Genomic DNA, 47514 nt, shown 5'->3' on the forward strand with positions numbered 1-47514 from the left:
CACTAAAGTCGGTTCACACGAAATTAGTAACTGGCAAGATTTGATTCAGGCAGTTGAAGCAGAGACCAAAGATAAAACAGCACCTGTATTGGATGTAACAGTCTCTGAAAATGGAACTGAGAAGCAAGTCAGTGTGACCCCTGAGGAAAACCAAGGTCGCTATATTCTAGGTGTTCAACCGAGACTCAAATCAGATATCTGGTCTATGTTTGTAGGTGGATTCACCTCTGCAGCTGACTCGGCTTTACGAATTCTCAACGCCTTGAAGAGCTTGATTTTCCAGCCTGACTTGAATAAATTGGGTGGACCTGTTGCTATCTTTAAGGCAAGTAGTGATGCTGCTAAAAATGGTCTTGAGAATGTCTTGTTCTTCTTGGCTATGATTTCCATCAATATCGGTATTTTCAACTTGATTCCTATCCCGGCGCTAGACGGTGGTAAAATCGTGCTCAACATCATCGAAGCTATTCGCCGTAAACCGCTGAAACAAGAAATTGAAACCTATGTTACTCTAGTTGGAGTTGTGATTATGGTTGTCTTGATGATCGCCGTGACTTGGAACGACATCATGCGTACCTTCTTTTAAGAATTAGAGGAAAAATATGAAACAAAGTAAAATGCTTATTCCAACGCTTCGCGAAATGCCAAGCGATGCTCAAGTTATTAGCCACGCCCTTATGTTGCGTGCTGGTTATGTTCGCCAAGTATCAGCAGGTGTTTATTCATATCTGCCACTTGCCAACCGTGTAATCGAAAAAGCCAAGAACATCATGCGTCAAGAGTTTGACAAGATGGGTGCTGTTGAAATGTTGGCTCCAGCCCTTCTCAGTGCTGACCTTTGGCGTGAATCAGGACGTTATGAGACCTACGGTGAAGACTTGTACAAATTGAAAAATCGTGAGAAGTCAGACTTTATCTTGGGTCCAACTCACGAAGAAACGTTCACAGCGATTGTCCGTGATTCTGTCAAGTCTTACAAGCAATTGCCTTTGAACTTGTACCAAATTCAGCCTAAGTATCGTGATGAAAAACGTCCACGTAATGGACTTCTTCGGACCCGTGAGTTCATCATGAAAGACGGCTATAGCTTCCACGCTAACTACGATAGCTTGGATGTAACCTATGATGAGTATAAGGCAGCTTACGAGCGTATCTTTACTCGTAGTGGCTTGGACTTCAAAGCCATCATCGGTGACGGTGGAGCTATGGGTGGTAAGGATAGCCAAGAATTTATGGCCATCACACCTGCTCGTACAGACCTTGACCGTTGGGTTGTTTTAGACAAGTCTGTCGCATCATTTGATGAGATTCCTGTAGATGTACAGAAAGAAATCAAGGCAGAATTGCTCAAATGGATGGTTTCTGGTGAAGATACCATTGCCTACTCAAGTGAGTCAAGCTATGCAGCTAACTTGGAAATGGCAACTAACGCCTACAAACCAAGCAACCGTGTTGTGACTGAAGATGAAGTGACTCGCGTGGGAACACCAGGTGTCAAATCGATTGATGAAGTTGCTGCTTTCTTGAATGTCTCTGAAGAGCAAACAATCAAGACCTTGGTTTATATCGCAGACGAGGAGCCAGTTGTTGCCCTACTCGTTGGCAATGACCAACTCAATGAAGTCAAATTGAAAAACTACCTTGGTGCAGACTTCTTAGAACCTGCAACCGAAGCGGAAGTGAAAGAATTATTGGGAGCGGACTTTGGTTCACTTGGGCCAGTCAATCTTCCAGAAAATGTCAAGATTATCGCAGACCGCAAGGTGCAAGATAGTCGCAATGCTGTTGCTGGTGCCAACGAAGATGGTTACCACTTGACTGGTGTCAACCCAGGTCGTGATTTCACTGCTGAGTATGTCGATATCCGTGAAGTTCGTGAGGGTGAAATCTCTCCAGATGGACAAGGTGTGCTCAACTTTGCACGTGGTATCGAGATTGGTCACATCTTCAAACTTGGGACTCGCTACTCAGCAAGCATGGGAGCTGATGTTCTAGATGAAAATGGTCGTGCTGTGCCAATCATCATGGGCTGCTACGGTATCGGTGTCAGCCGTCTCCTTTCAGCAGTCATGGAACAACACGCACGCCTCTTTGTAAATAAGACACCAAAAGGTGAATATCGTTACGCTTGGGGAATCAACTTCCCTAAAGAATTGGCGCCATTTGATGTACATTTGATTCCAGTTAACGTCAAGGATGAAGCAAGCCTTGCATTGACAGATCGTATCGAAGAAGCCTTGGTCAACAAAGGTTACGAAGTTTTGACAGATGACCGTAACGAACGTGTCGGTGTTAAATTCAGCGATAGCGACTTGATTGGTCTTCCAATCCGTATTACTGTTGGTAAGAAAGCAGCTGACGGGATTGTAGAAGTGAAGATTAAGGCGACAGGAGATACAATCGAAGTTCACGCAGATAGCTTGCTTGAAACCCTTGAAATCCTAACAAATAAATAAAATCTATAATCAGAAGAAAAACAAGACAAAAATGTAACTAGTTTTTGCCTTGTTTTTTCTCTATAATGAGATAAAATAAAGATAAAAAGAGTAAATAAAGAGGTAGAGCTATGCTAATATTTCCAAAGGATTTTGTCTGGGGTTCCTCAACTTCTGGACCACAGACAGAAGGGCGAGTGCCTGGTGACGGAAAGGGAGATAATCTCTGGGATTATTGGTACCAAGTGGAACCAAATCGCTACTACAATGGGATTGGACCAGACAAAACATCGACCTTTTATGAAAATTGGGAAAAAGATATCGAATTATTGTTAGAAACAGGGCATACGGCCTTTCGGACCTCTATCCAATGGTCTCGTATTTTCCCACAGGGTCGTGGAGAAGTCAATCCTCAAGGTGTAGCTTTCTACCGTCAGGTCTTTGAAGCTATTAAGGCCAAGGGAATCCGTCTCTTAGTCAATCTCTATCATTTTGATCTGCCTTTTGCCCTTCAAGAGGATGGCGATGGCTGGGAAAATAAGGCGACCATCAAGGCTTATGAAGACTATGCGCGTTTCTGTTTTGAGAATTATGGTGACTTGGTTGACCAGTGGATTACCTTCAATGAGCCTATCGTTCCTGTAGAGTTTGGCTATTTCTATGATGCCCATTATCCTCATAAGGTAGATGCCAAAGCAGCAGTTAAGGTTGCCTACCATACCCAGCTAGCCAGCACTCTTGCGGTGAAGGCCTGCCATGAGGTTTTGCCTGATTCTAAGATTGGAATTGTCCTCAACTTGACACCAGCTTATCCACGTAGCCAGCATCCTGCGGATGTCAAAGCTGCACGCATTGCTGATCTCTTCCAAGCTCAATCTTTCCTAGATCCATCTGTCTTGGGAACTTATCCAGAAGAGTTAGTGGAAATTTTGTCTGAGCATGACTTGTTACCAGAATACACAGCCGAAGAGTTGGAACTCATTCGTGAGAACACCGTTGACTTCCTAGGAGTCAACTATTATCAACCTTTGCGTGTCATGGCGCCACGTTTTGCTAAGCATCCTGACAGCCCGCTTTTACCAGAGCATTTCTATGAACCTTACGTCATGCCTGGTCGTAAGATCAATCCGCACCGTGGCTGGGAAATCTACGAGCAAGGGATTTACCATATCGCTCAAAACATCAAGGAAAACTACGGCAATATCGAGTGGATGTTGACTGAGAATGGGATGGGTGTTGAAGGTGAGGATAAATTCCGCGAAAATGGAATGATTCGGGACGACTACCGTATCGACTTTGTCAAAGGTCACCTTCGTGAACTCCATCGCGCTATTGAAGACGGTGCTAACTGTAAAGGATACTTGATCTGGACCTTTATCGATTGCTGGTCATGGCTCAACAGCTACAAAAATCGCTATGGTTTAGTCGAGCTAGACTTAGAAACACAAGAACGTCGCCTGAAGAAATCAGGCCACTGGTTCAAAGAACTCAGTGACAATAATGGATTTTAAACTACTTTTCAAATAGATTCAAAAAACCATTGAAACTTCTCAATTTGAGAACTTCCAATGGTTTTTCTTGTTCTTAGAATAGTCCGATAAAAAGTAGTAGAGCTGATAAAGCAATAAAGGCTAGGGTTGCTAGACCACGTTGGCCTGGGCTGTAAATCTTTCGTTCTCCTCGAACTGGGAAGACGATAGCCAGTAATGCACCCCCGACAGCACCCCCGACATGCCCAGCAAGGCTGATACCAGGCATTAAAATACTACCCACTAGGTTAATCACTAAGAGGGAGAGGTAGGATTGACCAAGTTGTTGGAGATAGGGATTGCGTGAAGCATATCGGAGAACAACAATAGAGGCAAACATACCGTAGAGGGCAGTTGAAGCACCTGCAGTAATAGCATTGGGACTAAAAACTAGGACAAAGAGATTTCCCATCATACCTGATAGAAGGTAGATAAAGAAAAACTGTTTGGAGCCAAAGATTTGCTCCATCTGACGTCCCAAAAAGTAGAGGGATAGCATATTGACTAAAAAGTGCTGCAAGCCAATGTGGACAAAGGTTGCGGAGAATAAGCGCCAGATTTGTTCAGGCATGGCCTTGATAGCAGGGGGATACACAGCTCCAAATTTATACAAGGTGGCTGCGCTGGTATAGTTGAAACCACTGGTTAGAAACATGAGTACAAAAACCAGGGTTGTCACGAGTAGAAAGAAGCTCGTGACAGGATACCGACGATCAAAAATTTCTTCCATAGATGAGTACCTCCTCAACAGGAATATCGTAGTGCTCAGGTTGAAAATTCTGAATCTGACATGGATAAATCGTACTAATTGTATGACCTGGGAAATGCTCTAAGTAGCGGTCGTAATAGCCACCTCCATAGCCAACCCGATAGCCAGAAGTGTTGAAAGCCAAACCAGGAACATGAATCAGGTCAATCTGAGAGGGTTCAAGGATTGTGAAGTCTCCTTGAGGTTCAAGAAGTCCAAAAGAAATTCTTTCGAGTTTCTCTGGTTCATATAGAACAAAGTCCATTTTCCCATGTGGATAGGTTTTGGGAATGAGGAGTGTCTTCTCATCTTTTTGAGCTTGTTCAATGAGTCTAGCTGTCTGAAATTCATGAGGAAAAGACAGATAAGTGGCGATGGCTTTTGCTTCCTTGTAGAAGGGATGCAGGAGTAGCTGCTCAGTCAACCAAGCGTCCATGACTTCCTTTTCTTCGGCTGATAGAGATTTGAGTTCTTGCAAGACCTGCTTGCGTAGGGCTTTTTTCATTGTTTACTCCGCAGTTTTCTTTGCTAAAAAGCTTGATACAGCCTCGACACCGACAGCCAGAGCTTCTTCCTTAGGACTCATCTTTGGATGGTGAAGAGCATAGGGACTATCAATTCCAAGCCAGAACATGACACCGGGAACCTTGGAGAGAAGATAACCAAAGTCTTCTCCTGTCATGGCAGGTTCGATGTCGATGAGTTCAATTCCCTCTTTTTCATCAAAGAAGGTCATCAATTCCTGGGCTAATTCAGGGTTGTTTTCGACAGGTAGGTAACCTCCCTGCTTGAGTTCAACTTCCACATCCATATCAAAAGCAGCTGCGACACCTTCAGCGATGGCTTTGACACGTTTTTGAACTAAGAGGCTCATGCTATGTGTGAGAGCTCGAATGGTTCCATGCAAGAAAGCTGCATCAGCGATAACATTATTGGTTGTTCCAGCTTGAAAGACACCGAAAGTGACGACAGCTCCCTCGATAGGATCGACATTACGGCTAACGACTGACTGGACTTGAGTGACAAAATAGCTAGCTGCAACCAGAGCGTCGTTTGCTTGATGTGGAAAGGCAGCGTGACCACCTTTACCCTTGAAGCGAATCTTGACTTCGCAAGTTCCTGCAAAGAGTGTATGGGTATTGGTTGCAATCTGTCCAACTTTTAGGTCTGGACGAACATGAAGCCCATAGAATTGGTCAGGCAACCAGTCGCCAAAGGCTCCGTCTTCATACATGAGCATGCCACCTGCTTCATTTTCCTCGGCAGGTTGGAAGAGAAAGAGGAGATTGTTTTTAGGTTGGTTTTCTAGAGCACGTTCGAGACTTCCTAGGGCAATGGTCATGTGAAAATCATGTCCGCAAGCATGCATACGGTCTGGGTGCTGAGAGGCAAAGGCAAGACCTGTTTGTTCAACGATTGGGAGTCCGTCGATATCTGTCCGCCAACCGATGGTACGTTCTGGCTGACTTCCCTGTAAATACACTAGAATACCTGTTTGCCAAGTACGAATCTGAACAAAATCCTTACCAGCTGTTAATTTCTCAATGACATTGAGCAAATAAGCTTGAGTCTTGACTTCTTCTAAACCGATCTCAGGAATTTGGTGAAGATCGCGTCGAGTTTGAATCAAATCTAACATATCTGATTTCCTTCTATTGATACGATAAAGAGGCTAGAAAAGTTTTCCGCCTCTGTTACTAATTACAAGGTACGAAGCGCATCCTCTAGCGCTGTTTTTTGTTGGGTTTGGCTATCGATTTCTTTGATAACACGAGCTGGGACACCAGCAACCACAACATTTTCTGGGACATCTTGAGTGACGATGGCACCTGCTGCAACAACAGAACCGCTACCGATTTGAACACCTTCGATAACCACAGCGTTAGCACCGATGAGAACATTGTCACCGACACGGACAGGCTCCGCACTAGCTGGTTCGATAACACCTGCAAGAACAGCGCCGGCACCTACGTGACTATTTTTACCGACAATAGCACGTCCACCCAGAATGGCTCCCATATCAATCATAGTACCAGCACCGATTTCAGCACCGATATTGATAACAGCCCCCATCATGATAACAGCGTTGTTGCCAATCTCAACCTGGTCACGGATGATAGCGCCTGGCTCGATACGGGCATTGATGTCACGCTTGTCAAGGAGAGGTACAGCTGAGTTGCGAGCGTCTTGCTCAACAACATAATCTTTATTTTCTGTTAGTCCTTCAAGAAGAGGTGCGATATCTTTCCAGTCTCCAAAGAGAACATTCCCAAGCTTGATAACAGAGGCAGGGATAGCTCCAGCAAGTTGCCCCTCAAAGGTCACTTTTACACTTGTTTTTTTCTCAGCATTGGCGATAAATTGGATAATTTCTTGTGCATTCATTTTTGTAGCAGTCATAGATGTCTCCTCACTCTTTGTAATGCTTACTATTCTACCAAAAAAGGCTTCAAAATTGAAGCCTTAAGTGTTAAAAGAAGATTCTTTCAGTTTGTCCTTTGATTCTTCGATGGATAAGAAGATCATGGGAATAATAATCAAAATCATAGCTAATAGCAGGTAGCCATCCAAGACCAGACCTAGAAATAGAACGCTTAGAATAGCAGAGGATAGCGGTTCACTTGCACTAACCACTGACACCACCAATGGGGATACGAGCGAGACAGCCTTCATAGATAGGAAAAAGGCAAAAGCTGTTCCCAGAAAGGCAATGGTCAAACAAATCAAGATGCTCACCAAATCCAGCTGAAAACTAATTCTATAAACAGGATAGAGAAAATTACTAAAGAGTCCAGCCAGCATCATTCCCCAACCAACAGTGGGAACAAAACCATATTTTCGAGCAAATGGCTGGGGTAAGATGACATTAAACATAACTCCTAGGGCACTGAGCAGTCCAGTTAATAAAGCGATAGGAGTGATGGATAACTTAGAAAGATCGCCTTTGGTAGCCATCAAAAAGACCCCAAGCATAGCAGTTAAAACATAGAAGATTGCTTTTTTAGAAGCTTTTTTCTTGTAGATGATACGGTTGTATATGAGAATGAAGACAGGACTGATAAATTGTAGGATGGTTGCAGTTGTCGCATTAGAGTATTCTACACAGAGATAAAAGGAATACTGAACGGAGAAGATACCTAAGATGGCATAAGCCAGAAAAGGCAGGTAGTTTTTGCGCTTTCTCCAGATATCGAATAGCTGTGAGCGAAACTTAAAGCTAGACAAGATGAGCACGAAACCACCTGCAAGGCTTAGTCGCATGGAAGTAATCCAGCCGGATGATACTTGATAATGCGTAAAGAAGAATTCTCCTAAAATGCCACAAATACCCCATATTAATCCAGATAGGAGGGAGTAAATGGTTCCCTTAAAAATATTCTTTTGATACTGATTCATATAGAAAGGTTAGCGTTGTAGTCTATTTGACGAAGAGTCGTTACTTCCGTTGGTAATATTATTGTTATTATTACCATTATTATTGTTGTTATTATTATTATTGCTATTATTATTGCTATTATTATTTCGGTTATTGTTATTATTGCTATTGTTGTTTGAGTTATTATTGTTGGAATTAGATGATTTTGGTAGACTTCCCAAAATAGTATTCCAAGCATTTTGGTAATCAGAGTCACTTCCACCAATAGCAAATTTATAAGTAGTAGTTGGAGCGCCAGTTTGGTTAGCCCAGTAACTTGTTACCATTTCTCCAGTTATTTCAATTTCTCTACCGTTAATAGTAACCTTACCTGGTTTCTGACCAGTCGATCTAAGAACTTGAGAAGAAGTGACGCTGGAGTCCAGGCTAAAGCGTTCAGAACCCCAAACAGAAGGAGAAGCTTGCTGAATAGCATTGACTAGATAAGCCATATATTTAGCATTGCGGTAGTGACCAGCTCCCTTTCCAAGAGGTCGGTTGTCATCGTGACCGAGCCAGCCCCCAAGTGTCAATCTTGGAGTTGAAAGCATGAGCCACATGTCACCATCTTCATTGGTTGTACCAGTTTTACCAATCCAGTCAGCACCCGCTAAACTTGGATTGATCGCAGCAAGATCGCTCTGGAAGCTTGAAGTGATTCGTGACGAAATAACATCTCTCAACAAGCTCTGCATAATGGTTGCAGTCGCTTTAGAGTATACCTGAACAGGTTCGTCTTTGTGCTCATAGATAACCTCACCACTAGTTTTTTCGATTTTCGAAATCATGAATTTTTTATGATAAACACCGTTATTGGCTAAGGTTTGGTATCCGTTTGTATGTTGAGCTACAGTAACATCGATTCCTCCACCCATAGGCAAACTTTCAATGTCGTATTCCGGGATTTCATAGCCCATTTTTTCCATGTAAGAGCGAACATCGACTCCTTTTTCACGGAGTGTGCGGTAAGTCCAGTAGGCTGGGATGTTCCATGAATAATTGAGGGCTTCTTTCAAGCTCATCATGCCTGTACCAGGACTATTGACATACATGATTGGGTTTCCGTTTGAGAAGTTAGTTGGATAGTTAGATAGGACACTTGCACTTCCCATCAAACCTTGGTCAATGGCAATACTGTAGGCTAGGATTGGTTTAGTAGTTGAAGCAGGAGAACGTTTAGTATTAAAAGCGTGGTTGTTTTGGTTACTTTGGTAATCGCGGCCACCAACAAAACCTAAGATAGCTCCCGTTTGATTATCCATCAAAACATTTCCTACTTCAGGTTGACCGGTATTATCATCAACTAGATAGCCATAGTTTGCGACTGCATCTTGCATGGCAGTATGGATAGCTTTGTCGATTGTAGTTGTGATACGATAACCACCATTTTGAATTTCTTTTTCAGCTAATTCACGATAGGATTTTTGGATAGATTCGTTCTTGAGTTCTTGGGCAGAGACGTTGTCTTTTTGTACCAAGTAGTCATACATGAGATTAGTTGCTTCATCGAGAGCAGTAAAGTAGAGATAGCCCCTAGAAGTTACGTCTACACTTTCAGCTGGTAAGAAATCTTGTTTGATGTCGTATGCTTTATAGGTTTCGTAATCTTCCTGACTGAGGACCCCTGTTCTGTACATATTGTAAAGAACATCTTTGGAACGTTTTATACCAAGTGCTATATCTTCTTCACTCTTCATTTCTCCAGTAGATTCATAAGGTGAGTAAGAGATGGGACTTTGTGGCAAGCCTGCTATGAAGGCTGCTTGAGGTATCGTTAGCTGATTGGCGTCAACACCGAAAATACCCTTGGCAGCTTGTTGAGCTCCTGCGATATTTTGCCCTTTATTGTTACGACCAAATGGAGCAACGTTGAGATAGGTTGTTAAGATTTCGTCCTTACTCATTGCTCTCTCTAAGGCCAAGGCATCCACGATTTCAGTAGCTTTACGAGCTAGTGTAGGAGCATCACCAACCACTTGTTGCTTGATGAGCTGTTGTGTTAGTGTAGAACCTCCACTAGAAGAACCAAGTCCGATAAAGTTTCCTAGACTAGCACGAATAACCGCTTTAGGAACGACTCCATTGTGTTCTGCGAAATGTTCATCCTCAGTCGCAACGATAGCTTGTTTGAGATTGTCTGAAATAGCATCTGATGCGACATAAGTCCGAAGGAGGTCGCTTTCAATAGCGCCAATCATGGAACCGTCGGCATAGCGAATTTCAGAGATGGATGAAATATCGTTCACTTGTTTGACTAAATCTTCTGTTTGAGGGACGGTCACGTTGTCAAATAGAGATACAGCATAACCAAAAACAACCCCAGTACCTAAAAGTCCACCAAGAAAGGCGATGATGAATAGGGTATTAAAGGTTGCCTTGATTCCCAGTAAGATATTAGCAAAGATAGTCCAAATATTCGTTTTAGTTTGCTTTTTCTTTTTAGAATTTTTAGGACCTTTTTTTCCTAGATGTATATTTTTTAGTTTTGTTTTAAGGGACTCCAGTAAGGCTAGTCCTTTTTCTTTCATAGATAATAATTTATTCTTCATTTCTTTCCTCACTCCTTATTATTATACCATAAAAGCAATGATTGCAAGAAATTAGGCTTGGACTAGCTTTGGAGGTGTTTAGGCAACAAAAAAACCAGGTATTTTCAACCTGGTTTAAGGGCTTATTTTTCTCCTGAGAGTTCTTTCCCAAGGTTAATCAAATAAGTTTTCAAGTCATCTTTGACTTGAGGATGTCTAAGTGCGTAGTCGATTGAAGTTTTCATAAAGCCAAACTTGTCTCCAACATCATAACGAGCCCCCTTGAATTCACGAGCAAATACACGTTGGGTTTTGTTGAGGGTATCAATAGCGTCTGTTAGCTGGATTTCATTTCCGGCACCAGGCGTTTGATTTTCAAGAATACCAAAAATCTCTGGTGTGAGGAGGTAACGACCGATGATGGCTAAATCACTTGGTGCGTCCTCAGGTGCTGGTTTTTCAACGAAGGTTTCAACGCTATAAAGTCCATCTTTTCCTTCACCTTGAGGTGCGATAACGCCATAAGCAGAGACTTCTTCGTGTGGTACAGGCATTACGGCGATAGTAGAAGCGTGAGTCTCTTCGTAATCATTCATAAGTTGCTTAGTCAATGGGACAGCCTTGTCATCAGTGATATCCATGAGGTCATCTCCGAGCATCACCACAAAAGGTTCATTCCCAACGAATGCTTTGGCTTGTAAAACGGCATCTCCGAGTCCACGTGGGTGTGTTTGACGGATGAAGTGAAGGCGCATGCCAGTCGTTTCATCAACTAGTTTCAAAAGATCTGTTTTTCCTTTTTCCTTAAGGTTATATTCTAGTTCAAAGTTTGAGTCAAAGTGGTCTTCGATAGAACGTTTTGACTTCCCTGTTACAACAAGAATGTCCTCAATTCCAGACTTGAGAGCTTCTTCTACGATGAATTGAATGGTTGGCTTATCCACGATTGGCAACATTTCTTTGGCCAAGGCTTTGGTTGCCGGGAGGAAACGAGTTCCAAGCCCCGCGGCAGGGATAACAGCTTTTCTAACTTTTTGCTTCATGAGCTTCCTTTCTAACGGTGATTATGACCACTCGTTTTCTGCCTTGAACTCGTTACTCATGAGTTCAGAAACAGCATCCTTAATATTAACATTTTCATAAATAACTTGGTAAATAGCCTGGGTAATAGGCATATAGACTCCAAGCTCTTGCGCCAATTCGTAAGCAGCTTTGGTTGTTGAAATTCCTTCGATGACCATTCCCATGTTGGCTTCGATATCTGACAAGGCTTCACCACGTCCAAGAGCATCACCTGCTCGCCAGTTACGTGAGTGGACAGAAGTTCCGGTGACGATTAGATCCCCAACACCTGAAAGTCCGCTATAAGTCAGTGGATTTGCTCCAAGCTTGACCCCTAGACGAGTGATTTCCGCAAGCCCGCGCGTGATAATCGCCGCCTTAGCGTTATCACCAAAGCCAAGTCCATGGAGGGCCCCTGCACCAACAGCAATGATATTTTTAAGAGCACCAGCTGTTTCCACTCCAATCACATCTGTATTGGTATAAAGACGGAAGTAGTGGTTACTAAAGAGTGTCTGAACATACTGAGCTGTCTCTAAATCTTTAGAAGCAGCAGTAATCAAGGTGATATCACGGACGATTGTTTCTTCTGCGTGACTAGGACCAGATACAACCACAATTTCACTGCGGAACTCTTCAGGGATTTCTTCTTCAAGAATGGTTGAAAGACGTTTGTGACTATTTGGCTCGAGACCTTTTGAAGCATGCATAATAACCACTTTATGATCAAGAACAGCAGCTACCTGTTGAGCTACCAATCTTGTCACCTTAGTTGGAACTACGAACAAGACAGCGTCAACGCCCTTCAAGACTTCTGCTAAATCATGGTAGGCAACAATCTTTTCGTCTAATACAGTATCCTTAAAATAGCGTTTGTTGGTATGTTGTGTATTGATTTCGTCAATTTGGTCAGGAATATTTCCCCAGATACGTACTTCATGTCCATTGTCATTTAAAACTTGTGACAGAGCAGTACCCCAAGAACCAGGCCCTAAAACAGCGATGGTTTGTTTGTTCATTTTTCCCTCCTTCTGAGAAAGCACTTTCCTATATTCTACCATAAAAAGCCTTATCTTGCATCTATATTATTTATGAAGAGTTAATTGAATGGTAAATTATATATATTGAGAATTTTTAGAATTTATTTGTAAAATAGTTTAGTATTCAAAGGGCGAAACGATAAAAAACACGAAAAGAGGAACAATATTTCCCCTAAAAATGGTATAATAGTAACATCACAAAATTGGAGAGAGACCATGAGTTTTTACAATCATAAAGAAATCGAGCCTAAGTGGCAGAAACACTGGGCTGACAATCACACTTTTAAGACAGGAACAGATGCCTCAAAACCTAAGTTTTATGCATTGGACATGTTCCCTTATCCATCTGGAGCAGGTCTGCACGTAGGACACCCAGAAGGCTATACAGCGACAGATATTCTCAGTCGTTTCAAACGTGCCCAAGGCTACAACGTCCTTCACCCAATGGGGTGGGATGCTTTTGGTTTGCCTGCAGAGCAATATGCTATGGATACAGGGAATGATCCGGCTGACTTTACAGCGGAAAATATCGCCAACTTCAAACGCCAAATCAACGCCCTTGGTTTCTCTTACGACTGGGACCGCGAAGTCAATACTACAGATCCAAACTACTACAAGTGGACGCAATGGATCTTCACTAAGCTTTACGAAAAAGGCTTAGCCTATGAAGCAGAGGTACCAGTAAACTGGGTTGAGGAATTGGGAACAGCCATTGCCAACGAAGAAGTGCTTCCTGACGGAACTTCTGAACGTGGAGGCTATCCAGTTGTCCGCAAACCAATGCGCCAATGGATGCTTAAAATCACAGCTTATGCAGAACGCTTGCTCAATGACTTGGATGACCTTGATTGGCCAGAGTCTATCAAGGACATGCAACGCAACTGGATTGGGAAATCAACTGGTGCCAATGTCACTTTCAAAGTCAAAGGGACTGACAAGGAATTCACCGTCTTTACGACACGTCCAGATACCCTTTTCGGGGCAACCTTCACTGTTTTGGCGCCTGAGCATGAACTAGTAGATGCCATCGTAAGTGCGGAACAAGCTGAAGCCGTAGCAGACTACAAACACCAAGCCAGCCTCAAGTCAGACTTGGCTCGTACCGACCTTGCCAAGGAAAAAACTGGTGTTTGGACGGGTGCTTATGCCATCAACCCTGTCAATGGCAAAGAAATTCCAATCTGGATTGCGGACTATGTTCTTGCTAGCTATGGAACAGGTGCTGTCATGGCTGTGCCAGCCCACGACCAACGTGACTGGGAATTTGCTAAACAATTTGACCTACCAATCGTAGAAGTACTTGAAGGTGGAAACGTAGCAGAAGCTGCTTATACTGAAGATGGCCTTCACGTTAATTCAGAATTCCTAGATGGACTCAACAAAGAAGAAGCGATTGCCAAGATTGTCGCTTGGTTGGAAGAAAAAGGCTGTGGTCAAGAAAAAGTGACCTACCGTCTCCGTGACTGGCTCTTTAGCCGTCAACGTTACTGGGGCGAACCAATCCCAATCATTCATTGGGAAGATGGAACTTCGACAGCCGTTCCAGAAAGTGAATTGCCACTTGTCTTGCCAGTCACCAAGGACATCCGCCCTTCAGGTACTGGTGAAAGCCCACTAGCTAACTTGACAGACTGGCTGGAAGTGACTCGTGAAGATGGCGTCAAAGGTCGTCGTGAGACCAATACGATGCCACAATGGGCAGGTTCAAGTTGGTACTACCTCCGCTATATCGACCCACACAACACAGAAAAATTGGCTGATGAGGACCTCCTCAAACAATGGTTGCCAGTCGATATCTACGTGGGTGGTGCAGAGCACGCCGTGCTACACTTGCTTTACGCTCGTTTCTGGCATAAATTCCTCTATGATATCGGTGTTGTTCCAACTAAAGAACCATTCCAAAAACTCTTTAACCAAGGAATGATTTTGGGAACAAGCTACCGTGACCATCGCGGTGCTCTTGTAGCAACTGACAAGGTTGAAAAACGTGACGGTTCCTTCTTCCATGTGGAAACAGGGGAAGAATTGGAGCAAGCACCAGCTAAGATGTCTAAATCCCTCAAGAACGTGGTCAATCCAGACGATGTGGTGGAACAATATGGTGCTGATACCCTTCGTGTCTATGAAATGTTCATGGGACCACTTGACGCTTCCATCGCTTGGTCAGAAGAAGGTCTAGAAGGAAGCCGTAAATTCCTTGACCGTGTGTATCGTTTGATTACAACCAAAGAAATCGTTGCGGAAAACAATGGTGCTCTAGACAAGGTTTATAACGAAACCGTTAAAGCTGTCACTGAGCAAATCGAGTCCATGAAATTCAACACAGCCATTGCCCAACTCATGGTCTTTGTCAATGCTGCCAACAAGGAAGACAAACTCTATGTGGATTACGCTAAAGGCTTTATCCAATTGATTGCTCCATTTGCTCCTCACTTGGCTGAAGAACTCTGGCAAACAGTGGCAGCAACAGGCGAGTCTATATCTTATGTAGCTTGGCCAACATGGGACGAAAGTAAATTGGTTGAAGACGAAATTGAAATCGTCGTTCAAATCAAAGGAAAAGTCCGTGCTAAACTCATGGTCGCAAAAGACCTTTCACGCGAAGAATTGCAAGAAATTGCTCTCTCTGACGAAAAAGTCAAAGCAGAAATTGATGGCAAAGACATCGTGAAAGTGATTAGTGTACCTAACAAGCTTGTAAATATCGTAACGAAATAAATTTAAAAGTCCTTCAGAGCTAAGTTCTGGAGGATTTTTTGTAGATTACCTGTGAGATGTGATATACTATTCACATCTTTAAACTTATAAGTATGAGACAAGGAGAAAACAATGCCAGTAAATGAATACGGTCAGATGATTGGTGAACCTGTAGATGATACACCTGGAGTTTTGCCTTCACTTGTACGGATAGAAGGGCAGTATACGATTATTGAGGCTCTGTCAGTAGAAAAGCACGCGAAGGATTTGCTGGCTGTCTATGGCCCAGATAGCCCTCGTGACATGTGGACCTATCTCTTTCAACCACCAGTAGAGAATCTCGAAGAATTAATCGTAGCTTTGAAGCAGATGATTGAGCGCAAGGATCGCTTCTATTATACGATTATCGATAAAGTGACTGGAAAGGCGTTGGGGACTTTTTCTCTCATGCGTATTGACCAAGCCAATCGCACCATTGAAGTTGGCGCGGTGACTTTTTCTCCGGCTCTCAAACATACCAGGATGGGAACAGAAGCTCACTATTTGCTAGCCCGTTATGTCTTTGAAGAACTCAACTATCGACGCTATGAGTGGAAGTGCGACGCCCTCAATCTTCCATCTAGAAAAGCAGCAGAACGTTTGGGCTTTGTCTATGAAGGCACCTTCCGCCAAGCTGTTATCTATAAAGGTCGCACCAGAGATACGGATTGGTTGTCCATGATCGATAAGGACTGGCCACAAGTCAAAGCTCGTTTGGAAACATGGTTGGCTCCTAAAAACTTTGATAAAAATGGGCAGCAGATAAAATCGCTTAGGCAATATTAGAAAGGTTCTACTATGATAAAATTTACAAAAGAATCCTCTGTTTCAATTGATGACGTTTTACATCTCTATCAGGCAGTTGGTTGGACAAACTATACCAATCAGCCACAGATGATGGAGCAGGCCTTGTCTCATTCGCTAACGACTTATCTTGCGCGTGATGGTGAGGAAATCGTTGGTTTAATGCGTCTGGTTGGAGACGGTTTTTCATCGGTTTTTGTCCAGGATTTGATTGTTTTGCCTAGCTATCAGCGCCAAGGAATTGGCAGCAACTTGATGAAAGAAGCCTTAGCTGACTATAAGGATGCCTACCAAATACAACTAGCGACTGAACAGACAGAAAAAAACTTGGGTTTTTACCGTTCTCTGGGGTTTGAAACCTTATCTACTTATGATTGTACAGGAATGATTTGGGTAGATCGAAAAAAATTTAAATAATTCTTTTATCTTAAGTTAACTTTAAGTTTACTCATGTATCATGTAATCATTAAGTAAAGACCTCCTAACTTTATTTAATAGAAATCCTAAACTTTTCTTTTTCATAATAATCTCCCTAAAGAAGCCACCAAATCAGGTGGCTTTTTTTATGTTCAAATGCAGAAGTTTTAAGGTAGAATTGACCACATAATCATCCATTTCGACCACATAGCACCAAACTATATTTTTTCTTTTTCCTTTTTGTTAGACTGAAGGTGTAAAAAAGGGGGAAGGAAATATGATTTTACAAGCAAAAGGCCTCACTAAGAACTATGGAGACCATACAGCAGTAAAAGATATAAATTTAGAGTTTAAAAAAGGAAGTTTTAACGCAATCTTAGGACCTAATGGGGCTGGCAAATCGACTACGATTTCAATGTTAATCGGACTTAAACGAGCAACTAATGGTCAAATCATCTATGCGCCCAATACTCGGATTGGAGTTGTTTTTCAAGCAAGTGTATTGGATGAAAAGTTGACGGTCAAAGAAAACCTAGCCATTCGTGCCCAGCAGTATAAGGAGATTAAAGGTGGTCGTGTGGAAGATTTAATCAATCAACTAGGGTTGACTGCTTTTCAGAAACAACTTTATGGAACTTTATCAGGAGGACAGAAACGTCGAGTTGACATTGCTCGGGCTCTCCTATCCAATCCCGATATTTTATTTCTAGATGAGCCTACGACTGGACTAGATATTCAGACTCGCAAATCCATTTGGGATTTATTGTATCGTCTACAAAGAGATGAAGGGATGACTATTATCTTAACGACTCATTATCTGGATGAAGCAGATGAGGCAGATCAACTTTATATTATAGATCATGGAAAGGTTATTGCCCAAGGTTCTGCTGCTGAAATTAAAAGTGAGTACGCTTCCAATCTTTTAAAAATTTGTTTTAAAGACAAGCAGGTGGAGAAATTCTTACCTAAAAATATGCCTGTGGAAAAGGAAAATGAGTTTGAGTATAGTCTTTATCCTAAGAGCCAATTGGAAGCTATTGATTATTTGACCCAAGTTCGTGAGAAGATTGCTAGCTTTGAATTTCGTCCAGGAACTATGGATGATGCCTTCATAGCCCTTACAGGAAGAGAGGTGCGCTAATGTTAGCCTTATTAAAACGTGATTTTTTATTGTATTTTCGTAATCGTTCAGGAGTCTTTTTCTCATTACTGGGAGCTTTGATTTCCTTTCTACTCTATATCATTTTTTTGCAGAAAAATTTGATGGATGCCTGGTCCCAACTTCCTGATAATAAGAGCCTTTTAAATAACTGGCTGATGGGTGGAACCTTGGCTGTGACTGGGATTACAACCAGTTTTACAGCTTTGTCCCAGATGGTACAAGACCGTGAAAATCAAGTGGATCAGGATCTCTTTTTGACAGACTTAGGGAGCTGGGGCTTGCAACTGTCTTATCTTATTAGTAGCCTTATCATTTCCTTTGTTATGCAAGCCTTTATGCTTATTGTTATGAGCCTTTATTTTCAAGAAATTCCAGCTATGAGTAAGCTATTTGAAATAAGTTTAATCATGCTGCTAAGTAGTCTCCTTTCAACATTGGTAAATGCACTCTTGATTTACCATTTCCAGTCAGTAGATAGTCTGGGTAAATTGGCTACCATTGTAGGTACAGCTTCAGGATTTTTAGTAGGAACTTATGTACCAATGGGAATTCTTCCTAACTTCGCTCAAGTTCTCATGAAATGCACACCAGCTACCTATCTTGCTTCTCTCTATAGACAGGTCTTAATGAAGGAGCAATTAGAAACTACATTTATGGGGAATAGTAGCTTATTAGAAGAGTTCCAAGAAAAATTAGGAATCCGGCTTAATTGGCAGAACCTTTTAACAAAGGAAGAAACATACTTAATAGTGGTGAGTATCTGCCTCCTAACTTTTCTGCTTTGGCTGGTAGTAGTTAAAATCTCTAGCAAAAAAATAAAAATTATAGGTTAAGTTAACTTTAAGTCTTCTCTTGTATCATATAATTATTAAGTAAAGGCCTCCTAACTTTATTTAATAGAAATCCTAAACTTTTCTTTTTCATAATAATCTCCCTAAAGAAGCCACCAAATCAGGTGGCTTTTTTGTTTGTAGGCTGGATTTTTGCTATAATAGGAACATGAGTAGAATTTTAGATAATGAAATCATGGGTGATGAGGAGTTGGTAGAACGTACCCTCCGTCCCCAATATTTACGTGAATATATCGGACAAGACAAGGTCAAGGATCAGCTTCAAATCTTTATCGAGGCAGCAAAAATGCGTGATGAGGCGCTGGATCATGTTCTTTTATTTGGCCCTCCAGGTCTCGGGAAAACAACCATGGCTTTTGTCATTGCCAATGAATTGGGAGTTAATCTCAAGCAGACGTCTGGTCCCGTTATCGAAAAAGCCGGTGATTTGGTAGCAATTTTGAATGACTTGGAGCCAGGAGATGTTCTTTTTATTGACGAGATTCATCGCTTACCCATGTCGGTAGAAGAGGTACTTTACAGTGCCATGGAAGACTTCTACATTGACATCATGATTGGTGCAGGAGAAGCTAGCCGTAGTGTCCATCTAGATTTGCCACCTTTTACCTTGATTGGGGCGACGACTCGTGCTGGGATGCTTTCGAATCCTCTTCGTGCCCGTTTTGGGATTACAGGCCACATGGAATATTATACCCATGCTGACTTGACGGAGATTGTTGAGCGAACGGCAGATATCTTTGAGATGGAAATTACCCACGAGGCTGCTTCCGAGTTAGCTTTACGCAGTCGTGGCACTCCTCGTATTGCCAATCGTCTCCTCAAGCGCGTGCGTGACTTTGCGCAGATTATGGGCGATGGCTTGATTGATGATGTCATTACGGATAAGGCTCTTACTATGCTGGATGTAGACCATGAAGGTTTGGACTATGTGGACCAAAAAATCCTTCGCACCATGATTGAGATGTACGGTGGTGGTCCTGTCGGTCTCGGGACTCTTTCTGTGAATATCGCCGAAGAGCGTGAGACAGTGGAGGATATGTATGAACCTTACCTGATCCAGAAAGGCTTTATCATGCGGACTCGTTCTGGACGGGTGGCAACTGCTAAGGCATATGAGCATTTAGGTTATGAATACAGTGAAAAATGAGCAAGAAATTCTAGATGCTTTCAGAGAAAATCCAGATATGATGACCATTCTGACCATCATTCGTGACCTTGGTCTGAAAGATTCGTGGTTGGCGGCAGGTTCTGTCAGGAATTTCATTTGGAATCTCTTGTCAGACAAATCGCCTTTTGATCATGAAACGGACGTGGATGTGATTTTCTTTGACCCAGATGTGAGTTATGAAGAAACGCTGGCAATAGAAAACAAGTTGAGAGAGGACTTCCCCCAGTATCAGTGGGAGTTGAAAAATCAAGTCTATATGCATCAGCATAGTCCTCACACTGCGCCCTATACCAGTTCTCGTGATGCTATGAGTAAGTATCCCGAGCGTTGCACGGCGGTAGGCCTTCGCTTGAATGAAGATTCCACATTAGAGCTCTTTGCCCCCTATGGTTTAGAGGATATTTTAAAGTTTCAGGTTTCCCCGACTCCTCATTTCCTAGATAATGAGGAGCGAATGAAACTCTATCAAGAGCGGTTGCTCAAGAAAAATTGGCAAGAAAAATGGAAAAATCTCACTTTCTCAAAAAACTTAAGAAAAATTTAAGTTAGGGGCGGTATACTAGGTTCATAAGTTAAGAGAAACTTAACTTAAACTCCTAAAACTTTTTCATAATAATCTCCCTATAAAAAAATTAAGTCGCCCAATTAGGCGACTTTTTTTGTTCTAAGTCTATGCTTTTTCATGATATAATAGCCCTATGAGATTAGATAAATTTTTAGTAGCCTGTGCTGTTGGGAGTCGGACTGAGGTTAAAAACTTTCTCAAGTCAGGGCGCGTGACGGTCAATGGCAAGAAAGAAAAATCTGCCAAGCTACAAATTGATGAAGAGACAGACGAGATTTGCTTTGACGGGCAAAAGCTAGACTACGAGGAGTTTGTTTACTATATGATGAACAAGCCTCAGGGCGTTATCTCAGCGACTGAAGATCCTAAACACAAGACAGTTTTGGATTTGTTGGATGACTATGCACGTGCCAAGGAAGTTTTCCCAGTAGGGCGCTTGGATATCGATACGCATGGACTCTTGCTCTTGACCAATGATGGCAAACTGGCTCATGCCCTTCTTTCACCTAAACGCCATGTGGATAAAACCTATCTTGCGCAGGTCAAGGGAATCATGACAGATACAGATGTTGAGACATTTGCCAAGGGAATTCCACTCAAGGACTTTACCTGTCAGCCTGCCAAGCTGGAGCTTGTGTCGATTGATACGGAAAAGGATCAAAGCCTGGTCCGAGTGACCATTGCAGAAGGGAAATTCCACCAGGTCAAACGGATGGTAGCCTACTGTGGTAAGGAAGTTGTGGACTTGCAACGTTTAACCATGGGAACTTTGACCTTGGATGAGGATTTGAAACGTGGAGAATGGCGTCGCTTAAGCAAGGAAGAACTAGAAGTCTTGCTTGAAAGTGTTCAGTAAAGTGGATAATCGGAAAAGGTAGGGAAAATGTCCCTGCCTTTTTCAGTTTTTGGTTGCTTCCTTTGTGAAAAGCGTTATAATAGACAGTAAGAAAAAAGGAGGATTTTATGAACGCGATTCAAGAATCATTTACAGATAAATTATTTGCCAACTATGAAGCAAATGTAAAATACCAAGCTATCGAAAATGCAGCTAGTCACAATGGAATTTTTGCAGCCCTTGAGCGTCGTCAAAGCCATGTAGACAACACACCTGTTTTCTCACTTGACTTGACTAAGGACAAGGTCACTAACCAGAAAGCATCTGGTCGTTGCTGGATGTTTGCGGCACTTAATACTTTCCGCCACAAACTCATCTCTCAATACAAACTTGAAAACTTTGAATTGTCACAAGCCCACACCTTCTTCTGGGACAAGTATGAAAAATCAAACTGGTTCTTGGAGCAAGTGATTGCGACAGCTGACCAAGAATTGACGAGCCGCAAGGTTAGTTTCCTGCTCCAAACTCCACAACAAGATGGTGGTCAGTGGGATATGGTGGTTTCTCTCTTTGAGAAATACGGTGTCGTTCCTAAGTCTGTTTATCCAGAGTCTGTTTCATCTAGCAGTAGCCGTGAGCTCAATGCAATCCTTAACAAATTGCTTCGTCAAGATGCTCAAATCTTGCGTGACCTCTTGGCTTCTGGCGCTGACCAAGCGACTGTTCAAGCTAAGAAAGAAGACCTCTTGCAAGAAATCTTTAACTTTCTTGCCATGTCACTAGGTCTTCCACCACGTCAGTTTGACTTTGCTTATCGCGATAAGGACAACAACTACCAAAGCGAAAAAGGCATCACACCACAAGAGTTTTACAAGAAATACGTTGACCTTCCACTAGAAGACTACGTTTCTGTGATCAATGCTCCAACTGCTGATAAACCATATGGTAAATCATATACAGTTGAGATGCTGGGGAATGTTGTTGGTAGCCGTGCAGTTCGCTACATCAACGTACCGATGGAACGCTTGAAAGAATTGGCTATTGCCCAAATGCAAACAGGAGAAACTGTCTGGTTTGGTTCAGATGTCGGCCAGCTCAGCAACCGTAAAGCAGGAATCCTTGCGACAGATGTTTATGACTTTGAATCAAGTATGGACATTCAACTCACTCAAGACAAGGCAGGACGTTTGGACTACAGCGAAAGCTTGATGACCCACGCTATGGTCTTGACAGGTGTTGATTTGGATGAAAATGGTAAATCAACTAAGTGGAAAGTTGAAAACTCATGGGGAGACAAGGTCGGTGCAGATGGTTACTTTGTTGCTTCAGATGCTTGGATGGACGAATACACTTACCAAATCGTTGTTCGTAAGGAATTACTAACAGCAGAAGAACAAGCTGCCTATGAAGCAGAACCAATCGTACTCGCTCCATGGGATCCAATGGGTGCCTTGGCAGAATAATTGAAAATAAAAAAGAATCAGATGATAAATCTGATTCTTTTTTTGTTTGTACATTCTCACCGAGATTACATGATACCGAAGAAACGAGCTGCGATACCAACTGCAAAGAGGGCAAGAATGATTGTGATTGGAGATACTTTTTTCTTAAGCAACCACATGCAAAGGAAAGTAAGGAGAAGTCCCATCAATCCTGGGATCAATGAGTTCAACTGACCTTGAAGCGTTTGTGGTTGAACGCTATCCAAGCTCATACCACTAAGTGCTTGACCAAGAATTCCCTTCAATTCTCCACCTGTAACAGCACCTTCTGGGAAGTTGATGTAGGCACCTTCTGATAATTGTTTACCTGGAAGGTTGATAGTGAAGTTGATGGATACCCAACGTTGTACAAGAACGGCAAGGATAAACATACCAAGGATAGAAGCTCCTTTAGTGATGTCTTTCAAGATACCACCTGACATGTCTTTAGTGATTTCAGATCCAGCCTTGTAACCAAACTCTTGTGTGTACCATAGGAAAGACATACGGATTGCATTCCATCCAAAGAAGAAGAGAAGTGGTCCAACGATATTACCAGTTGCAGCAAGTGAAGCACCAAGGGCACCAAGGATCGGACGAACTGTAAACCAGAAGACTGGGTCACCGATACCAGCAAGAGGTCCCATCATACCAATCTTAACACCTTGGATAGCAGCGTCATCGATTTCAGTACCGTTAGCGCGTTCTTCTTCAAGTGCAAGAGTAACCCCCATGATTGGAGCAGCTACGTATGGGTGAGTGTTGAAGAATTCAAGGTGACGCTCAAGAGCAGCTGCTTGGTCTTCTTTTTTAGTGTAAAGTTTCTTGATAGCTGGGATCAAAGAGTAAGCCCAACCTAAGTTTTGCATACGTTCGTAGTTCCAAGAACCTTGAAGGAATTGTGAACGCCACCAAACTTTTTGGCGATCTGATTTTGATAATTGAATTTTTTCAGCCATGATTGTTCCCCTTTCTAGTAGTCTTCTAGGATATCACCGATTGGATCGTTAGAAGTTGCAGCTCCTCCGCCACCGTTTCCACCTTGTTTAGAAAGGTTGAGGTAGATGAAGGCAAGGGCAACACCGATGACACCAAGGGCAATCAAAGTCAATTGAGAGATTGCTGCAAGAGCAAAACCGATAGCGAAGAATGGCCATACTTCACGAGTAGCCATCATGTTGATAACCAAAGCGTAACCAACGGCAACGACCATGGCACCACCGACAGCCATACCACCGTTCAACCAGTCTGGCATCAATTTAAGAGCATCTTGAACGGCAGAAGCAGGGATAGCGATAAGGAAGGCAGCAGGGATCGCAATACGTAGACCTTGAAGAACAAGGGCAAAGTAGTGAGCGCGTTCAACAGCTGCAATGTTTCCTTCTTTAGCAGCAGCGTCTGCAGTGTGAACCAAACCAACTGAGATTGTACGAACAATCATTGTCAAGAAAAGTCCAGCTACGGCAAGAGGGATAGCACTTGCAGTTGCAACTGCGATACCTTCAGTAGTAAAGTTACCACCTTTGATAAGGATGATTGCTGCAGCAACAGAGGCAAGAGCAGCGTCAGGAGCTACGGCAGCTCCGATGTTAGCCCAACCAAGGGCAATCATTTGAAGTGATCCACCAAGCATAATCCCTGCTTCGAGGTTACCAGTTACAAGACCGATAAGGGTACATGCAACGATTGGTTGATGGAATTGGAATTGGTCGAGGATACCTTCAAGACCCGCGAAGAAGGCAACAACTACAACCAAGATAGCAGAAATGATTGAAATATCTGACATGGTTTTATTCCTTTTCTATTTAATGTAAATTATTGAACGTTAGCTTTGCTAATCAAGTCAAACAAATCTTTTTTCGTGTCGTTTGGTACTTTACGTACGTCAAATTCAACACCAAGGTCACGCATTTTTTCAAATGTAGCAACGTCGTCTTTGTCCATTGACAATACGTTGTTGACCATTGTTTTACCAGTTGAGTGAGCCATTGATCCTACGTTAAGAGTCTTGATTGGTACACCACCTTCGATAGCACGGAGGGCATCTTGTGGTGTTTCAAACAAGATAAGGGCATGTGTTTCACCAAAGCGAGGATCTTTAGCAACCTCAATCAATTTTTGGATTGGAACAACGTTAGCCTTCACTCCGTTAGGAGCTGCTTGTTTGATCAATTCTTTACGAAGGTCATCTTTAGCAACGTTATCTGAAGCAACGATGATACGATCCGCTTTTGAATCTGGTGTCCAAGCAGTTGCGACTTGTCCGTGAAGGAGACGTGTGTCAAGACGTGCAAGGTTGATTTTCAATTTACCATCACCGATAACAGTTCCTTCTGGAATAGCAGCTTGGGCAACTGGAGCAGCTGCAGCACTTGCAACTTCCTCAGCTGGATTGAGCTCTTCTGGAAGAGCCTTGATGCCATCTTTGGCTTCTTTAATGATGTTTGCAGCAACTTTAGCTACTCCGGCATTAGCGTCCATCAGGCGTTCGGTGTAGGCTTGGATTAACATCGGCAAGTTAAGTCCTGTGATGATGGCAAATTTACGCTCAGGATTTTCCCCCATTACGTGGCTAGCTTGGTTAAATGGAGAACCACTCCAAAGGTCAGCCAAAACTAGAACCTCATCTTCTGCGTCAAATGCAGCCACAGCATTGTTGAATTTTGCGTATAAATCATCTGGACCTTCGTTTGGCATAAAGGTTACAACTTGAACCTTTTCTTGTTCACCAAAGATCATAGATCCTGACTGATGAATACCCGCGGCAAATTCACCGTGACTCGCAATAATGATTCCGATACTCATTATTGTCATTCCTCCTTATAAAATGTTTGACTTGTAGTTTAAGAAAACTTTAAGACTAACTAAGTATAAACCGTTTTCATAAAAAAATCAACAAATTAAATTAAATTATACAAAAATCATAGGAGTAACAATCTTTAAAAATATTGATATATCAATATTTCTTGAGCAGATTTTAAGAGCAAACATGTAAAATTTAATATAAATTCCAAATCTACCCTTATTTTGTAAAAAAGTTTGTTTTCGACAAGATTATCTCTGATTTTTGGTATAATAGAGAGTAATTTATTTTCTAGTATGAGAAGTTAGAGTGAGAGGTATGTATGTCCCCTTCAATTCAGTTATTAAAAGACCGCTATTTAAAAAATATCAAAGAAAATCCAGATCTCTATATCGGTATTGAGTTGGAGTTTCCTATTGTTCATACGAAAGGCCAACCTACAGATATTGAAGTCAGCAAGGACTTGCTGCGCTTTTTGGTGGATGCTCTCAGTTTGGAAGTTGAAAAGGTAGACCAGGAGGGCAATCCGATTCAACTTGTAGAACCGATGAGTCAAGATCGGATTTTGTTTGAAGTTTCTTATACAACCTTGGAGTTTGCCTTTGGTAGGGCTCAGAATATCCAAGAGATTGAAGGACGTTTTCAGGCCTATATGAAGGTAATCCAAGAAAAGCTAGGCGAAAAGAATCATGCTATCCAGGGTTGGGGGATTCACCCAAATTGGAATCAAAATGACAACCGACCTGTGGCTTATCCACGCTATCAGATGCTGATGGATTATCTGAGTATGGGGAGTCACCAAGAAAGTGCGCATTTACATGACTTTCCACAATACGGAGCCTTCATCTGCGGGAGTCAAGTCCAGTTGGATGTTTCGACCGATAACTACCTACGTGTCATCAATGCTTTCACACAGATAGAGGCAGCCAAAGCTTACCTGTTTGCCAATTCTGAGTTTTCTGGAGCGGACTGGGACACCCAGATTTCACGAGATATTTTTTGGGAAGACTCTATGCATGGGATTTATCCAGAGAATGTTGGTGTCAATTCAAAACTATTTCAAAATGAGGATGATTTCTTTGATTATTTAGACCATTCTGCGATTTTCACAGCAGAACGAGATGGAGAAACCTATTATTTTTCTCCGATTCAAGCTAGAGATTACCTAGCTACTGATGAGATTCCTGCTTATACTCTAAATGGGAAAGAAACTCTTCTTGTTCCTCTAGAAAAGGATTTCCAAACGCACCGTAGCTACCAGTTTCAAGACTTGACAACAAGAGGCACAGTTGAATTTCGGAGTGTTTGTACACAGCCGCTAGACCGCACCTTTGCTTCAGCAGCCTTTCATCTAGGTTTGTTGGTGAATCTTGACAAGCTTGAAGCTTACCTAGAAACAGCTCCTTTCTTTGAAAGTTTTGGTCGTGACTACAAGTCTTTGAGAAGACAATTTTCTAAGAAACACCTCACAGATGAAGAAACAGCTGGGATTGTCCAGTTCTCCAAAGACTTGCTAGCGATAGCAGAGCAAGGACTTGAGATGAGAGGTCAGAGTGAAACGACTTATTTAGAACCTTTGAAAGAAGAATTGGACGTATAATTTTCTTATAACGGAAGAATTTTCTGAAAAATCATGTTATAATGAATGAGACTATAGATAAAGGATAGAGATTTATGACATTAGTTTATCAATCAACGCGTGATGCGAACAATACAGTAACAGCCAGCCAAGCGATTTTGCAAGGTTTGGCAACAGATGGAGGCTTGTTTACCCCAGTGAGCTATCCAAAGGTGCACTTGGATTTTGAAACATTAAAGGACGCTTCTTACCAAGAGGTAGCTAAGCTTGTCTTATCAGCTTTCTTGGATGACTTTACAGCAGAAGAGTTGGACTACTGTATCACCAACGCCTATGACAGCAAGTTTGATACACCAGCTATTGCCCCTCTTGTCAAACTCGATGGCCAATACAACTTGGAACTTTTCCATGGTTCAACCATTGCCTTCAAGGATATGGCATTGTCCATCTTGCCATACTTTATGACAACGGCAGCTAAGAAACACGGTTTGGAAAACAAGATTGTCATCTTGACAGCAACATCTGGAGATACTGGGAAAGCTGCTATGGCAGGATTCGCGGATGTCCCAGGTACTGAAATTATCGTTTTTTATCCAAAAGACGGTGTCAGCAAGGTACAAGAGTTGCAAATGACCACTCAAACGGGCGAAAATACCCATGTTATCGCCATTGATGGAAACTTTGACGATGCTCAGACTAATGTGAAACATATGTTCAATGATGTGGCTCTTCGTGAGAAATTGGCAGCCAACAAGCTCCAGTTCTCATCAGCCAACTCTATGAATATCGGTCGTTTGGTCCCACAGATTGTTTATTATGTTTATGCCTACGCTCAGCTTGTTAAAACTGGCGAGATTAAGGCTGGTGACAAGGTTAACTTCACCGTACCGACAGGAAACTTTGGAAATATCTTGGCTGCCTTTTACGCTAAGCAAATTGGCCTACCAGTCGGCAAGTTAATTTGTGCTTCAAATGACAACAATGTCTTGACAGATTTCTTTAAAACTCGTGTTTATGACAAGAAGCGTGAGTTTAAAGTAACCACTAGCCCATCGATGGATATCCTAGTATCTTCAAACTTGGAGCGCTTGATCTTCCATCTTTTGGGAAATGATGCGGTTAAGACAGCTGAACTTATGAACGCCTTGAATACTCAAGGTCAGTATGAGTTGACTGATTTTGATGCAGAGATTCTTGACCTTTTTGCAGCAGAGTATGCGACGGAAGCGGAAACAGCAGCAGAAATCAAGCGTGTTTATGAGGCAGATGCTTATATTGAGGACCCTCATACAGCAGTTGCCTCAGCCGTATATAAAAAATACCAAGCAACTACAGGCGATGTGTCTAAGACCGTGATTGCTTCAACAGCTAGTCCATATAAATTCCCAGTAGTTGCAGTAGAAGCTGTAACAGGGAAATCAGGCTTGACCGACTTTGAAGCTTTGGCTCAGTTGTATGAAATTTCAGGAGTGGCAGTGCCACCAGCAGTTGATGGCCTCGAAACAGCTCCAGTTCGTCACAAGACAACTGTTGCAGCGGCAGATATGCAGGCAGCAGTAGAATCTTATTTAGGACTTTAAAAGAGAGGAAGTAAACTCGGTTGGGAAACTAACTGAGTTTCTTTTCATCAGGAGGAAGGATTGTTTAAGAAAAATAAGGATATTCTATAGCTTTACCTGCCATGGGTGAAAATTTCTTGCAGATGCTCATGGGGATGGTAGATAGCTACTTGGTAGCTAATCTGGGGTTGATCGCCATTTCCGGTGTGTCAGTAGCTGGTAATATTATCACCATTTATCAGGCTATTTTTATTGCCTTGGGAGCAGCAATTTCTAGTGTTATATCAAAAAGTTTGGGACAGAAAGATCAGTCTAGACTAGCCTACCATGTGACAGAAGCACTTAAGATTACTCTGCTACTGAGTTTGGTTTTAGGTGTCTTATCCATCTTTGCAGGTCAAGAGATGATTGGTCTTTTGGGTACTGAACAGGCTGTGGCTGAAAGTGGTGGCTTATACCTATCTTTAGTTGGTGGGACAATCGTTCTCCTGGGCTTGATGACTAGTCTAGGAGCCTTGATTCGCGCTACCCACAATCCTCGACTGCCGCTTTATGTTAGTTTTTTATCCAATGCTTTAAATATTGTTTTTTCAAGTGTCGCCATTTTTTTCCTTAATATGGGGATAGTTGGTGTAGCTTGGGGGACTATTTTGTCTCGTTTGGTCGGGGTTGTAATTTTGTGGTCACAATTAAAACTTCCATATATGAGACCGACGTTTGGACTGGATAAAGACCTGCTGACCTTGGCGTTACCTGCAGCGGGAGAACGTCTCATGATGAGGGCTGGTGATGTAGTCATTATTGCCTTGGTTGTTTCCTTTGGGACGGAGGCAGTCGCGGGAAATGCTATCGGTGAAGTTTTGACTCAGTTCAACTATATGCCTGCCTTCGGTGTTGCGACAGCAACAGTCATGCAGGTAGCTCGAGCAGTTGGAGAAGATGATTGGGTAAGGGTGGACAGACTAAGTAAGCAAACTTTTTGCTTGTCTTTCTTTCTCATGTTGCCTTTAACACTTAGTATCTATGCTCTCGGGACACCACTAAGCTATCTCTACACCAGCGATCCTGCGGCTATTGAGGCCAGTGTTTTAGTGACTCTTTTTTCACTTTTAGGGACTCCTATGACAACGGGAACGGTCATTTATACAGCTGTCTGGCAAGGTTTGGGAAATGCTCGACTTCCCTTTTATGCGACAAGTATTGGAATGTGGTGCATCCGTATTGGGACTGGTTACCTGATGGGAATTGTTCTTGGATGGGGTTTGCCTGGTATTTGGGCTGGAACGCTTTTGGATAATGGTTTCCGTTGGATTTTCCTACGCTATCGTTACAAATCTTATATGACATTGAAAGGATAAGAAATGCAAGAAACGGCTTTTATTTGGGATTTAGACGGGACCTTATTGGACTCCTATGAAGCTATTTTGTCAGGAATTGAGGAGACCTATGCACAGTTTTCCATTCCTTTTGACAAGGAAAAAGTTCGAGCTTTTATCTTGAAATACTCTGTCCAGGATTTACTAGTGCAAGTGGCAGAAGAAAGAGGCTTGGATGTTGATAGGCTCAATCAAGTCCGTGCTCAGAGCTTGGCTGAAAAGAATGCCCAGGTCATCTTGATGCCAGGGGCGCGCGAGGTTTTAGCCTGGGCAAATCAGCAAGGAATTCAGCAATTTGTCTACACCCACAAAGGCGATAATGCCTTGACTATTTTACGAGATTTGGGCTTGGATGTTTATTTCACAGAAATTTTGACAAGCCAGAGCGGTTTTGCTCGTAAACCAAGTCCAGAAGCAGCGACCTATCTTATCAGCAAATACCATTTAAAACCAGAGCGCACCTTTTATATAGGGGACCGGACCTTAGATATTGATTTTGCTCAAAACAGTGGCATCCAGAGTATCAATTTCCTTGGAACTCCGGTGGATTGCAATCATCAGATTTCTTGTTTAGCGGATATTCCTTCTCTCTCTTTATGAAAGTTCTATGAAAGAGAATATGTCAGCTTTGTAACAAAATTCATACAAACTATTTCAATTAATGTGGTTTGTTACAGAGCTTAGACAGTTTTATTAAATAGCCCCCAAAGGGCTTTTTTTCTTTTTTCTTTATGTTATGATAGAAAGGTACTACATTTGAAAAGGAGTTTGAATAGTATGAAGAAACGAATTATTTTAGCATCAACAGTAGCTCTATCACTTGCCCCTACCTTGGCGACTCAGGCAGAAGAAATTGTATGGTCACCACGTTCAGTTGAGCAAATTCAAAACGATGTTGCTAAAAGCGAAAATAAAACAAGTTATACAATTAAGTACGGAGATACCCTAAGCACGATTGCAGAGGCTTTGGGAGTAGACTTAAATGTCCTTGCAAACTTGAACAAAATCACAAATATTGACTTGATTTTCCCAGAAACTGTACTGACTACAACTGTTAACGAAAATGAAGAAGTAACAGAGGTTGAGGTTTATACACCTCAAGAAGTTGGTTCTGATGTAGCAAGTGCAACAGCAGATTTAACAACGAATCAAGTAACAGTAGATGAACAAACTGTTCAAGTCGAAGATTTGACACAACCAGTTGAAGAAACAACGACTACTGTTGAGGAGACAACTACAACAGAAGCAACAACTGAAGCTGTAGCAGAAACTACAGTATCGTCAGAAGCAACAACAGAAGCTGCGGCACCTGTCGTTGAAGAAACGACTACGGTCGCTGAACGAACTACAACAGTTGAGGAAACAACTACGGCTGCTGAACCAACTACAACAGTTGAGGAAACAACTACGGCCGCTGAAACAACTACAACAGTTGAAGAAACAACGACTACAGAAGCAACAACTGAGGCTGTAACAGAAGCTCAATCGGCTCCAGCAACTTACCAAGCTGAACCAAGTCAAGGTGCATCAGCAACTTATACAGCGCCAGCGGCTCCTGATTATGCAACTATTGCAGCAACAAAATCTGAAAATGCAGGTCTCCAACCACAAACAGCTGCATTTAAAGAAGAAGTAGCTAACTTGTTTGGTATCACATCATTTAGTGGTTACCGTCCAGGAGATCCAGGTGACCACGGAAAAGGTCTTGCTATTGACTTCATGGTTCCAGTAAGTTCAGCTCTCGGTGATCAAATTGCAGATTATGCTATCCAAAATATGGCTAGCCGTGGAATCAACTACATCATCTGGAAACAACGTTTCTACGCACCATACGATAGCAAATACGGACCAGCCTACACTTGGAATCCAATGCCAGATCGTGGTAGCGTCACAGAAAACCACTATGACCACGTTCACGTATCAATGAACTAATAATGAATGAGAAGTTGGGAACTGATTCAGTTTCCACTTCTTTTTTCTATTTCGAATTCTTAGGTAGTGAAAAAATTCAGGCATAAATATAGATAAAAAGCCTTATAGAAACATGACGAGGAGACTGTTTTATATTTTTGGAGAGTAGTTCTGGTTAAAATAAAAACAACCAGCACTTTCTATGAAGGTGCTGGTTTTTAATAACTGCTGTTAAACTTTTCTCCGCTTGATTTCAAGCAGTCTTTGATAGAAGAAGATTTGGCTACTATAGATATAAGGGAAGATAGAGATACTTGCGATTCCAAAGCTAATCCAGATAAGGATATACCAAGGAAGTAGTTGTAAATCAAGGACAAAGCGTTGGAACTTATAGCCTTTCATGAGAAAGCGGCTGGTATGCAGCACGCGGCTCGGTTTGGCAATTCCGATTGCAAGGGTGTCACATAAAAGTAGTTCAACTTGGGAATAGGCATAATATTGTGGAAGATAGATAATGGTTCCCAAAATCATTACTAGGACGCTACCAAAGAAATAGAGAGCAAAAGTAAGTAGGAAGTGTTCGATATCTGGATTTGTCACGTCGACAGATGGAAATTCGGGATGAAGTTCCACAAATTTACGAGCCATGGCACTGCTATAAAAGAGCAAGTAGACTCCAAAAAGATTAGGGATGCTCCATAAAAAGAGGTAGAAACGCTTGAGTAAGAGCGTTAGAAATGTCTGGGTAAAGAAGCGATGGTCAAATAAGGACAAGCTATCCTTAAAGGAAAGCTCAATCTCAGAAATTCTGTAAAGATTAATGGTAGTAAAGAGAGCGCCAGCAAGGATAATAGAACTTGTAAATCCAACGGCTATCGGAAAGAGAGCAGACTGGATTATGATCCCTAGAAAACTCAAGAAGGACTGTTCAAGAATGCCTTCATCAAGTAGGGATAAAGGTCTGATAAAGCTCGATAGAATAAAGAGAATACTTGGTAATAAAAAGACAAGCAGCAAGCGAGGGTGCTCGGCTTGAAATTGTCTAGCCTGCTCGCGAACTTCTTTTAAATTAATTTTTGGGTACTTCATTCTTTCATTATACCATAGTTCGTGACAGTTCCTGTTTTTTTTGATAGAATCATACAGTATGCCCTTGGGCACAAAGTAAGAACTGGGACTGTCTTTCCCAGCTTCGGAGGTAAAAAATGTCAGATTCGCCAATCAAATATCGATTGATTAAAAAAGAAAAACACACAGGAGCTCGTTTGGGTGAGATTATCACACCCCATGGTACCTTCCCAACGCCTATGTTTATGCCAGTAGGGACTCAGGCAACGGTCAAGACTCAGTCGCCAGAAGAATTGAAAGACATGGGTTCAGGGATTATCTTATCCAACACCTATCACTTGTGGCTTCGCCCTGGGGACGAACTCATTGCCCGTGCTGGAGGTCTTCACAAGTTCATGAATTGGGACCAACCAATCTTAACGGATAGCGGTGGATTCCAAGTGTATTCCCTAGCAGACAGCCGTAATATTACAGAAGAAGGGGTAACCTTCAAGAACCACCTCAACGGTTCTAAGATGTTTCTTTCACCTGAAAAGGCCATTTCTATTCAAAACAATCTGGGCTCAGACATTATGATGTCCTTTGACGAATGTCCTCAATTTTATCAGCCTTATGATTATGTGAAGAAATCAATCGAACGTACCAGCCGTTGGGCAGAGCGTGGATTAAAAGCTCACCGTCGTCCACATGATCAAGGTTTATTTGGGATTGTACAGGGGGCAGGATTTGAAGATCTTCGCCGTCAGTCAGCTCAAGACCTTGTCAGCATGGACTTCCCAGGCTACTCTATCGGGGGCTTAGCAGTTGGAGAAACTCATGAGGAGATGAACGCTGTTTTGGATTTCACCACTCAGCTGCTTCCTGAAAACAAACCTCGTTACTTGATGGGAGTAGGAGCGCCAGATAGCTTGATTGATGGCGTTATTCGTGGGGTTGATATGTTTGACTGTGTCTTACCGACTCGTATCGCTCGTAACGGGACTTGTATGACCAGTCAAGGTCGCTTGGTTGTCAAGAATGCTCAATTTGCGGAGGACTTTACACCACTTGATCCAGAGTGTGATTGCTACACATGTAAGAACTATACCCGTGCCTACCTTCGTCACTTGCTTAAGGCTGATGAAACCTTTGGTATCCGCTTGACGAGTTACCATAACCTTTACTTCTTGCTCAATCTCATGAAGCAGGTTCGCCAGGCCATCATGGATGATAATCTCCTGGAATTTCGTGAACATTTTGTTGAAAAATATGGTTATAACAAGTCAGGGCGAAATTTCTAAATTTGGCTTGAAATCCACTAAAAATCCTAAGTTTTATCTTAGGATTTTTCTGTTTTTTTTGATAAAATAAAGGTACTATGAATGAAAGTTAGATGGCTTTTTTTGCCAATCTAATGAATGGAGAATAGACTCGTATGCGTATTAAATGGTTTTCCTTGATTAGGATTACAGGTTTGCTTTTGGTACTCTTGTATCATTTCTTTCAAACGACTTTCCCAGGAGGTTTCTTCGGGGTTGACGTCTTCTTTACCTTCTCAGGTTTTCTGATCACATCACTTTTATTAGAAGAATTTGGACAAAAAGGGAAGATTGATATCTTAGGATTTTTTAGAAGACGTTTCTATCGGATTTTTCCACCAGTTGTTTTAATGATTCTTGTCATCATGCCATTCACCTTCTTGGTTCGCCAAGATTATGTGGCAGGGATTGGTGGGCAGATTGCTGGTGTTCTAGGATTTATGACTAACTTCTATGAAATGCTGACAGGAGGAAGTTATGAATCTCAGTTTATCCCTCACCTCTTTGTTCACAACTGGAGCTTAGCTGTTGAAGTTCATTATTATATCTTGTGGGGCTTGGCAGTCTGGTTCCTATCTAAGCGAGCGAAATCAAGCGGACAACTACGAGGAACAATCTTTCTACTTTCATCAGCTGCCTTTATGGTTAGCTTCCTTTCGATGTTTATCGGTAGTTTTATTGTGAGTTCTTACTCAACAGTATACTTTTCAAGTTTGACTCATGTGTATCCCTTCTTCTTAGGTAGTGTGCTTGCTACCGTAATAGGGGTTCGTCATGCAACGCCACTTTTTAAACGTTTGAATAGAAGCTTGGATTTGAAGCAGACTTTGCTAGTCTTTGGAGCTGGGCTCGGAGTCTTGCTATTACTGACCTTCTTTGTGAAATTTACATATCTCTTTGCTTATTTATTCGGCTTCTTGTTTGCAAGTTTAGCAGCGCTTCTGATGATTGTTGCGGCACGCGTCTTGCATGAGAAAACACTGACGATCAAAGAGCCAAAGATTATCAGCTTTTTAGCGGATACCAGCTATGCTGTCTATCTTTTCCACTGGCCGTTTTATATTATTTTCTCACAGTTAATGGGAAATATTCCGGCAGTGATTTTAACCACCATCTTCTCATATATCTTCGCAACCCTTTCTTTCTATGTCATCGAACCTTTAGTAGCAGGAAAATCTACTGATCTCTTGCAAAAGGCAAAAGAAATTCCGCACATTAAACCGGTCTTTGCTGGCAGTGCTGGAGTACTTGGTCTGATTACCGTTGTCGTGATATTGATAGCTCCTCAAGTAGGTGCATTTGAAACGGATTTGATGGTTAATGGTCTCAATCAGGCGCGAACCAATATGAACCGAACAAAAACCATGGCAGATCAAGCAGAAGCCAGTCGCTATAATATAGCTGACGGTGTATCCATCATTGGAGATTCGGTAACCTTGCGTGCTTCAGAGGGACTAAAAGAAGTCTTGCCAGATGCGCAGATTGATGGTCAGGTCAGTCGAAATACCAAACAGGCAAATGAATTGATGCTGAATTACAGTCAGAATAAAGCCTTGCCTAAAATTGTAGTCATTGCGACTGGCGTTAATAATCCTGAAAATTATAAAGCTGATTTGGATTTGCTGATAACAAATCTTCCAAAAGGACATCAACTTGTTTTAGTAACTCCATATGAGGGGGATACAACGCAGGAAACGCAACCTTATGTTGAGCAGTATGCAAGCTATGCGCGTGAACTGGCGCAAAAATATCCATATATAGCACTAGCAGATTGGAACCAAGTCGCTAAAGATCATCCAGATATTTGGAAGGGAACTGACCAGGTTCACTTCGGTAGTGATACGACCAAGCAGGATGAAGGAGCAAAACTTTACGCAGAAACCATTAATGCTGCCGTTAAAGCTCTCACAGACAAACCTGTTAAATCAAAATAATCACTAAAAAGTAGAGATTGTATCTCTACTTTTTGCTTTAACGAGAATTGGGAAAAACTTGCCAAATTGTCAGAATTATGAGAAAATAGGTGCAGTATAAAAATGGAGGGAATGCAATGAGAGAAGACATCAAGATTAATGATCGTGCTCTAGCATTGGAAGATCAAATCATTGAAGTACTCGAAAAAGTTTATGATACAGATGTAGAGTTAGATGTATACAATCTTGGATTGATTTATGAGATTCATTTAGATGAGGCTGGACTTTGTACAGTTGTTATGACCTTCACCGATACTGCCTGTGACTGTGCAGAAAGTCTGCCTATCGAAATTGTGGCAGGTTTAAAACAAATTACTGGGATTGAGGATGTCAAGGTTGAGGTTACCTGGTCTCCAGCATGGAAGATTACACGCATTAGTCGTTATGGGCGTATAGCTCTAGGACTCCCTCCACGATAAAAAAATAGAGTGATAAGATGAATTATGAATCGGGATTAAAGACCTGATTTATATTTTTCTTTTTTTGTTTATTTATTTCATACAATAAACAAAAATTTTTGTTAAGAGTAACCACTTCACTCAAAAAAATGTTATTATAGTAGAAGTGATTATAATAAAAAGAATAAGGTAGGATAGATATGAAATTATCTGTAGTAATTCCGTTTTATAACGAAGAGAATATGATTCAGAAGATGTATGATGAATTGGTTAAAGAAATCAATCAAATTACAAAAGCCGAATTTGAAATTATTTTTATTAATGACGGTAGTAAGGATCGTACTTTTGAACGTATGTTAGCCATCGCAGCTGGCGATTCACGTGTTAAATACATCAGCTTCAGTCGAAATTTCGGGAAAGAAGCTGGAACTATTGCAGGACTTGAATATGCAACAGGAGAAGCAGTTATTCTAATGGATGGAGATTTGCAGCATCCACCAGCAATGCTTCCAAAAATGATTGAAGCTTATGAGCAAGGATACGATGTTGTAAGTGCTCGTCGTACACGTACAGGAGAAAAACGTCACCGTACTTTTTTAGCTAAACATTTTTATAAACTTGCCAATAAAATGATGGATATCGAGCTAATGGACGGAGTCTCTGAATTCCGATTGTTTAGCCGTAAAGTTGTAAACGCCATCATATCTATGCAAGAATACAATCGTTTTTCTAAAGGAATTTTTGCTTGGATCGGCTTTAACGAAAAAGTTATCGAATATGAAAACCAAGTTCGTACTGTAGGTGAAACAAAATACTCGTTGAAGTTCTCATTGAACTATGCGATTCAAGGGATTTTATCATTCAACGATAAACCTCTACGTATGTGTATTAATTTTGGTTTATTCTGCTTATTAATTTCATTGGTTTATGTTCTTTGGACCTTTATCCAATATCTCGTAGTACCGGATTCACTCGTGAGTGGATACTTTACTACAATCTTCTCAGTCGTTCTCTTTGGTGGAATTCAATTGATTTCTATTGGGGTACTCGGAGAATACATCGGTAAGATTTATTACGAAGTGAAGAAACGTCCACATTATCTTGTTGACCAAACGAACATTACTGTAAAAGGAGAGCAAAATGACGACTAAGAAAAAAGTCTATCTAGCAAGTTTTATTGCACCTATAGCCATCATGTTTGTGGCTTGGGCTATTGATGGCTTCTTTCCTTTCGGGACAAAGTCACTCATGGCGGTTGACTTTAACGCACAGTATATTGGCTTATATGCTTATTTCAAACATTTATTTTTAAATGGCGATTGGAGTAGTTTCTTCTACTCTTTCTCTAAATCCATTGGAGGTGGGATGTTAGGGATTTGGGGCTTCAACTTGTTGAGTCCATTTAACTTACTCTTTCTATTAACCTCTGAAGAAAATTTCCAATGGGTGGTCCCAATTGTTATTGCCTTACGTTATGGAGCGATGGGATTAACCATGGCACATTTCTTGGTTAAACGTTATGATGGATTAAAGAATAAGGCCTACTTGGTTCCAATCGTCGCTACCATCTACGCATTAAATGGGTTTAATGTTAGTTATCAAATGAACCCAATTTTCTATGATGGAATGATCATGCTTCCATTAGTTTTAATTGGGGTTGAACAAGTACTAGATAATAAGTCTCCAAGAGGCTATATTGGCATGCTTGCCTTATCTCTCTTTGTACAATTTTACATGGGTTATATGACCTGCATTTTTGTGGTCATTTATGCTTTATTCTACATTATTCGTTCAGAGAACTTAAGAAATAAAAAGGTTATTCTAACAAGATTGGGGAAATTAGCTGCCGCATCTATACTAGCTGTTGGAATAGTATCAGCTGTATTGCTCCCAATTCTGATTAGTTTGGTATCAACAAAAGGGGGCTTACAAAGCACTCTGAGATTTGATTGGAAGTTACAAATCAATCCGTTTGAGATTTTAGCAAAACTCTTTTTAGGAGCTTTTGATAATACTTCTTGGCCAGCTGGACCTAACTTGCCAAATATATATGTAGCTAGCTTTGGTTTACTAGGAACACTTTATTACTTTATTTCAAGTAAGATTTCAAAGTGGAGTAAAATTGCAGCAAGTTTTGTTCTCGTAGTGTTTTTGATTTCTTGTGCCCATGAATTTACAAGTAAGTTGTGGCATATGGGACAAAATCCTGCTGGATTTTTCTATCGCTTCTCATGGATTATTGCTTTCTTTTTAGTTTATTTGGCTTATCTAAGTCTACGAGAAGTAGAAAAATTTACTAAAAGAGAAGCTAGCTTCCTACTGATTAGCGGTGCAGTTATCTTTTCTATTGTACAGTTACAACAACACTCTTTCTTAACAGTTTGGCAACGTCTTGCAACGATTTTGATTTTTGTGGTTTTGCTTGCAGCTTTATTCTATCCTAAAGTGAAACACTCTTGGATGATTATAGCTGCTTTGACTGTAGTTGAGTTAACAGCTAATGCAGCGCTTGTTCAATCAAGAGTTGGGTATACAGACGCTTATAAGTATCACGATGCAGTTTTGCAATTAAAGGAAGCGATTAATCCAATTAGACCTGACCACAGTGATTTTTACAGAATTAACAAATCATTTAATTTAAGTAAGAATGATCCATTTATGGTGGATTATCCAGGACTATCGGTTTTCAGTTCCAACCTGGAAAATAGTACACGTGATTTATTTGACCGTTTAGGAAACAACGGAATTAATGCAACAACCTACTATCAAGGAACTCCGTTCCAAGATGCGCTCTTCTCAGTAAAATATCTAGTTGCTCCAAAACCAGTGCTTAAAGAGGACTATCCTGATACATCCAAACTGTATGTATTCGGAAACATGGTAACGCGTAAAGATATTACGACAAAAGCACCTGTTTATGAAGCTACTAGAACAAAGACATTCGAGACAGGTTTGATTTTGCCAATTGCTTATGGTGTTAATGATGCAACGGTGAATGTGAAATTAGAGAACCATCAACCAATTCAAAATCAAAATAAGATTGTACAAGCTATGGGGGCAACGAGCGAAAATTATTTAGCTGTACTCGGAGCAAATGAGATGAAATTGGACAATATGGAAGTTGTAGATCCGTCTAAACCGGAAACCTATAAGCGTATTGATTCTTCAAAACCAGGAACGATTACCTATCATTTAGTACCTCAATCTGCTGAGGATTATTGGGTAGCAATTCCGCAAATATTATCTCATACAGACAAAAATAAAATTCGTGTCATGTTAAATGGCAAAAATTATGAATTCCAAGATAAATTCCAACAAATGCAATTTATTCAAATTGCACATAATTCAGTTGGTCAACCTACAGATTTAACGATTGAAATTGATTCGGATAATGAATATAATTTATCTGGACTGCGCTTGGCTCGTTCTAATGCTGCTCTAGCAAATCGTATCATTCAAGAACGTCAGCTGCAAGGAATAAAATTAACTCATTGGGATAATCGTAGTTTTAAAGGAACAGTTAATATAACTGATGACAGTACTTGGATGATGACCAGTATCCCATATGAAAAAGGTTGGACTGTTAAAGTAGATGGAAAAGTAGTTGAAACTGCTAAAGTTTGGGATAGTTTGTTAGCCTACAAGATTACACCAGGTGAACATACAATTGAAATCAGCTACTTGCCATCTGGATTTGTTGCAGGTTTTCTAATTTCAATCTTATCAACCTCTCTTTATGGATTTGCAATTTATAAAAAATGGATTTAATTTAGTAGGAGTAGACTATAATGAAAATTTCAAAAATGAAATTAAAATTTAGTTCGCTATTCTTTGTTCCATTTATGGGTATGTTAGGAGTCTTCCTTTGTTTAGGGTTGACTCCCTTTTCACAAAATTCGGTGCATAGTGGAGATTTTCTTTCACAATATTTTCCGCTTTATATCGGATTACATAAACTATTTTGGAGCGGCGATTTTAGCGGTCTGTTTTGGTCCTTCTCTAAATCCCTGGGAGGAGCAATGCCAAGTGTATGGGGCTTTAATAGTTTAAGTCCTTTCACGTTTTTATACGTAATTTTTCCAATTTCGACATTTCATATTTTGAGTTATGTGATTCCACTCATTCGCTTTGGAGTAATGGGAGTGGCGTTTGGATATTTTCTTGAAAAGAAATATCAAGGGATTAGCAAAAATTACTGGCTGTCATTAGGTTTATCTACATCTTATGCGCTTAGTGGATTTATTGTATCTCAGCATTTCAATCCCAACTTTTTAGATAATCTAATTTATGTTCCTGTCATTCTTCTTGGTATTGAAGAAGTCGTAGAAGGAAAACGATCATTTAAATTACCGATTTTCCTTGCAGTCAGCTTGATTACGAATTTCTATACAGGGTATATGATGTGCCTTTTTGTGGCTCTATATGCATTCTATGCTGTTTTTTCAAAGAAAGCTTCCTTGAAAGACTACCTATTAAAAATTGGTAGGGTTGCATTGTTTGCAATGATTGGAGTAGGACTTGCAATGTTCTGGCTGCTACCAGTCTTTGGTGCCTTGGTAGAAAGTAAGGCGAGTGCAGGAAGTACATTTGAATGGTCTTTTAAAATCGTAAATGATCTTATAACTTTTCCTCAAAAATTTATTTTAGGCTCTTTTAGTGAAAAAGAGTGGGGGAACCCAAAAGCCTTACCGCACCTTTTCATTGGAAGTTTAGGCCTTTTTGGACTGTTTGTTTTCTATGTAAAAAAAGAAATTTCCCTTCGTAGCAAATTATCTGCAACATTCGTATTATTGATTTTATTACTTTCCTTCAATATTCAAGGCTTTGATCAGATTTGGCATATGGGGCAACGTCCGGTCGGTTTCTACTTTAGAAATTCTTGGATTGCAAATGCCTTTATGTTGGTCTTAGCTTCTGAAAGTTTGATGAAGTGGAAAAATAGATTCCGATTTAATGAATTTTTGGTAGCTCTTATAGGTTTTGGGTCAATTTTATTGTTCTCAATGCTTGCTACACTTTCTTATGTAGAAACATTACAGAAAATACTTGCATTTATTATTTATAGTATCGTTTTATGTGCATTCTTTCTAACAAAGGTCGATTTATCTCGAAGACTACAAATAGTTACCGGAGTTGTTATTGTAGAGTTAATATTGGGTGCGTTTATTGGACTGAAAAGAGTACCATTTTTCGTTAGTAATTCTAGTTTGAAGACTCAAATGGAGTATGCGATTGCTTTTGATGAAGAAGGTTATAGTAAATTAAATCAATTTACACGTCTGGAGATGAATAAGGGATTGTCGCATGCCAATTTCCCGATTGCTTATAATTATAATGGAGCCTCTCACTTTACATCGAGTTTAGAGCATACATTAATTGAAGAATTTAGTCACTTAGGACTTCCTGCCTCACAATCAGTTGTAAACTATACAGGGCGAAATATTATTTTAGATTCTATGTTTGGTTTTTCGCGGTTTATGATGGGTGGCGATGAAAATAAAGTCTTTGCGGATATTCGTGGTTTATATCAGAAAGAAGGAACCTTAAAGAACTTTGCTGTTTATCAAAATCCATATGCCCTCTCCTTGGGATATTTAACAAATAAGGATCTTGCAACAAATGTAAACTTTGAAAAGCACAAACCAGTTAATAATTTAAATCAATTGTTACAAGTTGTGGGAATTTCGGAGAAAGAAGGTCTTAAAGAAGTAAGTGTATCAGAAGCTCATGTTGAAAATTTAACGAAAAATGGTGACAAATATACAATTACTCAAGAAGGTACTCCGGTAAAAATTGAATGGCAGTTATCTCTTGAACCAAACAAGTTGTACTTTGTCGAAATTCCAGAAAGACAAGCCGGTTCAGTCATTAAATCAAAAGTGTTGGTAGACGGATCAAGTTATCCTTATGAAAATCGATTCCGAGAAAATCAATTATGGGTGGTTGGAAATGGAAACTTAAACAAAACGCTCACATTTACAATTGATGAAGGAAAAGCCAAAGAATGGGATATTCGTGATTTTAAATTCTATTCAATCGATATACCAACTCTAACCAAAGCTTTGGAACAGTTTAAAAAAGCAAATGACATCACCATTGATTCCTATTCAAATTCAACAGTGAAAGCACACGTTAATGTTACAAATAGTGAACAATCCTTTGCAACTTTCACTATTCCATACCATTCAGGTTGGAGTGTAACAGTAGATGGTCAAGCTCAAGAAGTTCAAAAATCGCTTGGTTTCTTTATGGGTGTATCACTAACGGAAGGAGAACATGAGATCGTGTGGACATATAATCCTCCAGGGTTAAACTTCGGAGTAATGCTTTCACTAGCTTCTCTTATTCTGCTCGTTTTCTTGTGGAAAAAACAAAAAATAGAATAGCTGACACACTCTGCGGCTATGATACTAGAAAAGGATGAAGTTCCTAAGAACTTCATCCTTTTTGTATGTTTTTTAGAATGGTTGGTAATAAATCAATCCGTAATAGTGTTTATTTTTTACCAGATTGTTCCATATTCCAGAAATCTGTAACGGCACCACGTGATGCAGAAGATACGGTATGGGCATACTTACCAAGGACACCACGGCTATAGAGTGGTGGCAAGGTTGTTTCTGCCTTGCGTTTTTCAAGTTCTTCATCAGAAACGGCCATGGAAATTTCTTTGGTATCTTGGTCAACCGTAACGATATCCCCTGTACGGAGATAGGCAATTGGTCCACCATCCTGAGCTTCAGGAGCGATATGTCCAACAACCAATCCATAAGTACCACCAGAGAAGCGTCCGTCTGTCAAGAGGGCGACTTTGTCTCCTTGACCTTTACCAACGATCATTGATGAAAGTGATAGCATTTCAGGCATACCAGGACCACCCTTAGGTCCAACGAAACGAACAACGACAACGTCGCCATCAACGATTTCATCTGACAAGACAGCTTGGATAGCATCTTCTTCTGAGTCAAAGACCTTAGCTGGACCAACGTGACGACGCACTTTAACACCTGACACCTTGGCAACTGCACCGTCAGGAGCAAGATTACCGTTCAAGATGATAAGCGGGCCGTCCGCACGTTTAGGATTTTCAAGTGGCATGATGACTTTTTGACCTGGAGTAAGATCTGCAAAGTCAGCCAAGTTTTCAGCGACAGTCTTACCAGTACATGTGATACGGTCTCCATGAAGGAATCCATTCGCCAACAAGTACTTCATAACTGCAGGCACACCACCAACTTCGTAGAGGTCTTGGAAGACATACTGACCAGAAGGTTTCAAGTCAGCCAAGTGAGGCACACGTTCTTGGATAGTATTAAAGTCCTCAAGTGACAAGTCAACATTAGCTGCGTGGGCAATAGCAAGCAAGTGAAGAGTGGCATTTGTAGAGCCACCTAGAGCCATAGTCACTGTAATGGCATCTTCAAAGGCTTCGCGAGTCAAGATGTCTGAAGGTTTGATCCCAAGTTCAAGCATTTTGACAACTGCACGACCGGCTGCTTCGATGTCTTCTTTCTTATCAGCAGATTCAGCTGGGTGAGAAGAAGAACCTGGCAAACTCATCCCCAAAACTTCGATAGCAGTAGCCATGGTATTAGCTGTATACATACCACCACAACCACCAGGGCCAGGGCAGGCATTACATTCCAGACGTTTCACGTCCTCAGCAGTCATATCGCCGTGATTCCACTTACCAATTCCTTCAAATACAGAAACCAAGTCGATGTCTTTGCCATCCAATTTTCCAGGGGCGATAGTACCACCGTAAGCGAAAATAGCTGGGATATCCATATTGGCAATGGCAATCATAGAACCAGGCATGTTCTTGTCACAACCACCGATAGCCACAAAGGCATCGACGTTATGACCACCCATAGCAGCCTCGATTGAGTCCGCGATGATATCACGAGACGTTAGGGAGAAGCGCATCCCAGGCGTTCCCATGGCAATACCGTCGGCTACGGTAATGGTCCCAAACTGCACAGGCCAAGCACCAGCAGATTTAACACCTTCTTTAGCCAATTTCCCAAAGTCATGCAAGTGAATATTACACGGTGTGTTTTCTGCCCAAGTCGAAATGACCCCAACAATCGGTGTTTCAAAGTCCTTATCTGTCATACCAGTCGCACGAAGCATGGCACGGTTAGGTGATTTTACCATGCTGTCATAGATGCTGCTGCGGTGACGTTTATCTAATTCTGTCATTTGTTCCCTCCCATTTCAGTTTGTTCCATTATAGCACAATTTTCACATGAATAACAGAAGAAAATTTTTAAATTTTCAGACAATTCAGTAGTGTAAGATAAAAAAATACAACTTTTTTTGTCAAGTAACTTTACTTTACAAAAAAGTTTTGTTATACTGTTACAGTTGATGAAAATCAAACCTAATTGAATTTATATCTTAAAAGGAGAAAAACGAAATGGCAGTACCTGCACGTCGCACATCAAAAGCGAAGAAAAACAAACGTCGTACGCACTACAAAGTAACAGCTCCATCTGTAAACTTTGACGAAGCAACTGGAGATTACTCACGTTCACACCGTGTATCACTTAAAGGATACTACAAAGGACGTAAGATCGCTAAAGCTGCATCAGCTGAATAATAGAAGGGAGATACCATGCGCGTAAATATTACACTTGAACACAAAGAATCTGGTGAACGCTTGTACCTTACTTCTAAAAACAAACGTAACACTCCAGACCGTCTTCAATTGAAGAAATACTCACCAAAACTTCGCAAACACGTTGTGTTTACAGAGGTGAAATAGGGATTCACTACACGTCAATAGATGTGAGAAACCTTGATTTAAAGCGATTTTTGAAATTCTAAATTTCACTACATTGCAATATAAATCAACCGAATCACTACCTTTTTCACTACCTTTTTTGAAATAAGAATAATGATTCGGATATATAAAAGAAGAGGAACTTTAGTATGAAGCTCCTCTTTTTTATTTGTTCTTTTACTTACAAATTGTGAGACCTGGTTTGAACAACTTTTGTTTAAATAAATCTCAAAAGCCTTTAATATCAGGCACTTTTAGACTTTTCTGAAAGCGTTATTTCATTCAATTTTAACTAATTTCATCTGAATGGTGTGAATTTTAACCCTAAAATACACTAATTGAGCTAGAATTTTACAAAAAGTTCACACCATCTGGAAATATCATTCCCAAATTATCTTTAACTCTTTTACATCGGTTTCTGATAAGACATGAATTATCCCTTCAAAATTTAGAGGGGATTTTTTCAACTCCTATATAAAGTTCTTATAATCGCATTTATGTATTTACGCTCTCCATTAGAATAATTTCTGAATACTTCTCCACTTCGAGTATATATTATCAGTTCATCATATGGTATAACCTCAAAGTCATCAAAGGAGTTATTACATACAAAAGCAAAATCAACACTTTGTACACTAAATATTGTTGCTCTAATTTCAAGTTCGATTTCAAAATCTGATTTTTATGTAGAATTGCAACAAGATTTTCCTTATCTTCTAAGGGTTTATAATTATTTTCTTGATTCACAACTGCCTTCATTTGGAAAATAGCTTCATCAATTCCAATACCATATAAATCAATATATAATAAATCTTTCATGATAACAGGTGGATTGCAATCATCAAGACGGATAGGAACAAATTTCAAGCCACTATTGACACTACTCATCAGAGCACTCTGCCATTCTCTAGCAACCATATTACTCCCAAGAGAATTTGTAGGCAGAAAATAGAAAAAAGTAGTATATTGCTCTAGACCCTCTTTCATTTTACCTATGATACTATCACCAGGTTGCATTGATCATCTATCATAGAAAATATTATTTTACCAAATGTTATCTCAAGTTGCCTTGCAACCATATCCACTAATTGTTGGTCTGGTAATGTAAAATAAGTTGTGTAAACAATTGCGTATATTATAAAAACATCCAGAATAGTAACACTTTCTTAAAACATTTGATTAAAAAGCACCCTAACTTCTATGATTGAGCTAAAACTGTAGAAATTAGAGTGCTTTTACTATTAGAAAGAATATGTACATGGAATTAAAAAGGAATTTAAATTCATCTAAAGAAAGTTGATTTTTCAACTGAATAATATTATAAGAATATCGAGTTGTAGTTATGTTGAAAGTAATCTTATAAGTGAGTAATTAGGAGTAGAATACGACAACCTTATCTTTTTAGTAGAGTAGCTTAATATATTTTCTATGAAAAATCAATTGACTTTATAACTATTTATCGTCTTTTTTTACCATATTTTTAACACCTTCGATTGCGCCTTCAACGGCTTCTTTTGTATCTTCTGCCACTTCTTTAGCTTTAGAAACTACTTTTTCTGCAGCCCCTTCTTTTTCTGTTTTCTTGTCGCCAGTCAATTTACCGACACCTTCTTTGATCGCACCTTTTGCTTGATTAAATTTTTCTTCTGTAGGCATAGTCTTACCTCCATATTTTTATTTGTACGTTTTTAAATATCCAAATCAATGAACACGTGGTTTTTCATTTGATGAAGAGTCAGTTACAGTTTCTACGCCTTCGTCAACTTTTCTTTAACTGCTGAGAATCCATTCCCCAAACCTGTTTTAACATTTTCAAACTGTTCAGATGCAAATTCACCTGTTGATTCAACTGCACCAGTTACACGATCTTGCAAGCTTACTGAATCTACTTCATGTTGTTCTTTCGTTTTAATATCGACAACATTCACGTTCACTTCAACAACTTCCAAATCTATTTGGCTTCTTCGGTTGGAAGTTTCATTCCTTTCCAG

39 protein-coding genes and 2 pseudogenes (1 of these 41 only partly in view) are annotated in these 47514 nt (G+C 40.7%); 25 read left to right on the forward strand and 16 right to left on the reverse strand.

Features of this window, described 5'->3' with window-relative positions:
- The 3 genes from rseP to HMPREF9423_RS10290 all read left to right on the forward strand — a co-directional run.
- Window positions 1–586, forward strand: partial view of an RIP metalloprotease RseP gene (rseP, locus tag HMPREF9423_RS10280; protein WP_006149257.1) — the final stretch only. The gene continues 671 nt to the left of window position 1, outside the view; the window shows 586 of its 1257 coding nt (coding positions 672–1257); its start codon lies off the left edge, out of view; its stop codon occupies window positions 584–586.
- Window positions 587–602: 16 nt separating this feature from the next.
- Window positions 603–2456, forward strand: a complete 1854-nt coding sequence (locus tag HMPREF9423_RS10285; RefSeq protein WP_006149258.1) for a proline--tRNA ligase — start codon at window positions 603–605, stop codon at window positions 2454–2456.
- Window positions 2457–2566: 110 nt separating this feature from the next.
- Entirely contained in the window at window positions 2567–3946 is a 1380-nt protein-coding gene (locus HMPREF9423_RS10290; protein WP_006149259.1) for a glycoside hydrolase family 1 protein, read from the forward strand.
- 73 nt (window positions 3947–4019) lie between these two features.
- Here HMPREF9423_RS10290 and HMPREF9423_RS10295 read toward each other — a convergent pair whose 3' ends face one another.
- From HMPREF9423_RS10295 to HMPREF9423_RS10330, 8 genes are all read right to left on the reverse strand, one after another.
- A complete protein-coding gene (locus HMPREF9423_RS10295; RefSeq protein WP_006149260.1) occupies window positions 4020–4694 on the reverse strand; it encodes a rhomboid family intramembrane serine protease in 675 nt (224 codons plus the stop codon).
- A complete protein-coding gene (locus tag HMPREF9423_RS10300) occupies window positions 4678–5217 on the reverse strand; it encodes a 5-formyltetrahydrofolate cyclo-ligase (RefSeq protein ID WP_006149261.1) in 540 nt (179 codons plus the stop codon). The genes HMPREF9423_RS10295 and HMPREF9423_RS10300 overlap by 17 nt, the downstream gene beginning before the upstream one ends.
- Before the next feature lie 3 nt (window positions 5218–5220).
- Entirely contained in the window at window positions 5221–6351 is a 1131-nt protein-coding gene (locus HMPREF9423_RS10305) for an N-acetyldiaminopimelate deacetylase (RefSeq protein ID WP_006149262.1), read from the reverse strand.
- A 62-nt stretch (window positions 6352–6413) separates the two neighbouring features.
- Window positions 6414–7112, reverse strand: coding sequence for a 2,3,4,5-tetrahydropyridine-2,6-dicarboxylate N-acetyltransferase (dapD, locus tag HMPREF9423_RS10310; protein WP_006149263.1), 699 nt, complete (start codon window positions 7110–7112; stop codon window positions 6414–6416).
- A gap of 63 nt (window positions 7113–7175) precedes the next feature.
- Window positions 7176–8108 carry a DMT family transporter gene (locus HMPREF9423_RS10315; protein ID WP_006149264.1) on the reverse strand — a complete coding sequence of 311 codons (933 nt, stop codon included), beginning with the start codon at window positions 8106–8108 and terminating at the stop codon, window positions 7176–7178.
- 9 nt (window positions 8109–8117) lie between these two features.
- Window positions 8118–10676, reverse strand: coding sequence for a penicillin-binding protein PBP1B (gene pbp1b / locus HMPREF9423_RS10320; RefSeq protein WP_006149265.1), 2559 nt, complete (start codon window positions 10674–10676; stop codon window positions 8118–8120).
- Between the two features lie 122 nt (window positions 10677–10798).
- On the reverse strand, window positions 10799–11698 hold the full coding sequence (gene galU / locus HMPREF9423_RS10325; RefSeq protein WP_006149266.1) for a UTP--glucose-1-phosphate uridylyltransferase GalU: 900 nt from the start codon (window positions 11696–11698) through the stop codon (window positions 10799–10801).
- Between the two features lie 21 nt (window positions 11699–11719).
- Window positions 11720–12736 carry an NAD(P)H-dependent glycerol-3-phosphate dehydrogenase gene (locus tag HMPREF9423_RS10330; RefSeq protein ID WP_006155640.1) on the reverse strand — a complete coding sequence of 339 codons (1017 nt, stop codon included), beginning with the start codon at window positions 12734–12736 and terminating at the stop codon, window positions 11720–11722.
- 237 nt (window positions 12737–12973) lie between these two features.
- Between HMPREF9423_RS10330 and leuS the strand changes: the two genes are divergently transcribed.
- The 9 genes from leuS (at window position 12974) to pepC (ending at window position 22758) form a co-directional block, all read left to right on the forward strand.
- The gene (leuS, locus tag HMPREF9423_RS10335; protein WP_006149268.1) at window positions 12974–15475 is read left to right on the forward strand and encodes a leucine--tRNA ligase; all 2502 of its coding nucleotides are present in this window, start codon (window positions 12974–12976) and stop codon (window positions 15473–15475) included.
- A gap of 111 nt (window positions 15476–15586) precedes the next feature.
- The gene (locus HMPREF9423_RS10340) at window positions 15587–16279 is read left to right on the forward strand and encodes a GNAT family N-acetyltransferase (RefSeq protein WP_006149269.1); all 693 of its coding nucleotides are present in this window, start codon (window positions 15587–15589) and stop codon (window positions 16277–16279) included.
- Between the two features lie 12 nt (window positions 16280–16291).
- Window positions 16292–16714 (forward strand): GNAT family N-acetyltransferase, encoded by a 423-nt coding sequence (locus HMPREF9423_RS10345; protein ID WP_006149270.1) that lies wholly within the window; start codon window positions 16292–16294, stop codon window positions 16712–16714.
- Window positions 16715–16991: 277 nt separating this feature from the next.
- Window positions 16992–17855 carry an ABC transporter ATP-binding protein gene (locus HMPREF9423_RS10350; protein WP_006149271.1) on the forward strand — a complete coding sequence of 288 codons (864 nt, stop codon included), beginning with the start codon at window positions 16992–16994 and terminating at the stop codon, window positions 17853–17855.
- Window positions 17855–18709, forward strand: a complete 855-nt coding sequence (locus tag HMPREF9423_RS10355) for an ABC transporter permease (RefSeq protein WP_006149272.1) — start codon at window positions 17855–17857, stop codon at window positions 18707–18709. Before HMPREF9423_RS10350 ends, HMPREF9423_RS10355 begins: the two co-directional genes overlap by 1 nt.
- Window positions 18710–18875: 166 nt before the next feature.
- Window positions 18876–19874 (forward strand): Holliday junction branch migration DNA helicase RuvB, encoded by a 999-nt coding sequence (gene ruvB / locus HMPREF9423_RS10360; RefSeq protein WP_006149273.1) that lies wholly within the window; start codon window positions 18876–18878, stop codon window positions 19872–19874.
- Complete coding sequence (locus tag HMPREF9423_RS10365; RefSeq protein WP_006149274.1) at window positions 19855–20439, forward strand: nucleotidyltransferase family protein; 585 nt, start codon at window positions 19855–19857, stop codon at window positions 20437–20439. Before ruvB ends, HMPREF9423_RS10365 begins: the two co-directional genes overlap by 20 nt.
- Before the next feature lie 154 nt (window positions 20440–20593).
- Complete coding sequence (locus HMPREF9423_RS10370) at window positions 20594–21316, forward strand: pseudouridine synthase (protein ID WP_006149275.1); 723 nt, start codon at window positions 20594–20596, stop codon at window positions 21314–21316.
- 107 nt (window positions 21317–21423) lie between these two features.
- Window positions 21424–22758, forward strand: a complete 1335-nt coding sequence (gene pepC / locus HMPREF9423_RS10375; protein ID WP_006149276.1) for an aminopeptidase C — start codon at window positions 21424–21426, stop codon at window positions 22756–22758.
- A gap of 65 nt (window positions 22759–22823) precedes the next feature.
- Here the strand turns inward: pepC and HMPREF9423_RS10380 are convergent, their stop codons facing one another.
- Genes HMPREF9423_RS10380 through HMPREF9423_RS10390 form a run of 3 tightly spaced genes read right to left on the reverse strand, consistent with a single transcriptional unit; the run spans window position 22824 to window position 25581 of the window.
- A complete protein-coding gene (locus tag HMPREF9423_RS10380) occupies window positions 22824–23735 on the reverse strand; it encodes a PTS system mannose/fructose/sorbose family transporter subunit IID (protein WP_006149277.1) in 912 nt (303 codons plus the stop codon).
- A 14-nt stretch (window positions 23736–23749) separates the two neighbouring features.
- Window positions 23750–24562 (reverse strand): PTS mannose/fructose/sorbose transporter subunit IIC, encoded by an 813-nt coding sequence (locus HMPREF9423_RS10385; RefSeq protein WP_006149278.1) that lies wholly within the window; start codon window positions 24560–24562, stop codon window positions 23750–23752.
- A 29-nt stretch (window positions 24563–24591) separates the two neighbouring features.
- Window positions 24592–25581: a PTS sugar transporter subunit IIB gene (locus HMPREF9423_RS10390; RefSeq protein ID WP_006155642.1), complete on the reverse strand. Its 990-nt coding sequence runs from the start codon at window positions 25579–25581 to the stop codon at window positions 24592–24594.
- Window positions 25582–25901: 320 nt separating this feature from the next.
- Here HMPREF9423_RS10390 and HMPREF9423_RS10395 point away from each other — a divergent pair, with 320 nt between their 5' ends.
- From HMPREF9423_RS10395 to HMPREF9423_RS10415, 5 genes and pseudogenes are all read left to right on the forward strand, one after another.
- Complete coding sequence (locus HMPREF9423_RS10395) at window positions 25902–27179, forward strand: glutamate-cysteine ligase family protein (protein WP_006149280.1); 1278 nt, start codon at window positions 25902–25904, stop codon at window positions 27177–27179.
- A 74-nt stretch (window positions 27180–27253) separates the two neighbouring features.
- Window positions 27254–28738, forward strand: a complete 1485-nt coding sequence (gene thrC / locus HMPREF9423_RS10400; protein ID WP_006149281.1) for a threonine synthase — start codon at window positions 27254–27256, stop codon at window positions 28736–28738.
- A 60-nt stretch (window positions 28739–28798) separates the two neighbouring features.
- Window positions 28799–30075, forward strand: a pseudogene (locus HMPREF9423_RS10405) (MATE family efflux transporter).
- Window positions 30076–30078: 3 nt separating this feature from the next.
- Window positions 30079–30693: an HAD family hydrolase gene (locus tag HMPREF9423_RS10410; RefSeq protein WP_006149283.1), complete on the forward strand. Its 615-nt coding sequence runs from the start codon at window positions 30079–30081 to the stop codon at window positions 30691–30693.
- A 177-nt stretch (window positions 30694–30870) separates the two neighbouring features.
- A complete protein-coding gene (locus HMPREF9423_RS10415) occupies window positions 30871–32025 on the forward strand; it encodes a LysM peptidoglycan-binding domain-containing protein (protein ID WP_006149284.1) in 1155 nt (384 codons plus the stop codon).
- Between the two features lie 210 nt (window positions 32026–32235).
- On the opposite strand, the gene HMPREF9423_RS10420 is transcribed toward HMPREF9423_RS10415, so the two are convergent.
- On the reverse strand, window positions 32236–33093 hold the full coding sequence (locus tag HMPREF9423_RS10420; protein ID WP_006155626.1) for a DUF975 family protein: 858 nt from the start codon (window positions 33091–33093) through the stop codon (window positions 32236–32238).
- A gap of 116 nt (window positions 33094–33209) precedes the next feature.
- Here HMPREF9423_RS10420 and tgt point away from each other — a divergent pair, with 116 nt between their 5' ends.
- The 6 genes from tgt (at window position 33210) to HMPREF9423_RS10450 (ending at window position 43127) form a co-directional block, all read left to right on the forward strand.
- Window positions 33210–34352 carry a tRNA guanosine(34) transglycosylase Tgt gene (tgt, locus tag HMPREF9423_RS10425; protein WP_006149286.1) on the forward strand — a complete coding sequence of 381 codons (1143 nt, stop codon included), beginning with the start codon at window positions 33210–33212 and terminating at the stop codon, window positions 34350–34352.
- A 134-nt stretch (window positions 34353–34486) separates the two neighbouring features.
- Window positions 34487–36304, forward strand: coding sequence for an acyltransferase family protein (locus tag HMPREF9423_RS10430; RefSeq protein WP_006149287.1), 1818 nt, complete (start codon window positions 34487–34489; stop codon window positions 36302–36304).
- Window positions 36305–36420: 116 nt separating this feature from the next.
- The gene (locus HMPREF9423_RS10435) at window positions 36421–36762 is read left to right on the forward strand and encodes a metal-sulfur cluster assembly factor (RefSeq protein ID WP_006155627.1); all 342 of its coding nucleotides are present in this window, start codon (window positions 36421–36423) and stop codon (window positions 36760–36762) included.
- A gap of 179 nt (window positions 36763–36941) precedes the next feature.
- The gene (pgfS, locus tag HMPREF9423_RS10440; RefSeq protein ID WP_006149289.1) at window positions 36942–37892 is read left to right on the forward strand and encodes a glycosyltransferase PgfS; all 951 of its coding nucleotides are present in this window, start codon (window positions 36942–36944) and stop codon (window positions 37890–37892) included.
- On the forward strand, window positions 37882–40509 hold the full coding sequence (locus HMPREF9423_RS10445) for a YfhO family protein (RefSeq protein ID WP_006149290.1): 2628 nt from the start codon (window positions 37882–37884) through the stop codon (window positions 40507–40509). The genes pgfS and HMPREF9423_RS10445 overlap by 11 nt, the downstream gene beginning before the upstream one ends.
- Window positions 40510–40529: 20 nt before the next feature.
- Window positions 40530–43127, forward strand: a complete 2598-nt coding sequence (locus HMPREF9423_RS10450) for a YfhO family protein (protein WP_006149291.1) — start codon at window positions 40530–40532, stop codon at window positions 43125–43127.
- Between the two features lie 109 nt (window positions 43128–43236).
- On the opposite strand, the gene ilvD is transcribed toward HMPREF9423_RS10450, so the two are convergent.
- A complete protein-coding gene (ilvD, locus tag HMPREF9423_RS10455) occupies window positions 43237–44940 on the reverse strand; it encodes a dihydroxy-acid dehydratase (protein ID WP_006149292.1) in 1704 nt (567 codons plus the stop codon).
- Window positions 44941–45157: 217 nt separating this feature from the next.
- On the opposite strand from ilvD, the gene rpmF reads away from it, so the two are divergent.
- Together rpmF and rpmG are read left to right on the forward strand one after the other, a co-directional pair.
- The gene (rpmF, locus tag HMPREF9423_RS10460) at window positions 45158–45340 is read left to right on the forward strand and encodes a 50S ribosomal protein L32 (protein WP_003009516.1); all 183 of its coding nucleotides are present in this window, start codon (window positions 45158–45160) and stop codon (window positions 45338–45340) included.
- 15 nt (window positions 45341–45355) lie between these two features.
- Window positions 45356–45505, forward strand: a complete 150-nt coding sequence (rpmG, locus tag HMPREF9423_RS10465) for a 50S ribosomal protein L33 (protein ID WP_001265622.1) — start codon at window positions 45356–45358, stop codon at window positions 45503–45505.
- A 576-nt stretch (window positions 45506–46081) separates the two neighbouring features.
- Here the strand turns inward: rpmG and HMPREF9423_RS12695 are convergent.
- The 3 genes and pseudogenes from HMPREF9423_RS12695 to HMPREF9423_RS11780 all read right to left on the reverse strand — a co-directional run.
- Complete coding sequence (locus tag HMPREF9423_RS12695; protein ID WP_006149294.1) at window positions 46082–46540, reverse strand: toll/interleukin-1 receptor domain-containing protein; 459 nt, start codon at window positions 46538–46540, stop codon at window positions 46082–46084.
- A 435-nt stretch (window positions 46541–46975) separates the two neighbouring features.
- Window positions 46976–47179, reverse strand: coding sequence for a CsbD family protein (locus HMPREF9423_RS10475; protein ID WP_006149295.1), 204 nt, complete (start codon window positions 47177–47179; stop codon window positions 46976–46978).
- A gap of 45 nt (window positions 47180–47224) precedes the next feature.
- A pseudogene (locus HMPREF9423_RS11780) lies at window positions 47225–47514 on the reverse strand (hypothetical protein); the annotation flags it as partial.

Origin of the sequence: Streptococcus infantis ATCC 700779, assembly GCF_000187465.1 — a bacterium.
Taxonomy (GTDB): Bacteria; Bacillota; Bacilli; order Lactobacillales; family Streptococcaceae; genus Streptococcus; species Streptococcus infantis.

Bases quoted from the DNA above. Each gene is read 5' to 3' on its own strand.
- HMPREF9423_RS10285 (WP_006149258.1), top strand. From the start codon at position 603: ATGAAACAAAGTAAAATGCTTATTCCAACGCTTCGCGAAATGCCAAGC.
- HMPREF9423_RS10290 (WP_006149259.1), top strand. From the start codon at position 2,567: ATGCTAATATTTCCAAAGGATTTTGTCTGGGGTTCCTCAACTTCTGGA.
- HMPREF9423_RS10295 (WP_006149260.1), bottom strand. From the start codon at position 4,694: ATGGAAGAAATTTTTGATCGTCGGTATCCTGTCACGAGCTTCTTTCTA.
- HMPREF9423_RS10300 (WP_006149261.1), bottom strand. From the start codon at position 5,217: ATGAAAAAAGCCCTACGCAAGCAGGTCTTGCAAGAACTCAAATCTCTA.
- HMPREF9423_RS10305 (WP_006149262.1), bottom strand. From the start codon at position 6,351: ATGTTAGATTTGATTCAAACTCGACGCGATCTTCACCAAATTCCTGAG.
- dapD (WP_006149263.1), bottom strand. From the start codon at position 7,112: ATGACTGCTACAAAAATGAATGCACAAGAAATTATCCAATTTATCGCC.
- HMPREF9423_RS10315 (WP_006149264.1), bottom strand. From the start codon at position 8,108: ATGAATCAGTATCAAAAGAATATTTTTAAGGGAACCATTTACTCCCTC.
- pbp1b (WP_006149265.1), bottom strand. From the start codon at position 10,676: ATGAAGAATAAATTATTATCTATGAAAGAAAAAGGACTAGCCTTACTG.
- galU (WP_006149266.1), bottom strand. From the start codon at position 11,698: ATGAAGCAAAAAGTTAGAAAAGCTGTTATCCCTGCCGCGGGGCTTGGA.
- HMPREF9423_RS10330 (WP_006155640.1), bottom strand. From the start codon at position 12,736: ATGAACAAACAAACCATCGCTGTTTTAGGGCCTGGTTCTTGGGGTACT.
- leuS (WP_006149268.1), top strand. From the start codon at position 12,974: ATGAGTTTTTACAATCATAAAGAAATCGAGCCTAAGTGGCAGAAACAC.
- HMPREF9423_RS10340 (WP_006149269.1), top strand. From the start codon at position 15,587: ATGCCAGTAAATGAATACGGTCAGATGATTGGTGAACCTGTAGATGAT.
- HMPREF9423_RS10345 (WP_006149270.1), top strand. From the start codon at position 16,292: ATGATAAAATTTACAAAAGAATCCTCTGTTTCAATTGATGACGTTTTA.
- HMPREF9423_RS10350 (WP_006149271.1), top strand. From the start codon at position 16,992: ATGATTTTACAAGCAAAAGGCCTCACTAAGAACTATGGAGACCATACA.
- HMPREF9423_RS10355 (WP_006149272.1), top strand. From the start codon at position 17,855: ATGTTAGCCTTATTAAAACGTGATTTTTTATTGTATTTTCGTAATCGT.
- ruvB (WP_006149273.1), top strand. From the start codon at position 18,876: ATGAGTAGAATTTTAGATAATGAAATCATGGGTGATGAGGAGTTGGTA.
- HMPREF9423_RS10365 (WP_006149274.1), top strand. From the start codon at position 19,855: ATGAATACAGTGAAAAATGAGCAAGAAATTCTAGATGCTTTCAGAGAA.
- HMPREF9423_RS10370 (WP_006149275.1), top strand. From the start codon at position 20,594: ATGAGATTAGATAAATTTTTAGTAGCCTGTGCTGTTGGGAGTCGGACT.
- pepC (WP_006149276.1), top strand. From the start codon at position 21,424: ATGAACGCGATTCAAGAATCATTTACAGATAAATTATTTGCCAACTAT.
- HMPREF9423_RS10380 (WP_006149277.1), bottom strand. From the start codon at position 23,735: ATGGCTGAAAAAATTCAATTATCAAAATCAGATCGCCAAAAAGTTTGG.
- HMPREF9423_RS10385 (WP_006149278.1), bottom strand. From the start codon at position 24,562: ATGTCAGATATTTCAATCATTTCTGCTATCTTGGTTGTAGTTGTTGCC.
- HMPREF9423_RS10390 (WP_006155642.1), bottom strand. From the start codon at position 25,581: ATGAGTATCGGAATCATTATTGCGAGTCACGGTGAATTTGCCGCGGGT.
- HMPREF9423_RS10395 (WP_006149280.1), top strand. From the start codon at position 25,902: ATGTCCCCTTCAATTCAGTTATTAAAAGACCGCTATTTAAAAAATATC.
- thrC (WP_006149281.1), top strand. From the start codon at position 27,254: ATGACATTAGTTTATCAATCAACGCGTGATGCGAACAATACAGTAACA.
- HMPREF9423_RS10410 (WP_006149283.1), top strand. From the start codon at position 30,079: ATGCAAGAAACGGCTTTTATTTGGGATTTAGACGGGACCTTATTGGAC.
- HMPREF9423_RS10415 (WP_006149284.1), top strand. From the start codon at position 30,871: ATGAAGAAACGAATTATTTTAGCATCAACAGTAGCTCTATCACTTGCC.
- HMPREF9423_RS10420 (WP_006155626.1), bottom strand. From the start codon at position 33,093: ATGAAGTACCCAAAAATTAATTTAAAAGAAGTTCGCGAGCAGGCTAGA.
- tgt (WP_006149286.1), top strand. From the start codon at position 33,210: ATGTCAGATTCGCCAATCAAATATCGATTGATTAAAAAAGAAAAACAC.
- HMPREF9423_RS10430 (WP_006149287.1), top strand. From the start codon at position 34,487: ATGCGTATTAAATGGTTTTCCTTGATTAGGATTACAGGTTTGCTTTTG.
- HMPREF9423_RS10435 (WP_006155627.1), top strand. From the start codon at position 36,421: ATGAGAGAAGACATCAAGATTAATGATCGTGCTCTAGCATTGGAAGAT.
- pgfS (WP_006149289.1), top strand. From the start codon at position 36,942: ATGAAATTATCTGTAGTAATTCCGTTTTATAACGAAGAGAATATGATT.
- HMPREF9423_RS10445 (WP_006149290.1), top strand. From the start codon at position 37,882: ATGACGACTAAGAAAAAAGTCTATCTAGCAAGTTTTATTGCACCTATA.
- HMPREF9423_RS10450 (WP_006149291.1), top strand. From the start codon at position 40,530: ATGAAAATTTCAAAAATGAAATTAAAATTTAGTTCGCTATTCTTTGTT.
- ilvD (WP_006149292.1), bottom strand. From the start codon at position 44,940: ATGACAGAATTAGATAAACGTCACCGCAGCAGCATCTATGACAGCATG.
- rpmF (WP_003009516.1), top strand. From the start codon at position 45,158: ATGGCAGTACCTGCACGTCGCACATCAAAAGCGAAGAAAAACAAACGT.
- rpmG (WP_001265622.1), top strand. From the start codon at position 45,356: ATGCGCGTAAATATTACACTTGAACACAAAGAATCTGGTGAACGCTTG.
- HMPREF9423_RS12695 (WP_006149294.1), bottom strand. From the start codon at position 46,540: ATGCAACCTGGTGATAGTATCATAGGTAAAATGAAAGAGGGTCTAGAG.
- HMPREF9423_RS10475 (WP_006149295.1), bottom strand. From the start codon at position 47,179: ATGCCTACAGAAGAAAAATTTAATCAAGCAAAAGGTGCGATCAAAGAA.